This window comes from Empedobacter sp. UBA6745, from assembly GCF_002453775.1.
Lineage (GTDB): Bacteria > Bacteroidota > Bacteroidia > Flavobacteriales > Weeksellaceae > Empedobacter > Empedobacter falsenii_C.
Genome location: NZ_DKHL01000012.1, coordinates 1 through 57671 on the forward strand (window position 1 = coordinate 1; position 57671 = coordinate 57671).

54 protein-coding genes (1 of these 54 running past the window's edge) are annotated in these 57671 nt (G+C 30.5%); 34 read left to right on the top strand and 20 right to left on the bottom strand.

The features are described 5' to 3' along the window. The 8 genes from B4H69_RS04510 to B4H69_RS04545 form a co-directional block, all read left to right on the top strand. A partial coding sequence (locus B4H69_RS04510; protein WP_291092891.1) for a ChaN family lipoprotein occupies positions 1 to 642 on the top strand: 642 nt, incomplete at its 5' end. An 83-nt stretch (positions 643 to 725) separates the two neighbouring features. Continuing rightward, positions 726 to 2096 carry a Gfo/Idh/MocA family protein gene (locus tag B4H69_RS04515; RefSeq protein WP_180904605.1) on the top strand — a complete coding sequence of 457 codons (1371 nt, stop codon included), beginning with the start codon at positions 726 to 728 and terminating at the stop codon, positions 2094 to 2096. Further along, positions 2086 to 3006 (top strand): nucleotidyltransferase family protein, encoded by a 921-nt coding sequence (locus B4H69_RS04520; protein WP_180904604.1) that lies wholly within the window; start codon positions 2086 to 2088, stop codon positions 3004 to 3006. Before B4H69_RS04515 ends, B4H69_RS04520 begins: the two co-directional genes overlap by 11 nt. 6 nt (positions 3007 to 3012) lie before the next feature. Then, the gene (locus tag B4H69_RS04525; RefSeq protein ID WP_291092894.1) at positions 3013 to 4044 is read left to right on the top strand and encodes a phosphotransferase enzyme family protein; all 1032 of its coding nucleotides are present in this window, start codon (positions 3013 to 3015) and stop codon (positions 4042 to 4044) included. Continuing rightward, entirely contained in the window at positions 4016 to 4504 is a 489-nt protein-coding gene (locus B4H69_RS04530) for a GNAT family N-acetyltransferase (protein ID WP_180904602.1), read from the top strand. The genes B4H69_RS04525 and B4H69_RS04530 overlap by 29 nt, the downstream gene beginning before the upstream one ends. Next, positions 4501 to 5598, top strand: a complete 1098-nt coding sequence (locus tag B4H69_RS04535; protein ID WP_221627907.1) for a Nif3-like dinuclear metal center hexameric protein — start codon at positions 4501 to 4503, stop codon at positions 5596 to 5598. The genes B4H69_RS04530 and B4H69_RS04535 overlap by 4 nt, the downstream gene beginning before the upstream one ends. 2 nt (positions 5599 to 5600) lie before the next feature. Further along, the gene (locus B4H69_RS04540; RefSeq protein WP_291092898.1) at positions 5601 to 6386 is read left to right on the top strand and encodes a zinc ribbon domain-containing protein; all 786 of its coding nucleotides are present in this window, start codon (positions 5601 to 5603) and stop codon (positions 6384 to 6386) included. Between the two features lie 142 nt (positions 6387 to 6528). Then, positions 6529 to 7176 (top strand): hypothetical protein, encoded by a 648-nt coding sequence (locus B4H69_RS04545; protein ID WP_180904600.1) that lies wholly within the window; start codon positions 6529 to 6531, stop codon positions 7174 to 7176. A 71-nt stretch (positions 7177 to 7247) separates the two neighbouring features. Here the strand turns inward: B4H69_RS04545 and B4H69_RS04550 are convergent, their stop codons facing one another. Beyond that, the gene (locus tag B4H69_RS04550) at positions 7248 to 8582 is read right to left on the bottom strand and encodes an NAD(P)/FAD-dependent oxidoreductase (RefSeq protein WP_180904599.1); all 1335 of its coding nucleotides are present in this window, start codon (positions 8580 to 8582) and stop codon (positions 7248 to 7250) included. A 298-nt stretch (positions 8583 to 8880) separates the two neighbouring features. Here B4H69_RS04550 and B4H69_RS04555 point away from each other — a divergent pair, with 298 nt between their 5' ends. From B4H69_RS04555 to arfB, 8 genes are all read left to right on the top strand, one after another. After that, positions 8881 to 9960, top strand: coding sequence for an NADH:flavin oxidoreductase/NADH oxidase (locus B4H69_RS04555; protein WP_180904598.1), 1080 nt, complete (start codon positions 8881 to 8883; stop codon positions 9958 to 9960). A gap of 3 nt (positions 9961 to 9963) precedes the next feature. Further along, on the top strand, positions 9964 to 10353 hold the full coding sequence (locus B4H69_RS04560) for a VOC family protein (RefSeq protein WP_180904597.1): 390 nt from the start codon (positions 9964 to 9966) through the stop codon (positions 10351 to 10353). A gap of 8 nt (positions 10354 to 10361) precedes the next feature. Further along, entirely contained in the window at positions 10362 to 11516 is a 1155-nt protein-coding gene (locus tag B4H69_RS04565; protein WP_038331221.1) for an MFS transporter, read from the top strand. A 79-nt stretch (positions 11517 to 11595) separates the two neighbouring features. After that, positions 11596 to 12390, top strand: coding sequence for a LytR/AlgR family response regulator transcription factor (locus tag B4H69_RS04570; RefSeq protein ID WP_180904596.1), 795 nt, complete (start codon positions 11596 to 11598; stop codon positions 12388 to 12390). Further along, positions 12377 to 15409: a sensor histidine kinase gene (locus B4H69_RS04575; protein ID WP_180904595.1), complete on the top strand. Its 3033-nt coding sequence runs from the start codon at positions 12377 to 12379 to the stop codon at positions 15407 to 15409. Before B4H69_RS04570 ends, B4H69_RS04575 begins: the two co-directional genes overlap by 14 nt. A gap of 260 nt (positions 15410 to 15669) precedes the next feature. Beyond that, complete coding sequence (locus tag B4H69_RS04580) at positions 15670 to 16623, top strand: aldo/keto reductase (RefSeq protein WP_180904594.1); 954 nt, start codon at positions 15670 to 15672, stop codon at positions 16621 to 16623. Positions 16624 to 16639: 16 nt separating this feature from the next. Next, on the top strand, positions 16640 to 17806 hold the full coding sequence (locus tag B4H69_RS04585; RefSeq protein ID WP_291092906.1) for an MFS transporter: 1167 nt from the start codon (positions 16640 to 16642) through the stop codon (positions 17804 to 17806). Further along, positions 17806 to 18198, top strand: coding sequence for an alternative ribosome rescue aminoacyl-tRNA hydrolase ArfB (arfB, locus tag B4H69_RS04590; RefSeq protein ID WP_291092909.1), 393 nt, complete (start codon positions 17806 to 17808; stop codon positions 18196 to 18198). The genes B4H69_RS04585 and arfB overlap by 1 nt, the downstream gene beginning before the upstream one ends. Before the next feature lie 5 nt (positions 18199 to 18203). On the opposite strand, the gene B4H69_RS04595 is transcribed toward arfB, so the two are convergent. Next, positions 18204 to 18473 (bottom strand): DUF1294 domain-containing protein, encoded by a 270-nt coding sequence (locus tag B4H69_RS04595; RefSeq protein WP_115000878.1) that lies wholly within the window; start codon positions 18471 to 18473, stop codon positions 18204 to 18206. Between the two features lie 146 nt (positions 18474 to 18619). Between B4H69_RS04595 and B4H69_RS04600 the strand changes: the two genes are divergently transcribed. The 8 genes from B4H69_RS04600 to B4H69_RS04635 all read left to right on the top strand — a co-directional run bounded on the left by B4H69_RS04600 (position 18620) and on the right by B4H69_RS04635 (position 24786). Beyond that, positions 18620 to 19339 carry a 3-ketoacyl-ACP reductase gene (locus B4H69_RS04600; RefSeq protein ID WP_180904591.1) on the top strand — a complete coding sequence of 240 codons (720 nt, stop codon included), beginning with the start codon at positions 18620 to 18622 and terminating at the stop codon, positions 19337 to 19339. Positions 19340 to 19459: 120 nt separating this feature from the next. Further along, positions 19460 to 20092 carry a hypothetical protein gene (locus B4H69_RS04605; protein ID WP_291092912.1) on the top strand — a complete coding sequence of 211 codons (633 nt, stop codon included), beginning with the start codon at positions 19460 to 19462 and terminating at the stop codon, positions 20090 to 20092. Positions 20093 to 20101: 9 nt separating this feature from the next. Beyond that, positions 20102 to 20401: a winged helix-turn-helix domain-containing protein gene (locus B4H69_RS04610; RefSeq protein ID WP_180904589.1), complete on the top strand. Its 300-nt coding sequence runs from the start codon at positions 20102 to 20104 to the stop codon at positions 20399 to 20401. A 64-nt stretch (positions 20402 to 20465) separates the two neighbouring features. Continuing rightward, on the top strand, positions 20466 to 21869 hold the full coding sequence (gene creD, locus B4H69_RS04615) for a cell envelope integrity protein CreD (protein WP_180904588.1): 1404 nt from the start codon (positions 20466 to 20468) through the stop codon (positions 21867 to 21869). After that, positions 21851 to 22450, top strand: coding sequence for a hypothetical protein (locus B4H69_RS04620; RefSeq protein ID WP_180904587.1), 600 nt, complete (start codon positions 21851 to 21853; stop codon positions 22448 to 22450). The genes creD and B4H69_RS04620 overlap by 19 nt, the downstream gene beginning before the upstream one ends. 12 nt (positions 22451 to 22462) lie before the next feature. Next, entirely contained in the window at positions 22463 to 22663 is a 201-nt protein-coding gene (locus B4H69_RS04625) for a hypothetical protein (RefSeq protein ID WP_180904586.1), read from the top strand. Between the two features lie 221 nt (positions 22664 to 22884). After that, positions 22885 to 24174, top strand: a complete 1290-nt coding sequence (gene brnQ, locus B4H69_RS04630; protein WP_180904585.1) for a branched-chain amino acid transport system II carrier protein — start codon at positions 22885 to 22887, stop codon at positions 24172 to 24174. 273 nt (positions 24175 to 24447) lie between these two features. Then, complete coding sequence (locus tag B4H69_RS04635) at positions 24448 to 24786, top strand: cysteine-rich CWC family protein (protein WP_180904584.1); 339 nt, start codon at positions 24448 to 24450, stop codon at positions 24784 to 24786. A gap of 292 nt (positions 24787 to 25078) precedes the next feature. On the opposite strand, the gene B4H69_RS04640 is transcribed toward B4H69_RS04635, so the two are convergent. Next, positions 25079 to 25849 carry a hypothetical protein gene (locus B4H69_RS04640; RefSeq protein ID WP_180904583.1) on the bottom strand — a complete coding sequence of 257 codons (771 nt, stop codon included), beginning with the start codon at positions 25847 to 25849 and terminating at the stop codon, positions 25079 to 25081. Positions 25850 to 26032: 183 nt separating this feature from the next. On the opposite strand from B4H69_RS04640, the gene B4H69_RS04645 reads away from it, so the two are divergent. Continuing rightward, positions 26033 to 27154, top strand: coding sequence for a redoxin domain-containing protein (locus tag B4H69_RS04645; protein ID WP_280046227.1), 1122 nt, complete (start codon positions 26033 to 26035; stop codon positions 27152 to 27154). A 1-nt stretch (position 27155) separates the two neighbouring features. Here B4H69_RS04645 and ybaK read toward each other — a convergent pair whose 3' ends face one another. Then, the gene (gene ybaK / locus B4H69_RS04650; RefSeq protein ID WP_180904581.1) at positions 27156 to 27647 is read right to left on the bottom strand and encodes a Cys-tRNA(Pro) deacylase; all 492 of its coding nucleotides are present in this window, start codon (positions 27645 to 27647) and stop codon (positions 27156 to 27158) included. 301 nt (positions 27648 to 27948) lie between these two features. On the opposite strand from ybaK, the gene tyrS reads away from it, so the two are divergent. Next, on the top strand, positions 27949 to 29151 hold the full coding sequence (gene tyrS, locus B4H69_RS04655; protein WP_180904580.1) for a tyrosine--tRNA ligase: 1203 nt from the start codon (positions 27949 to 27951) through the stop codon (positions 29149 to 29151). A 42-nt stretch (positions 29152 to 29193) separates the two neighbouring features. Here the strand turns inward: tyrS and B4H69_RS04660 are convergent, their stop codons facing one another. Continuing rightward, positions 29194 to 30033, bottom strand: a complete 840-nt coding sequence (locus tag B4H69_RS04660) for a GNAT family N-acetyltransferase (protein ID WP_180904579.1) — start codon at positions 30031 to 30033, stop codon at positions 29194 to 29196. A 589-nt stretch (positions 30034 to 30622) separates the two neighbouring features. Between B4H69_RS04660 and B4H69_RS04665 the strand changes: the two genes are divergently transcribed. Then, a complete protein-coding gene (locus tag B4H69_RS04665; protein ID WP_280046228.1) occupies positions 30623 to 31948 on the top strand; it encodes a DcaP family trimeric outer membrane transporter in 1326 nt (441 codons plus the stop codon). A gap of 15 nt (positions 31949 to 31963) precedes the next feature. Next, positions 31964 to 33346: an MFS transporter gene (locus B4H69_RS04670; protein ID WP_180904577.1), complete on the top strand. Its 1383-nt coding sequence runs from the start codon at positions 31964 to 31966 to the stop codon at positions 33344 to 33346. Positions 33347 to 33473: 127 nt separating this feature from the next. On the opposite strand, the gene B4H69_RS04675 is transcribed toward B4H69_RS04670, so the two are convergent. The 8 genes from B4H69_RS04675 to B4H69_RS04710 all read right to left on the bottom strand — a co-directional run bounded on the left by B4H69_RS04675 (position 33474) and on the right by B4H69_RS04710 (position 41889). Beyond that, positions 33474 to 33761 carry an HU family DNA-binding protein gene (locus B4H69_RS04675; protein WP_019975917.1) on the bottom strand — a complete coding sequence of 96 codons (288 nt, stop codon included), beginning with the start codon at positions 33759 to 33761 and terminating at the stop codon, positions 33474 to 33476. Between the two features lie 132 nt (positions 33762 to 33893). Beyond that, positions 33894 to 34835: a methionyl-tRNA formyltransferase gene (fmt, locus tag B4H69_RS04680; protein ID WP_244957944.1), complete on the bottom strand. Its 942-nt coding sequence runs from the start codon at positions 34833 to 34835 to the stop codon at positions 33894 to 33896. Positions 34836 to 34837: 2 nt separating this feature from the next. Then, on the bottom strand, positions 34838 to 36700 hold the full coding sequence (locus B4H69_RS04685) for a RecQ family ATP-dependent DNA helicase (protein ID WP_180904576.1): 1863 nt from the start codon (positions 36698 to 36700) through the stop codon (positions 34838 to 34840). 166 nt (positions 36701 to 36866) lie between these two features. Beyond that, positions 36867 to 37148 (bottom strand): hypothetical protein, encoded by a 282-nt coding sequence (locus B4H69_RS04690; protein ID WP_135836558.1) that lies wholly within the window; start codon positions 37146 to 37148, stop codon positions 36867 to 36869. A gap of 71 nt (positions 37149 to 37219) precedes the next feature. Continuing rightward, complete coding sequence (locus B4H69_RS04695; protein WP_180904575.1) at positions 37220 to 38221, bottom strand: hypothetical protein; 1002 nt, start codon at positions 38219 to 38221, stop codon at positions 37220 to 37222. 61 nt (positions 38222 to 38282) lie between these two features. Then, positions 38283 to 40325 carry a S9 family peptidase gene (locus tag B4H69_RS04700; protein ID WP_180904574.1) on the bottom strand — a complete coding sequence of 681 codons (2043 nt, stop codon included), beginning with the start codon at positions 40323 to 40325 and terminating at the stop codon, positions 38283 to 38285. Between the two features lie 36 nt (positions 40326 to 40361). Continuing rightward, positions 40362 to 41123, bottom strand: a complete 762-nt coding sequence (locus tag B4H69_RS04705; RefSeq protein WP_180904573.1) for a hypothetical protein — start codon at positions 41121 to 41123, stop codon at positions 40362 to 40364. A 7-nt stretch (positions 41124 to 41130) separates the two neighbouring features. Further along, complete coding sequence (locus B4H69_RS04710) at positions 41131 to 41889, bottom strand: hypothetical protein (RefSeq protein WP_180904572.1); 759 nt, start codon at positions 41887 to 41889, stop codon at positions 41131 to 41133. 188 nt (positions 41890 to 42077) lie between these two features. Here B4H69_RS04710 and B4H69_RS04715 point away from each other — a divergent pair, with 188 nt between their 5' ends. Both B4H69_RS04715 and fsa read left to right on the top strand, forming a co-directional pair. Then, the gene (locus B4H69_RS04715; RefSeq protein ID WP_125349843.1) at positions 42078 to 42830 is read left to right on the top strand and encodes an SDR family NAD(P)-dependent oxidoreductase; all 753 of its coding nucleotides are present in this window, start codon (positions 42078 to 42080) and stop codon (positions 42828 to 42830) included. An 83-nt stretch (positions 42831 to 42913) separates the two neighbouring features. Further along, the gene (gene fsa, locus B4H69_RS04720) at positions 42914 to 43570 is read left to right on the top strand and encodes a fructose-6-phosphate aldolase (protein ID WP_125349844.1); all 657 of its coding nucleotides are present in this window, start codon (positions 42914 to 42916) and stop codon (positions 43568 to 43570) included. A gap of 387 nt (positions 43571 to 43957) precedes the next feature. Here fsa and B4H69_RS04725 read toward each other — a convergent pair whose 3' ends face one another. The 4 genes from B4H69_RS04725 to gldJ all read right to left on the bottom strand — a co-directional run bounded on the left by B4H69_RS04725 (position 43958) and on the right by gldJ (position 48849). Beyond that, complete coding sequence (locus B4H69_RS04725) at positions 43958 to 45061, bottom strand: endonuclease (RefSeq protein WP_180904571.1); 1104 nt, start codon at positions 45059 to 45061, stop codon at positions 43958 to 43960. Positions 45062 to 45328: 267 nt separating this feature from the next. Then, positions 45329 to 45763: a hypothetical protein gene (locus B4H69_RS04730; RefSeq protein WP_180904570.1), complete on the bottom strand. Its 435-nt coding sequence runs from the start codon at positions 45761 to 45763 to the stop codon at positions 45329 to 45331. 111 nt (positions 45764 to 45874) lie between these two features. Beyond that, the gene (locus tag B4H69_RS04735) at positions 45875 to 47155 is read right to left on the bottom strand and encodes a UDP-N-acetylmuramoyl-tripeptide--D-alanyl-D-alanine ligase (protein WP_180904569.1); all 1281 of its coding nucleotides are present in this window, start codon (positions 47153 to 47155) and stop codon (positions 45875 to 45877) included. 65 nt (positions 47156 to 47220) lie between these two features. Then, positions 47221 to 48849: a gliding motility lipoprotein GldJ gene (gldJ, locus tag B4H69_RS04740; RefSeq protein WP_180906837.1), complete on the bottom strand. Its 1629-nt coding sequence runs from the start codon at positions 48847 to 48849 to the stop codon at positions 47221 to 47223. Positions 48850 to 49013: 164 nt separating this feature from the next. On the opposite strand from gldJ, the gene porU reads away from it, so the two are divergent. From porU to B4H69_RS04760, 4 genes are all read left to right on the top strand, one after another. Continuing rightward, positions 49014 to 52898: a type IX secretion system sortase PorU gene (gene porU, locus B4H69_RS04745; protein WP_280046229.1), complete on the top strand. Its 3885-nt coding sequence runs from the start codon at positions 49014 to 49016 to the stop codon at positions 52896 to 52898. 37 nt (positions 52899 to 52935) lie between these two features. Next, the gene (gene porV, locus B4H69_RS04750; RefSeq protein WP_038331444.1) at positions 52936 to 54141 is read left to right on the top strand and encodes a type IX secretion system outer membrane channel protein PorV; all 1206 of its coding nucleotides are present in this window, start codon (positions 52936 to 52938) and stop codon (positions 54139 to 54141) included. 126 nt (positions 54142 to 54267) lie between these two features. Beyond that, positions 54268 to 55173: a pirin family protein gene (locus B4H69_RS04755; RefSeq protein ID WP_280046230.1), complete on the top strand. Its 906-nt coding sequence runs from the start codon at positions 54268 to 54270 to the stop codon at positions 55171 to 55173. Positions 55174 to 55180: 7 nt separating this feature from the next. Next, the gene (locus B4H69_RS04760; RefSeq protein WP_219034984.1) at positions 55181 to 55582 is read left to right on the top strand and encodes an OsmC family protein; all 402 of its coding nucleotides are present in this window, start codon (positions 55181 to 55183) and stop codon (positions 55580 to 55582) included. 50 nt (positions 55583 to 55632) lie between these two features. Here B4H69_RS04760 and B4H69_RS04765 read toward each other — a convergent pair whose 3' ends face one another. The 3 genes from B4H69_RS04765 to B4H69_RS04775 all read right to left on the bottom strand — a co-directional run. Beyond that, complete coding sequence (locus B4H69_RS04765; RefSeq protein ID WP_280046231.1) at positions 55633 to 56538, bottom strand: polysaccharide deacetylase family protein; 906 nt, start codon at positions 56536 to 56538, stop codon at positions 55633 to 55635. Positions 56539 to 56617: 79 nt separating this feature from the next. After that, positions 56618 to 57433: an HAD family hydrolase gene (locus B4H69_RS04770; protein WP_280046232.1), complete on the bottom strand. Its 816-nt coding sequence runs from the start codon at positions 57431 to 57433 to the stop codon at positions 56618 to 56620. Positions 57434 to 57484: 51 nt separating this feature from the next. Beyond that, positions 57485 to 57671 carry the end of a TerC family protein gene (locus tag B4H69_RS04775; protein ID WP_038331456.1) on the bottom strand. It continues 620 nt past the right edge of the window, so 187 of the gene's 807 nt are visible here — the last part of the coding sequence; the start codon falls outside the window, past its right edge — the gene reads right to left on this strand; the stop codon is at positions 57485 to 57487.

The following is a 57671-nucleotide window of genomic DNA, read 5'->3' on the forward strand; positions in this document are numbered from 1 at the left end:
GGAGCAGAAATGTTCGAGCGTCATCAACAAAATGATTTAACGAATTATTTGAAAGGTAAAACGACGGATGAAGAATTTCAAAAGAGTACAAAGCTTTGGAATAATTACAAAACAGATTATAAACCGCTTGTAGATTTTGCAAAAGAGAAGAATTTAGATTTTATAGCGACTAATGTAACGCGCAAATATGCTTCGTATGTTGCTAAGAATGGGCTTGAATCTTTGGATACTATTTCTAACAATGAGAAAGCTTATATTGCGAAACTTCCTATTACCATAGATTATGATGCGCCTGGTTATCCTGAAATGATAAGAATGATGGGAGATCACGCTGGAGTGAAGGCAAAACAGTTTGTTGCAGCACAAGCTACAAAGGATGCTACTATGTCAGAATCAATTTTGAATAATTTGAAGAAAAATAATCTATTTATTCATTACAATGGTGATTATCATTCTAAAAATTATGGCGGAATTTATTGGTATTTGAAATATTTTCGACCTGAGCTCAAAATCGCTGTAATTGAAATTCTAGAAAGTGAAGATTTAAATGAAAAATTATCTGCAATTAAATCAAAAAACGAAAATGTTACTACGACAGAATTTATTATAGTAATTCCTAAGGATTCGCCTAAAACCTACTAATTTTACTGATAAGCAGAAAGTTTTATTGATTTTTTTTCATATTTTGCATTTTTAAAAAATAAAGCAAACAATTAAATACAACTATGGACAGAAGAAATTTTATTAAATCGACTGCTGCAGCATCTACGGTAGCATTAGTATCACCAGATTCATTATTTGATTTTTCATCAAAAATTGATAAAGTGAGAGTAGGAATTGTTGGCTGTGGAATGAGAGGACAGGTACATTTAGATGAATTGTTAAAAAGAAATGATGTAGAAGTCGTTGGGATCGCTGAACCAGATCAACGAATGATTGATCGTTCGAACAAAATTTTTGCGAAATACAAGAAAAAACCTGTAGAGTATTTTAAAGGTTTAGATGGATATAAAAAATTATATAAGAATAAGAAAATTCATGCTGTAATTATAGCTACGCCATGGGAGTTTCATGCTGAGCAAACAATTGCAGCAATGAATGCTGGTAAAATTGTTGGTTTAGAAGTGTGTGGAGCAATGAATTTGCAAGAATGTTGGGATTACGTAGATACCTATGAAAAAACCAAAGTTCCTGTATTTATGATGGAGAATGTTTGTTACCGTCGCGATGTGATGGCTATAATGAATATGGTTCGTAAAGGAATGTTTGGTCAAATTGTTCATGGACAAGGTGGTTACCAACACGATTTAAGAAATGTATTATTCAATGATGGTAAACAACCTTATGGTGGTGGAGTTGAATTTGGAGACAAAGGTTTCTCTGAAGCTGCTTGGCGTACAAATCATTATGTAAAACGTAATGCAGAATTATATCCAACGCATGGTTTAGGACCAATTGGTACAATGATGGATGTTAACCGTGGAAATAGAATTACACACTTAACTTCTATGGCTTCTCAACAAGCAGGTTTAACTGATTATATCGTGAAGAATGGAGGTGCAGATCATCCAAATGCAAAGGTTAAATTTAAACAAGGAGATATTGTTCAAACAATGTTAAAATGTGAGAACGGAGAAACAATCCTATTAACACATGATACATCTTTACAGCGTCCATATAACTTAGGTTTCCGTATTCAAGGAACTGATGGTATTTGGCAAGATATCGGTTCTGGAGGATTTAGTCAAGGTTTCATTTATTTCGAAGATGAAATGAAACATTCTCACAAATGGGCGAGTTCAGAAGATCATTTAAAAACTTACGATCACCCATATTGGAAAAAATACGAAACTCAAGCAGAAGGAGCAGGACACGGAGGAATGGATTTCTTCTTAATGAATGATTTTATCGAGTGTATTAAAGCAAACAAAGAATTCCCATTCGATGTATACGATTTAGCAACTTGGTATGCAGTAACACCATTAAGTGAAAAATCTATCGAAGGAAATGGTGCTTCTCAAGAAATGCCAGATTTTACAAGAGGAAAATATAAAACAAGAAAACCAGTTTTTGGTACAGAAGATTATGGAATCTAAAACCTTATCATTAGTCATTTTAGCAGGTGGAATGGGAAGCCGCTACAAAGGACAAAAACAAATTGATCCAATTGGACCAAGTAAAGAAACGTTGATGGAATATTCAATTTTCGATGCTTTTTCTTGCGGAATAAAACATTTTGTATTCATTATTAATGATCAACTTGATGTTGAAACCAAAAAATATTTTCAAAATTTAATTGAAAAAAATGGAGGTTCAGCTGAGTTTGTTCTCCAAACAACGTATACTTCTGTTCCGAGAGGAATTTACGATACAATAGAAAAAAGAGAAAAACCTTGGGGAACGGGACATGCTTTAATGATTACAAAAAATCATTTAAATAATCCATTTATTGTGATTAATGCAGACGATTTTTATGGTCGTAAAGCATTTGAGAAAGCAAATGAATTGGTTCAAAACGAAAAAATTACAGCAAATACTTATGGTATGGTTGCGTACAAATTGGCCAATACGATTAGCGAAAATGGTTCTGTTTCTCGCGGAGTTTGTACAGTAACTAACGGTCATTTGGAGAATGTAGTAGAGCGTACAAATATCTATTCTAACGAGAATGGAGAAATTGTTTTCGAAGAAGATAATAACGTTTTACCATTAGATGGAGATACGACTGTATCGATGAATTTCTTCGTTTTACATCCTTCTATTTTTAGAAAATTAGAAGATAAATTTGAGGAATTTCTTCACGAAAATGCTTCTCAATTGAAAGCAGAATTTTTCTTGCCGAAAGTTGTAAATGATATGATCAAAGAAGATCAATTGGAAGTGATTGTAGAAAAATCGGATGACAATTGGTTCGGAATGACTTATCCAGAAGACAGAGAAGTTGTAGTAAATTCTATTCACAATTTAATCAATGATCAAAAATATCCAAATTCACTTTGGACATAAATTATAATGGAGAAAATATTAAAACATTATTTCGAAAATATAGATCAAGTTAGTATTAATCCAATCAGTTCTGGTTGGATTAATTCTACTTATGAAGTTGGGTATGAGGGAAAAAAATATATTTTACAAAAAATAAACACGCACGTTTTTCCTCAACCAGAAGTAATTTCGAACAATATTGACATCATTTCTCGTCATCTAAAAGCAAAGAATTATCAAAATTCGGTAATCGAAATTGTAAAAGATTTGCAAGGAAATTTATTAGCAAAAGAAGATGGAGAAATTTGGAGAATGACTTCTTTTATTCCAAATTCTATTTGTTTTGAGAAAGTGGAATCTGCGGAACAAGCATACGAAGCGGCGAAAACAATTAGCGAATTTCATTCGTATTTGTTAGATTTTAATGTTGATGAAATTCATCCTTCGATTGTCGGGTTTTTAGATTATCATAAACGTGTAAATGATTTCAAAAATGCATTGAAAAATGCTTCAACAGAGCGTTTAGAAGAAACGAAAGAAGAAGTTGCTTATATTTTGGATAATCTGTATCAAGTTGAAAAGTATTTAGAAATAGATTTCCCAAAGCGTGTCGTTCATGCTGATGCGAAAATCAGTAATTTCTTATTTAATAATGATAATCATTCGCAAGCAATCGCTGTGATAGACTGGGATACAATAATGCCAGGGAATATTTTGTGCTATTTTGGAGATATGATTCGTACATACGCAAACCTGAAAGCTGAAGACGATCCAAATGGAGAAAATGGTTTTTCGGCAGATTATTATTTGGCTGTTAAAAAAGGTTTTCAAGAACACCTGAAAAATGTGTTGACGCCTGTCGAGCTTGATAATATGGATTTTGTTGCGTATATTGTGATTTATATTCAAGCGGTTAGATTTTTGGCAGATTATTTAGAAAACGATATTTATTATTCGATTTCTTATCCAAAACAAAATCTAAATCGTACGATTAATCAAATCAATTTATTAAAAGCATTAACAAAATTTCATGAAGAAAATTCGGTTCGAAAAATATAAACCTACAGATTTTAATAACTTTTTTAAACTTGTTCAGGACGACGAAGTGATGAAATACATTTCTGGCAAAGGTTTGAATGAAGAGCAAGCAAATCATAAATTCACTTCAATTTTAGAAAAAGGAGAAGTTGATGAAAATTTAGGTTTTTTCAAAGTTTATGATGAAAATGATAATCTTTTAGGTGATTGTAAATTGGTTTACAACAAACACATCGAAAATTCACTTGAAATAGGTTATTTATTGAAAAAAGAATTTTGGAGAAAAGGTTTTGGATCAATGATTTGTGAACATTTATTAGCAGAATCAAAAGAAAAATTTCCAGATTTGCAAGTAATGGCTGTTATCGATCCTGATAATGTTGCTTCGAGAAAGTTGTTAGAAAAGTTTAATTTTGAATCGTATTGGAAAGGCATCGAAAATGATTTGCCTACAGAAAAATTGCTTTTAAAAGAGAAATGATACGAGTAAAAGATGTCGCTTTGGCGATGGAAGAAATAGCGCCTTTGGCGTATGCAGAAGATTTTGACAATGTTGGATTGCTAGTTGGTGATTACAATGATGAGGTAACAGGAATCTTGGTAACGTTGGACACAACCCCAGAAGTTGTGGAAGAAGCGATTGAGAAAAATTGTAATTTGATTGTGAGTTTTCATCCAATTATTTTTTCTGGTTTAAAGAAATTTAACGGAAAAAATTATGTTGAAAAAGCAGTGATGACAGCAATCAAAAATGGAATTAATATTTATGCAACGCATACGGCTTTAGATAATTCGAAAGTTGGTGTTAATTTCAAAATTTCTGAACAATTAGCTTTATTGAATACTAAAATTCTTATTCCGAAATCGCAAACCATCAAACAATTGATTACTTATGTTCCAACAGAACATGCTGAGCAATTGAAATCTGCGTTGTATGAAGTTGGTGCAGGGAAAATTGGGAATTATGATTCGTGCGGTTTTGCGATAGAAGGTAAAGGAAATTTTCGACCAATTGTTGGTGCGAATCCTTTTATTGGTGAGATTGGGAAATTGGAAACAGTAAACGAAACGCGAATAGAAGTTGTAGTTCCAGAACATTTGGAAGGTGAAGTGATGAATGCTTTGTTCAAAAATCATCCGTACGAAGAGGTTGCGTATTCTGTTATTTCGTTGAATAATCAAAACAATTATATTGGAATTGGAATGATTGGAGAGTTGGAAAATGAAATGGAGGAACTCGATTTTTTCAATTATCTGAAAACTCAAATGAATACACCCGTTATTCGTCATTCCAAATTATTAAACAAAAAAATAAAGAAGGTTGCTGTACTTGGAGGTTCTGGCGCATTTGGAATAAAAAATGCAATTTCGGCTGGAGCGGACGTTTATATCACGGCTGATTTGAAATATCACGATTTTTTTACAGCTGAAAATAAGCTTGTTTTGGCAGATATTGGACATTTTGAATCGGAACAGTTTACAAAAAACTTAATAACTTCGTATCTTAAAGAAAAATTTACTAATTTTGTGGTCTTTAATTCTGGAATTAATACCAATCCTGTTAATTATTGTTAACTATGTCTGAAACAAAAAATATCAAAGAACTAAGCGTAGAAGAAAAACTTCGCGCATTATACGACTTGCAATTAATTGATTCACGTTTAGATGAAATCAGAAACACAAGAGGTGAATTACCTTTAGAAGTTGACGATTTGAGCGACGATGTTGCACAATTAGAAACGAGAATCCAAAAAATAGTTGACGAAACTAAAGGTTTGGATGAAGAAATTAAATTGAAGAAAGAAGCAATCAAAAATGCTGAAGCTTTAATTAAAAAATACACGAAACAACAAGATAACGTACGTAACAATAGAGAATTTGATGCTTTAGCGAAAGAAGTTGAGTATCAAGGTTTGGAAATTGAGTTATCTGAAAAACGTATTCGTGAGTTTACAGTTAAAATTTCTCAAAAAAATGCACAAGTTGAAGAATTTAATACAAAATTAGATTCAATGAAAGAGCATTTATCTCACAAACAAGCTGAGTTGGATACAATTGTAAAAGATACAGAAAAAGAAGAAAGTAATTTATTAAAATTATCTTCTGAATATTCTGCTAAAATCGAACAAAGATTGTTAGACGCTTACAGCCGTATCAGAAATTCTGTGAAAAATGGTTTAGCTGTTGTTCCTGTACAACGTGGAGCTTCTGCGGGATCTTTCTTTACAATTCCACCACAAAGACAAATGGATATCGCTCAACGTAAAAAAATTATCGCTGACGAACATTCAGGACGTATCTTAGTTGATTTGGAATTGGCTTTAGAAGAGCAAGAAAAAATGGAAATCGTTATCAAAGGGTAATTTCTGTTAAAAAATATTTTATTTAATATCAAAGTGTTACACGATTGTGTAACACTTTTTTTATGCTAAAACTAGTTATTGTTATTTTTTAGCACGCTATTTGTATTACCGCAATTATAATTAGTTTGAAAATTTAGAAATTATGAAAAAAATTATATTTTTAGCAATGTTAGCTGTCTCATCTATCTCTTTAACATCTTGTGTAAATAATGATGATGGCTATTATGAACCTGAGATTGTAAATGTTGGACAAATCAATTATGATGGTGTATCATTTCCGCTTCGAAATGCAGTTGTTGCAGATATCAAAAAGGCTGATGGCGGATTTTATTATAGTGTAGAATTATCTACAAATCCAGTTCCTAAAAATGGTAAATTAAATGGAGCTTATTTGTATTTAGAAATTTTCCAAAGAGGTGATTTAAATTTTAATGGAACTTACGTAACAGAAAATAATGATAGAGGATTGGATTATATAGAATATTACGAAGATCCTATTATGCAAAATTATGTGCCAGTTCTTAATTCAGGGACGTTTGCTTTGTTAGACACAGATTTTTCTTCTGGTTCAATTAACTTAAAAAATTATTTTGACCCTTATAACAGAAGTTTATTGTCTACAAACTTTGCGTTAAGAGTTTCGAATGGTAAAACATTAACTGGTGATTTTGATGGATTATTTGATTTTATCCAATTATACAGCAAATCTGCAAAAGATGCTGTAAGTGCAAAATCTGCATCAACAGAAAGAGTAAAAACAGGAGTGAGAACACCTTCTGCAAGAAAATAAAATTTCAATTTATAAATACAAAAAACTCCGCTAAATTTTTAGCGGAGTTTTTTATTGATATACTTTTTTGATTAAGCTTCTATTTCTTTATCACGATTTTTTGGAAAACGGCGATAACCTTTCAAATTAAATCTAAAATCTTTTTTCGTTGGACGAACAATAATACGTAATGATGAATCATTTGTAAAATAATTTTGAGCCCAATTGAAGAAAATTGCCAGTTTGTTGCGAACGGTCAAGATTAACATTAAGTGTAAGAACATCCATGTAAACCATGCTAAACGCCCAGAGAAAGAGAATTTAGGTAAGTCAACAACAGCTTTATGTTTTCCTATTGTAGCCATAGAGCCTGGATCTTGATATTCAAATAAAGCTAATTTATCTTCCGATAAACCTTGTCCAATTTTATTGAAATTTTTGGCTAAATTCATAGCTTGATCCCCAGCAACGCGTGCTAATTGAGGATGTCCATGAGGGTATTTAGGTGTTTCCATACAAGAAATATCACCAATAGCATATATGTTATCAGTTCCAATAATTTTACTTGTACGATCTACCTTAAAACGGTTACCTCTTTGTAACTCTTCCTGAGAAACAGCTCCTTCAGGAATGTTTCCTGTAACACCAGCAGACCAAATTAAATTTTTTGTTTTGATTGTGCGTCCGTCAGCTAAGGAAATAGTTTTTCCATCATAATCTGTAACTCGTCCTTCTGTCCAAATATGCACTCCCATATTTGTCAAATATTCGTGAGACTTTTTATGAGCTAAATCAGACATAGGTCCTAATAAATTAGGACTTCCTTCAATCAAATAAATATTCAATTTAGAGAAATCTAAATCTGGATAATCTTTTGGTAGAATGTGTTTTTTCATGTGTGCAATTGCACCAGAAAGTTCTACTCCAGTTGGTCCTCCACCAACAACAACAATGTTTAAAATTTCTTCTAATTCTTCTTCTGACTCAGCAGAATAAGCACTTTCAAAATTTGTTAACAATCTGTTTTTTAGCGTTAAAGCTTCGTTTGTGGATTTCATTGGGAATGATAATTCCTCAATTTGTTTATTACCAAAGAAATTTGTGGTACATCCCATGGCAATAACCAAATAATCGTAAGAAAAATCTCCGATTGTGGTTTCAACAATATTAGCTTCTTTTTTTATTGCTGTTACTTCAGCTAATCGTACGCTGACATTTTTACTTCCTTGAAATACTTTTCGTATTGGAAATGAAATATCACTAGCGTTAATTCCTGCTGTAGCAACCTGATAAAAAAGAGGTTGAAATTGATGATAGTTATAACGGTCAATAAGTGTAACAGAAAAGTGTGGGTTATTATTTAATTTACGGGCTAATTTAAGTCCGGCAAATCCAGCACCTAAAATGACAATCTTTTTCTTTTCCAAAATTCACTTTTTTGTAAAATTACGAACAAACTAAGAAACAATGAAAGATTTATTAAAAATTATTCTGAACCTTAGATATTTACTATGATATCGGATTGATTATTAGATTTTTTTAAATTCATGTTTTTTGTCAGTTTTAAATAAATTGTTAAAATTATTTGTGATTTTACGTGTTTTCAAGCTTTTTTAATTTTTATGAAAGATTAAAATTTAAACAATTTTTAAGCTGAATCATTTTAAGAAATCAATCAAATTCACGAATTTTATTCCAAATTAATCAAGTCAAAAAAAACAAGTAATGAGCAAATTATTTGAATCAATCAATATAAATGAATCTATTTCATTAAAAAATAGAATTATTATGTCGCCAATGTGCCAATATTCTTCGGAAGATGGTTTTCCAAATGATTGGCATTTTCAGCATTATGTTTCGCGTGCTGTGGGCAATGTTTCGGCAATTATACAAGAAGCAACAGCAGTTGTTGCAGAAGGTCGAATTTCGTATGGTGATTTAGGAATTTGGAAAGATGAACATATCGAAGCGTATCAAAAATTAACTTCCGAAATCAAAAAATACAATTGCGTTCCTGGGATTCAGTTAGCGCATGCAGGAAGAAAAGCAAGTACAGAAAAACCTTGGTTGGGACACAATCAAATAAAATCTGACGAAAAAAATGGCTGGAAAACAGTTTCGAGTTCTAATTTACCTTTTAATGAATCGGATGAAATTCCACATCAATTAACAATTTCTGAAATTAAAGATGTTGTAAAAGAATGGGGAAAAGCAACGGATCGTGCTATAAAAGCTGGTTTTGAAATTTTAGAAATTCATGGTGCGCATGGTTATTTGGTTCATCAATTTCTTTCGCCTTTAATCAATAATAGAACAGATGAATATGGTGGAAGTTTCGAGAATAGAATTCGTTTTGTGTTGGAAATTGTTGAAGAAATGCAAAAATATATTACAACTCAATCACTTTGGATTCGTTTGTCAGCTTCGGATTGGGCAGAAAATGGTTGGAATTTAGATGAAACAATTGAATTGTGTAAAATATTAAAACAAAATGGAGTAGAAGTGATTGATGTTTCGTCTGGAGGTGGAGTGAGTCATCAAAAAATTGATGTCAAAAAAAATTATCAAGTCCCATTCGCAAATGAAATTAAAAATCAAGTTGAAATAATTACTGGAGCTGTTGGATTAATTTTTGAACCAAAACAAGCCGAAGAAATTCTTCAAAATAATGAAGCTGATTTAATATTTTTAGGAAGAGAATTATTACGTGATCCATATTTTGCATTGTGTGCTGCAAAAGAGTTAGAAGAAGATATTAAGTGGTTGCCACAATATGAAAGAGCAAAAAATAATCATTACGCATAAACCATGTTAGCATTAAAAAAAATCCATCATATTGCAATTATTTGTTCAGATTATCAAAAATCAAAACATTTTTACACAGAAATTTTAGGTTTCGAAATTGTGCAAGAAGTTTATAGAAAAGAACGTGATTCTTATAAATTAGATTTAGCTTTGCAAAATTATTACTGCATCGAATTATTTTCTTTTCCTAATCCCCCAAAACGTGTTTCTCGACCAGAAGCTTCTGGATTGAGACATATTGCTTTTGCTGTGGGAAATATAGAAAATGAAGTAGAAAAACTAACGCAGTTGAATGTAACGGTAGAGCCAATTCGTGTGGATGAATACACGCAAAAGAAGTTCACTTTTTTTGAAGATCCCGATGGTTTGCCGATAGAATTATACGAAGAATAGAAGAATAAATGGTAAAAAAGAGTTTACTTGCCTTAGCAATGGGAGGTTTAGCCATCGGAATGACGGAATTTTCGATGATGGGAGTTTTAGAAGATTTTGCAAAAGATTTGAATATTTCAATTCCAACAGCAGGGAATTTTATATCAATGTACGCAATGGGCGTAATGGTTGGAGCTCCAACATTGATTATGGCTACAAGTAAATATTCGCCAAAAAAAGTATTGATCTTTTTTATGTTATTGTTTACTATTTTTAACTCACTTTTTGTTATTGCACCAAGTTACAATACCTTATTAATTGCTCGTTTTATGTCTGGTTTGCCTCACGGAGCGTTTTTTGGAGTAGGATCTGTTGTGGCAGCACAATTAGCAACAAAAGGAAAAGAAGCGCAAGCTATTTCGATTATGTTTGCAGGATTAACGTTTGCGAATTTGGTCGGTGTTCCATTAGGAACAAAATTAGGACAAGTTTTTTCGTGGCGATTAACATTTGGGATTATTGCAAGTTTAGGATTAATCACGATGTTAGCGATTTCTCTTTGGGTTCCGAATCTTAAAAATACAAACAAAGGAAGTTTAGTAGAACAATTAAGTTTTTTCAAAAAATGGGAAGCTTGGGTATTAATTGTGATGATTTCTATTGGAACTTCAGGATTATTTGCGTGGATAAGTTACATTTCTCCATTAATGACAAATGTGGCAGATTTACCTAAAACAAAAGTTCCAATAATTATGACTTTGATTGGTTTAGGAATGTTTGTCGGTAATTTTATAGGTGGAAAATTGGCAGATACCATGTCACCAAATAAAGCTGCAATCATCTCTTTTGCGTCGATGGCGGTTTGTTTAGTGATTGTTTATTTCACTTCTCATATACAAATAATGGCTTATATCATGTCGTTTATTACAGGATTAATTGCGTTTACAATTGGTTCCCCAATTCAAATGATGTTGATTAATAATGGAAAAGGATCTGAAACTTTAGCCGCAGCGGCTGGTCAAGCAAGTTTTAATATCGGAAATGCTTTAGGTGCATTTTTAGGAGGAATTCCGATTGCAATGGGATTAGGATTTAATTCACAATTGTGGGTTGGCTTTATTATGGCTTCGGTCGGATCAATAATTGCAGCAATCTTTTTACAATTAAAATCGAAAAGAGTTTAAAAATATTACTTCAATCATAATCAAAGGATGTTCTACGGAGCATCCTTTTTTAGTTTATATTTGTACAAATTAAACTCAAATGAATCATTACAAAGCTCTTATTATAGACGATGAACACTTTGCTCAACAAGGGTTAAAGAAAATTATTCAACATGCTTTGCCAGATTTTTTTGTTTCCATTGATACTGCGAATTCTGTAAAAGAAGGTGTTGAAAAAATTAAGGAAAATCAACCAGATATAGTTTTTTTGGATATTCAGATGCCAGAGGAATTTGGGTTTAAATTATTTGATTATTTTGATGATATTACGTTTGATGTCATTTTTACAACAGCTCATTCAGACTATATTTTAGAAGCCGTAAATCAATGGGGATGTTTGGGATATTTGATGAAACCTATTTCAATTTCTGACCTTAAAGTATTATTGAATCGTTTTGTAGAACGTCAAAATCAAACAAAAACCTCGAAAGAGATTATCAATATTGCAGATGATTTTGAAGATGAGGTAGAAACTGATAATCTGAAAGATGTTTTCAAAAATGAACATGGAATTATTTTTATTCCATCTATAACAGAGGTTTTGGTACTGAAAATTGAAGATATTATTTACTGCAAAGCGGATGATAGTTATTGTACAATTTTTACCGAAAAAGAGGCGTACATGGTAACTAAAACGCTGAAAGAGGTAGAAAACTTGATTGATCAAACCAATTTTTTTCGTGTTAATAGATCATATTTAGTCAATATTAATTTTGCTAAAAAATTTGATAAACGAAACAATTTATTGATTCTTAATTGTCATCCAAAAGACGGCGAATCAAATCTGCCTGTGACTTCTTTGGGGTATAAAATTTTATCGAATGTGGTTGCGTAACTTCATTTTTTTACTTCTTTTATTTCTTTGCTCTCATCAACTTTCTGCGCAATATGTTTTGACAAAACAATACACGTACGAAAATGGTTTGCCTGCCAATGAGATTTTGAGTGTCTACAAAGATTCTCGAAAAATTTTATGGGTTGGAACTCGTTTTGGCGTGTTTGTGAAAGACATGGATAATTTCAAAATGATGAAACGCTTCGAGAAAGTACAATACAATAATGTTTGGACAATAATAGAAGATAGACAGCATAATGTTTGGTTTGGAAGTTATGGACAAGGAATATTGAAATTTACAGGTCAACGTTTTGAACAAATTAATACAGCGAAAGGGTTGGTTTCGGATCGCGTTCGAAATTTATTTTATTTAGATGATTTAATATATGTTGCTGCGCAAGGAGGCGTTTCGATTATTGATACAAAATCAAAGAAAATTTACAATCCTTCTTTCGAAAAAAATAACAATATTGTGTTCGAAGCGGTGTCTTTTTTCGAATATCAAAATAAAGTTTATGTTGCAACAATCGATCATGGTGTTTATGAAGTTCATCGTGATAAGTTGAAGTTGGTCAATCCTTTCAATCGAATTAATTATAGTTTTTTGTATAATAATGATTTGTATTTGTCATCGTCTAAAGGTCTTAATGTTATTCCGATAAACGATTTCTTGAATAAAAAATTGAATTTTAAAACGTATGATTTTCCAGTTTTTAGAAATCACAACATTTCAGATAAACGTCATTCTCTTTTATTAGCTGGTTACGAAACGGGTGCGGGAAATGGTATGGTTGCGGAGTTAAAGAATAATAAAATAACAGATCAAACAGAAAATTTTAAAATCACTTCGGATTATCCATATCGAGTTTTTAGTAGTAAAACGGATGATTTAATTTATGTAGGAAGTGCTGATAAAGGACTTTTTGAAGTTCATTTTAATCATTTTTTAGATTTTTCTACGATTGATAATAAAAAAGTCATTGAAATTCTAAAAGTTGAAAATACACAATATTTTTTAACGCCAGAAGGTCTTTATTTTCAGGAGAACAATGTATTTAATAAGCAGATAAAGAGAGATGCTTTTTATCAATATATGCTTCGAAATAAGTCAAAATTCAAAGATTTTTTAAGTCAATCGAATAAAGATTTTTATGAAATAGATTTTGATTTGAAAGAAAAAAACCTTCGTTTTTATAAAATGATTATCCGTCACAATTCATTCATTATAGCAACTAATTTAGGACTTTTCGAGTTAGATTTTAATGGAGAATTCAAAGATTATTTACCTAATCGAACAAGTCAATTTACGTATTTTAATAATCAATTTATTCAGACAAATCCTTTTGGTGGAATTTTAGTTTTTGATGATTTGAATAACCTAAAATATCACTCATATTCTGCTGCACAAGCCAATGTACCGAAAGATGTTGTTTCGATTTGTCAAAATAAAAAAGCTGTATTTTTTGGATCTTCTTTAGATGGATTATTCAAGTATGAAAATGAAAATTTTATTTCGTATTTGCAAAATAATCAGTTTAAAGAATCTAAAATTAAAATGATAAAATGCGTTGGAGATAATCAGTTGTTGGTTGCAACAGAATTTGCGAAAGTTTATATTTTAGAGATAAAAGGAGATGAATTAATCACAAAAAAAGTAATTAATATTCGTGAAATTGGTGGAGAAAATATTAGTTCAATTGACATTTTTGGGAACTCAATTTTAATCGGAACCAATCGTAATTTACTCGTTTTCAATAATGGTAAAACATATATGATTGGCAATGAACAAGGTTTTGTGAATAAGGATATACATTCTTCTATTTTTGACGGAAAAACGGCTACAATTGGTGTTGAAAATGGATATTATAAGTTAAATCTTGAGAATTTATTAAAGCAAAAAAATCAGTCGAAAGAGATTATTATTACAAGTTTTAAAATTAATGATGAATCTTTTGGGATAGATAAATTTATGTGGTTTGATTTGATTGATAAAGATTTGAATTTAAAAAATAATGAGAACAATATTACACTAAATTTTGCTGTGGTTGATGCAAATTTCGCTCAAAGTTATAAGTACAGATATCGTGTAAATCCTGATGAAAAGTGGAACGAGTATTTTTATAACCCATCTATTTATTTGCGGAATATACCATATGGTAAATATCGTATTCAATTAGAAATAACAGATACAAGCAACGGACAAAAACAAATTATTGATTTGGTTTCGTTGAATGTTGACGAACCTTTTTACTTGAACATTTATTTTATTTTGTTGTCAGTCTTAACTTTAGGATTAATTATTTATCGTTATAATACAAATAAAATCAAGACGTTAAATAAATTTAATCAATTAAAAATTAGTCAATTAAATGAGAAAAATACACAAGAAAATCAACGTTTGCAATTAGAGCGACAATTAACCGAAACGAAGTTAACAGCCTTACAATCGCAAATGAATCCGCATTTTATTTTCAATGTGTTGAATTCTATTCAGTTTTATATTTTGGATAATGATATTGATAATGCGTTAAATTCGTTGGGACGTTTTTCTCACTTGATTCGTCAGATGTTAAATCTTTCAACAAAAGATGAAATTAGTTTGAAAGACGAAATTGATTTCTTGAAATTATATGTTGAAGTTGAGAATTTTAGATGGAAAAATAAAATAGAATTTGATGTTCAAATTGATAGCCAATTGGATATTTATCGTATCAAAATTCCGCCAATGTTGATTCAGCCAATTATCGAAAATTCTTTTGTTCACGCATTTGATCAAAATCATTTACAACCGATTATCAAATTGATTATTAGATTAAAAAGTGATTATTTAGAAATAATTATTGAAGATAATGGAAAGGGAAATACAACACAAATTACGCAAAATAAAACTCACGATTCGAAAGCACTTAAAATAATTAATGAGCGTTTACGATTGCTTAATCATAATATTGAAGAAAATATTTTTATAGATTTTCATGAAAAAGGAACAAAAGTTCGAATGATTTTGAAAGTTGATTAAAATTTCACCTGAATAAATTTACAATTCACCTTGCTGAAACGTGAATTAACGAAATCTAAACTCTATTTTAATGATAGATATTATTCAGTATATATATTTGCAGTATCGATTTCAAACTAAGTATTAAACTTTGATGCTTTGTTTTCTAAACCTATGAAGACACCATAAAGTATCTTAAAAGTTACATTTTTCGACGTGTGAGTCAAAAAATTTTACAACAAGAAGCTACTGCAAAGTAGCTTTTTTTTATCTTTATACCCATGAAAAATGTACAATTAGGAAATACAGATTTAGAGATAAAACCAATTTTTTTCGGAGGAAATGTTTTTGGTTGGACATTGAATGAAGAAGAATCTTTTCGAATTTTAGATGGATTTTTGGATAGAGGATTTAATGCGATAGACACTGCAAATAACTATTCGTATTGGATTGAAGGCAATGTCGGAACAGAATCTGAGAGAATTATTGGAAATTGGTTAAAATCGAGAGGAGTGAGAGATCAAATCGTTTTGGCAACGAAAGTTGGTGGACGAAATATGATTCAAGATAAGCCAAATACTACAAAAGCTCATATCTTAAAAGAAGTAGAAGAATCACTTATCCGTTTACAAACAGATTATATCGACTTGTATCAAACACATTATGATGATATAAATACACCTGTTGAAGAAACTTTATCGGCTTATAATCAATTGATAAAAGAAGGGAAAGTGAGATATATTGGTGCGTCTAATTTTTCTTCAGAACGATTGATTGAATCGTTGGATAAATCAGAACTTTACAATTTACCGCAATACAAAACTTTACAACCTGAATATAATTTGTATGATCGTCAGCATTTTGAAGAATTTTTGCAGCCTGTTGCAGAGAAATATAATTTAGCTGTTATTCCTTATTACAGTTTAGCGAGTGGTTTTTTATCAGGTAAATATAAAACTGAAGAAGATTTACAACAAAGTTTGCGCGGGCAAGGAATCAAAAAATATTTGAACGAAAGAGGATTTAAAATTTTGGACGCTTTACAAACTATTTCTACACGATATAATATTTCTTATTCGGCAGTTGCTTTGGCTTGGTTAATGGATCAGAAAACAGTTGTAGCTCCTATTGCGAGTGCAACTAAGGAACAACATCTTGATGCTTTTGTAGAAGCAGTAAATGTACAATTATCTCATGATGATGTGAAACTTTTGACCGAAGCAAGCGAATATTAGAATGGAAAATTTACAAATGAAACCCAGATTAACTCCAATCATTTTATGGATAATGATTATTGGAAGTGGTTTGGTTGTGGCGAATAATTATTACAATCAGCCCTTATTGTCATTAATTGCAAAAGACTTTAATGTTTCCGAAAGTAAAGTATCTAATATTGCAATGCTAACACAAATAGGTTATGCGTGTGGATTGTTATTTATTATTCCTTTAGGAGATTTATTGAAACGAAAACGAATGATTTTAATCGATTTTGTTTTTATAATTGCAGCTCTTTTGGGAATGTATTTCGCACCATCCGTAAGTTGGCTTTTTTCATTAAGTTTTCTAATCGGTTTCACCTCAGTTATTCCGCAAGTTTTTGTGCCAATGGCATCTGAATTAGCAGAACCTCAAAAAAAAGCACAAGCTGTCGGAATGGTTATGAGTGGTTTGCTTGTTGGTATTCTACTTTCTCGCGTTTTTAGTGGCTTTATTGGCGAATATTTAGGATGGAGAGAAGTTTATTTGATAGGTGCAATTTTAATGTTTGTACTATGGATATTCATCTATATATTTTTACCAGAAATACAGCCAAATTTCAAAGGAACTTATGGTAATTTGATGAAATCGATTGTAGATTTAGTAAAGACTCAACCACAATTAAGATTAGCTTCTTTTCGCGGAGCTACAGGTTTTGCAGCATTTAGTGCATTTTGGACAACATTGGTTTTTCACTTAGAAGAAGCACCTTTTTTTGTTGGAAGCGATGTCGCTGGAGCATTTGGATTAATTGGTGCAGTAGGAGCATTGGCAGCAGCGTTAGTTGGTAGAGTTTCAAAAGTTTTGTCGACCTCAAAAATTATCCTTTACTCCATCATCATTATGTTAATTTCTTGGGGATTTTTCTATGAATTTGGTTATACATATTGGGGATTAATTGTAGGCGTAATTTTAATCGATTTAGGTTTGCAAGCGATGCACGTTTCCAATCAAACCATTATTTTTGGATTAGATGCTAAAGCAGGAAATCGAGTGAATACGGTTTATATGACGAGCTATTTTATTGGTGGATCTTTAGGAACATTTATTGCTGCAAATGCATGGGATAAATTTCAGTGGAATGGAGTGGTTGCTGTTGGCGTATTTTTTACTTTAATTTGTTTGATTTCTCATATTTTATTCAATAAAAATAATAAGTGATGAAAGACTTTTCTTCTGAAATAACATATAAAACAGCACGAAGTAGTGGAGCTGGAGGACAAAATGTAAACAAAGTTGAAACAATGGTTTTAGCAAAATGGAATATTGAATCTTCTCTGTTTTTTTCGGAGGAAGAAAAAGCATTAATTACAGAAAAGCTAAAAAATAAGATTAATTCAGAAGGATTTCTACAAATCAATTCACAAGAATCTCGTTCTCAATTGGACAATAGAGAATCTGCAACAAAGAAAATGTTAGAATTGGTCGAAAAAGCATTGATTATTCCAAAGTTTAGAAAAAAGACTAAACCTACGAAAGCTTCTCAACAAAAAAGATTGAATCAAAAGAAACAACAAGCTGAGAAAAAAGATGCTCGTAGGTTTAAATTTTAGAACAATTAAATTCGATCAACTAAAAAAATTAATATACTACATTGTATTGCTATAATCATTACTATTTTAAAAATAAAAGACTTTTTTCTTGTTTTATGACGATAAATCTGCATTGACATAAGAGAACCTATTGTCCCGCCAATCAAAGTCACAAAACAAAGTGCTAACTCGGAAATACGCCTTTTACCAATAATTGAATTTTTTTTATCTATTTTGAATAAAAAAAAAGAGAGGACGTTGATAAGGAGTAGAGTAAAAAATAAATATTTATCCATTCAGTGTGTAATTAAGGAATAAAAATACTTATAATTAAGTAGATAAAAAATATTTTCACTAGAAATCTATGTTGTTTATCTTTGTACTTCAAAATTATAAAAAATCTTCAAAAAATAAATTGTAAAATTCTAATTATAAAATAATTATGCAAGATTTAAAAGGAAAAAATGCATTAGTCACAGGAGGTAGTAGAGGTTTAGGAAAAGCTGTTGCTTTGGCATTGGCTAAAGAAGGTGTTAATGTAGCTGTGACAGGACGAAATACAAAAACATTAGAAGAAACTGTAGAAGAGATTAAAAGTTTTGGTGTAAAAGCGGATTATTCCATTTTTAATGTAGCCGAAAAAGTTGAAGTGAAAATGCAACTTGAGCGTTTAATTGAGAGTTTTGGAGCGTTTGATATTTTGATTAATAATGCTGGTATAGCGGCTTTCGGAAGTTTTTTGGAAATGCCAGAAAATGATTGGGAAGAGATTGTAAGAACAAATTTATTCGGACCATATTATGTTTCTAAAGCTGTAATTCCTTCGATGGTAGAATTAGGAAGCGGTGATATTATTAATGTTTCGTCTACGGCTGGATTAAAAGGAAACGCAGTTACTTCTGCTTATTCAGCATCAAAAGCGGGATTGATAGGTTTATCAGAATCGTTGATGTTCGAATTAAGAAAGAAAAACATTCGAGTTACGACCTTAACTCCAAGTACAATTGCATCTGAAATGTCAAAAGATGTATTGAAAATCACAGACGGAGATCCAGAAAAAGTGTTACAACCAGAGGATTTTGCTCAATTAATTGTCGATTTATTAAAACTAGATAAACGTGCAATGTTGGCATCAGCATCTTTGTGGTCTACAAATCCTTAAGAATAATTTGATTCATTATATTTTAAAATCCAATTTCATTTAGAAATTGGATTTTTTTTTGAAAAAATATTTTGTAGAATCATTTTTTATATTAACTTTGAATTACAAAGTACTTTTGATATGAGCACAAATAATCCTGTAGAAAGTTTAAACGAAATCAAATCGATGATGCAACGCACCTCAAAATTCACAAGCATTAGTGGATGGAGCGGTGTTTGGGTTGGAGTAGTGGGAATGATTTCTGCTTTTATCGCTTATGTTTTGATTTTACAAGATGCGCTTCAAGTAAATTACAGAGGAACATTGACGCCTATTTTATTGAAAAATTTAGAGATTAAATTATTCATTTTAGGAATTGTAACTTTAATAATTGCTTGTATTGGAGGTTTCTTTTTTATGACTAAAAAATCGGCAAAAGACGGCGTTAAATTTATAAATCCAGTTACAAAACGAATATTGCGTAAATTTCTTTTTGTTTTAATCGTTGGAGGATTAGTAAGTTTAATCTTTATCAATAATTTTAGTTTTGCTTATGTAGCTCCAGCAACGCTTTTATTTTACGGTTTGGCGCTTTATACGGTGGAACGTGATACGATTGTTGAGATAAAATATTTGGCAATGTGTGAAATATTTTTAGGATTATTGGCTTTCTATTTTATTTTCAATGGTTTATTATTTTGGTTTATCGGTTTCGGTCTTTTGCATTTGATTTTTGGAGTTTGGATGGTGCGAAAATATGATTACAAAGCTTAAATTTGCAACATGGATTTTAATCTTAATAAATTAAACAAAGTCTTTGATAATCGTATTCGTGTAGGAATTATGAGTGCTTTGATCATGAATGAAGAAATTTCTTTTAAGGATTTGAAAGACTTTTTGGATTTGACTGATGGTAACTTGGCTTCACACTTAAAAAACCTAGAAGAAAACGATTATATTACTGTGCACAAAGGATTTATAGGTCGTAAAACGAATACAACTTATTCGATAACAGCACTTGGAAAACAAGCTTTTCAGGAGCATTTGAACTATCTTGAAAAATTAATAAAGAATATAAAATAATTTTTTTTGCATTTAAACTTTGAAAAACAAAGTACTTTTTAAAATAAAATTAAAATTCAAACTTATGGAACACAATGATTTAGAAAATGAATATCAAACTGAAAATCAATCAGTTTATTCACAAAACAAAACAATGATAAAAGGATTTTTGGTATGCCTTTTAGTTTTAGGACTTTTAATTCCGATTCCGTTCATATTAAATTTAATAGAAGAACGTCAAGGAAACAAGGACAAGGTAATTACCGAAATTTCTGATAAGTGGAGTGGAAAACAGACAATTTATGGTCCTTTTATCGAGGTTATTTACATGGAAAATGTAAATGACGGGCAAGGAAAAGTTGTGAAACAACAAGTGAAAAAGTATATTTCTGCAAATGATTTGAATATCGATGGAACGATAGATACGCAGTTAAAAAGTCGTAGTATTTATGAAGCTGTTGTTTACAATTCTAAGCTAAATATCAATTCGAAATTTAAGAATTATAGCGATATGCTTGCAGAAATGGAGGTAAGTGCAGAAAATATAGTTTCGACTAAAATTGTTTTCGGAATCTCTGATTCTAAAGGATATGAGAACAAAGTGATTGTACAATCTAACGGCAAAAATTTTCCGTTGAATATGGATAATTCGACTTCTACAATTGATATTCAACCAGAAGTTAGAGCAGAAAATGGAGAATATTCGGAACAAGCGAGTGCCATTAAAAAGGTGATGCCTGTGCAAATGATGTCTCAAAAAATTGATCCTTCTACATTCGATTTTAATCAAGTTTCGATTAACTTGGTAATGAAAGGTTCGCAAATGTTAAATATCATTCCATCGGCGATTAATACAAAAGTTGATTTGACTACAAATTGGAAAGATTTGAAATATGATGGAAATTTTTTACCTAATTCTGATCCCGAAACAAAGAATGGAAAAACCAATGTAAAATGGTCTATTTATCAACAAAATCCTTTGCAAGGACAGATTTGGCAGGACGCTTCTAACTTTTCTGATTATAGTTTTGGCGTTAATTTTTTACAAATGAATGATCATTATGACAAAACATATCGTTCGACAAAATATGCAATTTTGTTCATTGGATTAACGTTTGTAGCGTTTTTCTTTATAGAAAGTCGAAATAATTTTAATATTCATTTGGTACAATATGCCTTAGTTGGATTTGCAATCTGTGTCAATTTTGTATTATTGTTATCGTTGTCAGAATATTTAGGATTTGATATTGCTTACTTTATTTCATCTGGTGCAACCATTTTATTGATAACATTTTTCGTTAATTCTCTCCTAAAATCATTTGGTTTAGCATTCAAAATTACATTAATGTTAATCTTATTATACACATTTATTTACAGTGTTTTACAACTCAAAGAACACGCGTTATTAGTAGGAAGTATAGGGTTGTTTATCATTGTTGCAATCTTAATGTACTATTCAAAAAACATCGAATGGAACAAAACAAAATAACATTTGCACACTTATTTTTAGGGATTTTTGTCATCGGTCTTGTACTGATGGCAATTTCCTTTACGGATATTGTGGTTAAAAATAATGATACAATTTTCAGCTTTTCTATTTTTATTTTAGAGCTTGTGATTTGCTTATTTGCAATGTCATTTTATTTGAAAATTGATAAGATTTCGGAGTTGTTTTTAGGAAAAATTTTCTCCAATTCTGGACAAATATTTGCTTGGACTAACATTACATGGCTTTGTATTTCAGCGGCTTTTGTTTTGGATGAAACAATTATTCGTGGATTTCATGATTTAAGTTTTTATTTGCCGTTTTTAGGTTATTTATTGTTTCTTTTAGTTATAGTCAATTTTTTTGCTGCAATATTCTACACTAATTTTGATGATGAAGAAACGATAGGTTTTAGTTATCTAAATTATTTTTCGATTTTTTTAGCGGTTGTTTTAATGCTATTTTTTAGTTTGATTATAATACTTTTCGCCGTTTTCGGATATCCTTCAATATCAATCTGTTTTATGATGTTTAATATTTATCTCATAAATATTATCGCAAAAATTTTAAAATTAAAAGCTTAATAATTTTCTATTATGAATGTTTACTTCGGAATTATCATCTTATTTATTTTAGTAACGAACATTGTATTTTTGATTATTATAGGTTACATTATTTATGGTGTTGTAAAAAAATATTTTAATAAGAAAACAGCTAATTATTCTATTATTTTTTATGTTTTAGCGATTGTTTATATTTCAATCAATCTATTTTACAAAGACGAATTGCCTCTTTAGATAAAATTTCAAATGAGTTGAGATTTGATGATATCGATGATTAAAACATTCATAATTTATGAAGTTTAAATTTTAATAAATATAAAAATTATTATTCAAAACTGTCAAATTTGTAAATAAGCAGTGTGTTTATCGAATAATTCTACTAAGTTTAGGGCTTCAAAATGCAATTGTAGTAATTTGCAAACCATTTTTTTAGAACAGTTAGAATTATTAAATATATGAAAAGTAAAAAGTTATCCAATATTTTAACGCTTGGATTTGCGTTGTTTGCAATGTTTTTTGGAGCAGGAAATCTTCTATTACCTCCATTAATTGGATTGGAAGTAGGCTCTCATTATTTTGTAGCAATGATTGCATTTGGATTAACTGGAATTTTATTGCCATTTACTGGAATTTTATCTGTTGTTTTTTCGGGTGATAATTTTAATGATTTAGGGCATCGTGTAAACAAACATTTGGCGGCTATTTTAGGTACAATTATTATGATTTGTATTGGACCGTTAATTGCGATTCCACGTACTGCGGCAACAACATTCGAAGTGGGATTAAAGCCATTTTTTCCAACATTAGATCCAATATGGGGATCATTAATTTTTTTCGTTATAACATTAGGTTTAGCGATTCGTCCATCAAAGGTTGTAGATGTTATCGGGAATTATTTAACTCCAGTTTTGTTGATTTTATTGGCATTGTTAATTATAATCGGAATTATACATCCAACTGCTGACTTTTTGCCTTCAGATTTAACGATGATGCAATCTTTTTCGAAAGGTTTTATAGAAGGTTATCAAACATTAGATGTTTTAGCTTCTGTTATATTTGCAGGAATTATTATTTCAGCTGCACGAGATAAAGGATATACAGATACCAAAAGTAAATCTCAAATTGTAATCATATCAGGATTATTGTCTACGACTTGTTTGTTATTTGTTTATGGTGGATTGATTTATTTGGGAGCTACTTCTGGAATCACAAATCCAGAAATTTCTCGTGCCGAATTATTAATAGAAATTTCTCGAAATACATTAGGGCAATATGGTTTAATTGCAATTGCTCTATGTATGGCGTTTGCTTGTCTTACCACTTCAATCGCATTAACATCAGCGGTAGGTACATTTTTCGGACGTTTAACAAACGGGAAAGTAAGCTACACTGTTTTAGTGGTTTTATGTACAATAATTTCGTTTGGTTTATCGATAAAAGGTGTAGACGAAATTATTAATTTTGCATATCCACCTTTGGCTTTCGTATATCCAATTACAATCACGTTAGTTATTTATATAGTGTTGTTTGGAAAAACAATTAAAAGTAAAACACCTTATATTTTTGCATTAATTGCGTCTACAATCATTGCAATTTTAGGATTATTAAAATTATTAGGAAAGTTAGATGAATCGACAATAGAAAATCTGAACAAAATTCCATTTTTCGAATACGATTTAGGTTGGATTGCTCCATCGATTATCGGTTTTGTGATTGGTTTACTGATTGATAGATTAAAAAAATAAAAATCCTCGGAAAATTATTCCGAGGATTTTAACCAATCAAAACTACTATAAAAACACTAATTGAATAATGATAATGTCTATCTTTTATTCTTTTACAAATTTCTTAAAGTTTTGACTTTAAATCAATTATTCTTAAATGATTTCTTTTATGTCTAGATAGAATTAATTTATAACTATTTATTTATGATGGTTATAGAGAATTTCAATGAGATGATTTAAGATAAGTTTATGAATTTTTCGTATTTTCAAAAATCAAATAAATAATCCGAAAAAATGATCGAAAATTGTTCGCGTTGTAACGAAACAATGGAGTGTAAGGTAGATGACATTGCGAATTGTGCTTGTACTACAATTGTTATAAAAGACGAAATAAAAGAGTTTTTAAAGAAGACGAATTACAAATGTTTGTGCAATTCTTGTATAGAAAAACTGAATTATTTTGTAGAACTAGATCAACAATATCCACATCCAACAATGCCTTCGGAATTTGTTCCTCATATACATTATTATATCGAAAACGGGTATTGGGTTTTTACAGAATTTTTCCATTATCAGAAAGGAAAATGTTGCAAAAATGGTTGCAGACATTGCGCTTATGGTTATAAGAAATAAAAAATGGTTCAACTTGCATTGAACCACTAACCAACCTAAAAATACTATAAAAAAAACTCTATTTGATTAAGGATATTCTTCTTCAGAAAATCAACTTCATTATCCTTAACAACTATGAATAAATTATTTATAGTACAAAGGTAGGTGAATTTCTTAATTTGATAAATAAATTAATATTTATTTTTTTATACTCAGATAGATAGGATTTATATTAATGTTAATAAAATATTAAATCTACCTATTTATGAGTATTCTATAAAAAATCAATACTATATTTTCGAATGTTGTAATTCTAAGAAAAATATTGCATTATTTTTTTTGAAATTGTTTCAGCAGTTTTTTTATCGTCAGTTTCTTCCAAAGTTGTGACATAATCCTCCAAGAAACTTTTGATTTCTTGTTGATTAGAACCTTCAAAATTAGCTAAATAATCTTCAAATTCGATATTACCTAAAACACGATCAAAATAAACTTTGGCTTCATCATATTTTTTCATGCTCACCAACAAAGGCGCAATGCTATGACTGATATAAAACTCGTTTACAGCAGCTTGTTCAGCATTTTCTTCTTTTTTGAAATGTGCAGAATTTAAGTAATTATTATAAGCTTCCACAGCTTTTTCATTTTCTCCTAAAACCTCGTAACAACGTGCTTTGAAGAATTTAATTTCGTAAAATTCGTCTTCATTCAGTTTATTGAAAAACGTAATACTTTCTTTCGGATTTGAATAAAATTTTCGGTATCCAATAATAAAATCCTCTACAAATTCTGTATCCGTCTGTTCGATCGCGAAATTCAATAAGTTTTGAGATTGCTCTTCTGTTAATTGTCCAATAAAAGCTTCCCAATAATTCACCAAAGTATTGAAATCATACGCCAAATCTTCCACAAAAATTTGTGCAGCAATTCGTAGAAATTTATCTCCCAATTGATTGATTATTTCATGGTCTTCATCAGAAAAATCAGTCGAATTATACAATAAGTTTTCGATAATTTCTGACGCTTTATCTTCTGAATAATTATTATTTAATTGTTTCAAAGCATTGCTAACATTGAATTCCATTTGTGTAATTTTTAAATTAAAATCAACGCAAAGATAACTGATTTACTGCGAAAAAGACTCGATAATTTCAAAAGTTAATCGTCAATTCTAATGAGAATTTAATGAATAGTTTTTTTGAGAAAGTAGAATTTTAGTTATCTTGTGGTAGTTTTTATATATTAGTTTATTTAAAATAAACATTTTATGTTACGAATCTATTCGATAGTGTTAATTATATGCGGTTTTTGTTTTACAAAAGCTCAAAATTTGAATGTTGGTGCTCAGTTTCCGATTAATAAAATTGAAAGTATCAATCAATCTTCAAACTTGAAAATTATTGTATTTACGCCAAGTTTATACAAAACGAATCCGTATGCGAGCATGATGACAACTTCGCTGAATTATTATTTTGTAAAGAATTTGGCATTTTCGTCTCAAAATTCTCCAAAAATTGATGTGATTTATATTGTAAATGAAGATGATAAATGGAGTAAAGAACCGCAACAAACGTTTGCTTTTAATGAAACGACCAACCAAAATAAGTTGGATGGAACGAAGGTGATTTATGATGAAACTGGAAAAGTTTACAATAAAATTGGTTTGAAACCTTTCAAGCAAAATTCAATATCGAGTATAATTCCTACGTCAAATTCTAACAATGTTTTAGTAGAAAGTTCGATTCTTTTTCTAGTGGATCAAAACAATAAAATTTTGATGCGAGATAATGATTATCGTGCGCAAGGCGAACATCTAAAACCTTTGGAAAGATTGATTAAAAGAACGTCTAAAATAGATAACATAGAAGTAAATATCACAGATAATAACACCTTAAAAGTAGGCGATAAAGCACCAGATTTTATGTTGAATGGCCCAAATTATAAGACTAATTCAACAGAGAAATTTTTGGATGATAAATCGACTTTTAAAGTTTTAACGTTTTATCCTGCGGCGTTTAGTGGACAAATTTTGCCTGATTTTACTTCGATTGATACAAAAGCTGCAATGACTTGTGCTGCTCAAATTCAATTAATCGATCATAATCCATTGTTGCAGAATGTAAAAAGTTACGCAGTTTCTAGTTCTACAAATCCGTTGTTAGAATTATGGAAATCAGCTTTGCGAACAAATAATATTACGTATTTGAATGATGAGAATTATGCAATTTCGTTGCTGTATAATTCTTATAATCGTTTAGGTTACAATAATAGAGCGACTTATGTGATTGATAAAAATGGAATTATTGTGTATGCGAATCCAGATTTGACGTTTGAAGATGAAGCAAAATTTCCAACTATTTTAGAAAAAATTATTCTGAATAATAAATAAATTATGAATCAAATTGTGTAATATCTTCAAATTTAGCCTCAATTAAATTTTTTAAATCTTCGGGATTTAGAATAATTTGTAAACCTCTTTTTCCTGCACTAATACAAATCTGATCTTGCAAAATTGCCAGTTCTTCTATATAAGTAGGAAATTGCTTTTTCATTCCGATAGGTGAGCAACCGCCACGAATATAACCTGTAACATTGAGTAAATCTTTCAACGGAAGCATTTCGCAGTTTTTATTTCCAGAAACTTTAGCAAATTTTTTCATATCAAGATGCGTGTTCGCAGGAATTACGGCAACTAAAAATGGTTCTACATTTCCTTTCAAAACCAAAGTTTTATAAATTCCTTCTGGATTTACGCTCAATGAATTTGCAACATGCAAAGCATCAATATGTTCTTCATCAACTTCATATTCGCGTAATTCGTATGAAATATTGTTTGTGTCTAAAATTCGGACTGCATTTGTTTTAGCAGTTTTATTGCTCATTCTATAATAATTTACACAAAGTTATTACGAAAAACTTTTATAAAGGATTTTTCTATAGAATTATTGATTAAGATAATTTTTTGAACGAAAATTTCTATTCTCAAAACTATTCTTACCTTTGCATTACAAATGAAGTTTTTGCAACACATATTACGTTTACCATTTTTTAGCACTTATTATCGTACAATATTTGCTCGGGTAGACTATGTGTATACTTCGTATTAATTTTGTACGTCAAAAATTTAATCATAATCTACAAGCCCGAGCAGTTTTGCTCGGGCTTTTTTTATTTAAAAAAATCATGGAAAATCTAAAAAGTTTAAAAGAAAATGTAGCTATTTTTTTACCAGAAAATGGATTGGAAGAAAAATTAAAATTAGCTGAAAAAGAAAACCGATCATTGCGAATCAAATTAGGTTTTGATCCTACCGCACCCGATTTGCATCTTGGTCATGCCGTTGTATTGAAGAAATTGAAAGAATTCCAAGATTTAGGACATCAAATTGTCATTTTGGTTGGTAGTTTTACAGCTCAAATTGGTGATCCGACAGGAAAAAACAAAAGTCGTCAACCGCTGAATGTAGATCAAGTACAGAAAAATGCAGAAACTTATATCAATCAATTGTCAAAAATTATTGATGTGAATAAAGCTGAAATTGTATTTAATTCGGATTGGTTAGATCATTTGCCTTTTTCAGATGTTATTCAGTTGTTGTCAAAAGTTACTGTTGCACAATTAATGCATCGAAATGATTTTAATAAACGTTTCACAGAAAATACGCCGATTGCAATGCACGAATTGGTTTATCCAATTTTACAAGCTTATGATTCTGTTCAAATAAATGCAGATATTGAAATGGGAGGAACTGATCAATTATTTAATTGTACAATGGGACGCCAATTGCAAGAAACGAATGGAGAAGCTGCTCAGATTGTGATGTGTATGCCACTTTTGAGAGGAACAGATGGAAAAGAAAAGATGAGTAAATCACTGAATAATATTATTGGTTTGACGGATGAGCCTAATGAAATGTTTGGGAAAACGATGTCTATTCCAGATGATTTATTAGAAGAATACATTGCGTTAGCAACTGATTTTTCTATTGAAGAAAAAACAAATCTGAATGAACGATTAAAAACAGATAATCCAATGTTAATTAAGAAATTAGTTGCAAAAAATATTATTACTCAATATCACTCTGATAAAGAAGCTGAGAAATCAGAGGAATTTTTTAATAATCAATTTCAGAAAAGAAATGATGAAAATAGAGTTTTTGAATCAATTAAAATTAGTTCTTTAAACTTTGAAAATGATAAAATTACATTGTTAGATGTTTGTCATCAATTAAAGAAAGATTTGTCGAGAAATGCGATTAGACGTTTGATAGAAAGCGGCGCTGTACAAATTAATGGAGAAAAAAAAATGGATGCTTTTGATGATTTTGAATTAAAAACAGAAACTAAAATTAAAATAGGAAAACGAGATTTCTTCGAGTTGAAGTAAATAATAAAATGAAAAAAAGCCTCTAAAACAGAGGCTTTTGATTTATAATTCTTTTTTCATTTCGTATTGTTTGTCGTACAATTCTAATCCCATCGATTGAATAAAATCATTTGTAGAGATTTCTCTTTCGTCAACATTAATCATTTTAATTTCTTTGTTCTTCAAATCGCTGAAAAGAATTGAAGCTAAATAACGATTTCTATAATCGTGATGAACACCAAATTGATAAATACGTGTATTATTTTTGTTGATAATTTTGTAAGCAACTAAAATTCCATCTTCATAAATTCCATTTATTTGACAATCTTCGAGGATATTTTTTACACTTTGAATATCATTTTTCCAAGTAGGTTTTATGTCCCAAAAGTTTTCACTTGTAATCAAATCTAAATCACTAAATTCTACAATTTCATGTAATGGATTTACGACCAAAATAGGAATTCCTTTGTAACTATTTAAAGTTCTTGTTTTTTCAAAACCACAAGCTTCGTAAGCGTTAATTGCAAAATCATTTTTAGTATTTACCTCTAAAAATATGTTTTTCACTTGTTGTTCTTTCAATTTGGGAAAACTAAAATCTAACATTTGTTGTGTTATTTTTTTTCCGCGATGTTCAGGACAAACGCCTGTGCCACCAATATAAGCTGTTTTTACATCATTATAATTTCTAATTCCATAAAGTAAAAAGCCAACTAATTTTCCATCAATACTAGCACCTACAGAATAATCAAGATTGATATCTTCCATTTTTAATTTTCCCTGAAATTGTTCAGTCGAAAGGTTGATAGAAACGTAATAATTTTGATAAGAAAGATTATATAAGGCTGATAATTCTTCCAAATCAACATGAGTTAATGAGTGTATTTCAATGTTTGTTTGCATAGCTGTAATTTGCAAAGCAAAAATAGCCCCAACATTTAAGTTTTTTCTAAAAAAAATCTTAAAAAATTAGTAAAGATTGAATTTTATTTGAAGTATGTAATCCGAATTTGATAAAAATATAATTTATTTAATAATATTGACTGAATAATTATACATAAATTTTAAAAATAGTGTAGAGGATGGTAAATAGAATTAAGAAAACTTCTTTTTTTTATGATTTAACATAAGCTTATTATTGATTATGCTGAAGAAAATTCTGTAATCGATAAATTTGCATACATTTTTAAAACTAAAACTACGAGAGAAGTCTAACTTTCTCCTCATTTGTTGAAACAATTATTCTTCTCTCGATTTTTTTTGAAAAATACTCCTCGAAGAATTCAAGTTAAGTGTATTTCGTACACTAATTAAAATGTCAAATTCTCAAAATTTCTTTCCAAAACTTATTTCAAAATATCTATTTCTCAAAAATTATTTAAAATTTTGATGAATTTAATAAAGCTTTAAAAATTTATTAAAAAATGATTAACGAACATTTGTTAGTTTTTTTCTTTTGATTATTTTAGTCGTTCAAATTATCACAAAAAAAATGAGTAAAAATTTAACAAAATTGGCTTGTCTAGCTATATTTTGCAGCTATAGCTATGTCTCTGCTCAACAGAAAACGACAGATAGTGTGGTTGTAGAAAAAGTAGAATTAATACAACCAAAAGAAAACAAAGACAAAGTTGATGTGCAGTTTTATGGATTTATCAGGAATGATATTTTTATGGATACTCGTCAAATGATTGGAGCAGGAGAGGCTTTAGTGCCGCTTTATCCAAAAGATCGTTTATCGGATGTAAACGGTGCTGATATCAATGCAGCTTCTAAATTTCACATGTTGTCAATTGTTTCGAGAGCTGGCGTTAATTTGAAAGGTCCAGAATTACTTGGGGCTAAAACTTCTGGTATTTTAGAGGGAGAATTTTTTGGAGCAACAGAAGGAGGAATCAACGAGTTTCGTTTGCGTCACGCATATGTGATGTTGGATTGGGAGAAAACGCAATTAGGGATTGGACAATATTGGCATCCTTTCGTTGTGTTAGAAGCTTTACCAAATGTTGCAAATTATGGAACTGGTGCGCCTGTTTATGCTTTAAATCGTAATCCTCAAGTTCGTTTAACGCATAAATTTACTGACAAATTTAAAGTTATTGCTGCTTTACATTCTCAAAGAGATTTTACTCCAAATACAGAGCCTTTCCGAAATAGTGGAATGCCAGCGGCTCATCTTCAATTTCAATATAAATCACAAGTTTTTACTGCCGGAATTGGTGCACAATATGAAAACTTGAAACCAAAATTATCTTCAGGAAATCCTCCTGTTAAGTCTAATGAACGAGTTGAAAATGTTTCATTTATGGCTTATTCAAAGTTAAATACAAAACCTTTACAAGTTACTGTTGCTGGATATTTGATGCAAGATGCGTCATCTTTTGTACAACTAGGTGGAATTGTAGGCTATCAAACAAGTCCGACAGCTGTTGAAACATACAAACCGATGAATACACATAGTATGTGGATTGATTTGCAACAAAACTCAACAGGAAAATTTTCGTTCGGATTGTTTGCAGGTTATGTTAGAAATAATGGTGTGAAAAATCCAGTAGAAGGAGCAATTGCATCAACATCTTATGGTGTAACGACAAATTGGGGCGCAATTTCGGCAACTCCAGGTACACGTACTGTAAATTATTTGTACAAAGTAGTTCCTCGTTTAGATCTTACCTTAAGCAAAGCCTTAAAATTTAGATTCGAATATGATCGTAGTACAGCACAATGGGCAGATGCGACGATAAAAGGTACGGGAACCGAAAACAAATATTTAGCAAATAACAATAGATTTCAACTTACAACATTATTTAACTTCTAATATCACACAAAAAACATGAGTACAAATACTTTAGATACTTCGCAAACAGTAGCGAAGAAGGATAATATATTCCAAATTATTTTAGCATCATCTGTCGGAACCTTAATCGAATGGTACGATATGTTCTTGGCAATCATCTTAGCTAGTGTATTATCAACACAATTATTTCCTAACGATGGTTCGTCACATTTCTTAGAAACACTTGCCGTAGTGGTTTCATCATTTATGTTCCGTCCGATTGGATCATTAATTTTTGGAAGTATTGGGGATCGTATTGGTAGAAAATATTCATTCTTAGTTTCTTTAATTATGATGGGAGCAGCAACATTCTTGATTGGTTGTATTCCAACTTTTGATAGTGTAGGTTGGTTTGCTCCTGTTTTATTATTGTTTTGCCGCATTATGCAAGGACTTGCAATTAGTGGAGAATATGCAGGTGCGGTAATTTATGTAGCAGAACATGCGCCAGCAGAAAAGCGAGGATTTTATACAGGATTTATTCAAGCAACTGTTCCAATTGGATTATTATTATGTTTAACAGTTGTTTTCTTAACACAATCATTCTTATCAGAAGAAGCTTTTGCAAGTTTCGGATGGAGAATTCCATTTTTATTTAGTGGAATATTAGTGATTTTGAGTTACTTTATTCGTCAACGTTTACATGAAAGTCCAATTTTCGAACAATTAAAAAAAGAAGGAAAAACATCTAAAACACCAATTAAAGATGCTTTTACAACGCCAGGAAATGTAAAATTGATGTTGAAAGCAATTTTTGGAGGAAATGCTGCTCAAAGTACAATTATGCAAACAACATTATTCGTAACTCTTTTCTTCTTGCAAAGAGCGGTTAATTTACCTTACGAAACAGTTTTAATTGTTGTTTTATGTTCTACATTATTTAGTTCATTTTTCTATCAATGGTTTGGAGCATTAAGTGATAAAATCGGGCGTAAACCAGTTATGTTAGGAGGAATGATTTGTAGTTTTATCTTAATTCCATTATCATTTTTCTTGTACATGAAATTAGGAAATCCAGAAGGATTGAAAGAAGTTCATGATATTTCGAATTTAGCAGTTTTCGGAATTGTCATTGTAAGTTTAATTACTTCAATTGCAGGAGCAGCAACTTACGGACCACTTGGTGCATTTATGTTAGAAATTTTCCCAACTAAAATTCGTTACACAAGTATGGGATTTGCGCAAAATATGGGGAATGGATTTATTGGTGGAGCAACGACTTTTGTCACAGAATTAATCAAAAGTACGATTATCGTTTCGGCAGCTATGTCGCCTTATATTGGATTAGCTTATCCATTGATATTAATCTTTATTGCGATTTTAGTGAATTACTTTACAATTCCAGAAACGTACAAAACAGATTTAACAGAAGATAATTAAATCAATATTAGATAAAATGTAAAAATCCTTCAAGTATTCTTGAAGGATTTTTTTTGAGGAATTAATTAAATTTCAAGGCATAAAAAAATCCACTCAAACGAGTGGATTTTTTATTGTATCAGAAATATTATTTTTTCTTTTTTGTATCAACTGCTCCTGATAATTCAGATCCAGCTTTAAATTTAGCTACTGTTTTAGCAGCAATTTTAATTTCTTTTTTAGTTTGTGGGTTGATACCTGTTCTTGCAGCTCTCTCAGAAGTTGAGAAAGTACCGAATCCTACTAAAGCAACTTTGTCTCCTTTTGCTAAAGCTTTAGTTACATTTTCTGTAAATGAGTTTAAGGCTTTTTTAGCAGCTTCTTTAGAAATTCCAGCGTCAGCTGCAATTGCATCGATAAGTTCTGATTTGTTCATAGTTGTAACTTTTTAAATTAATTTATACACAAATATACTCTTTCCCTTTATTTGTGCAAGTTTCAACGCAATAAATTTCAAGAAAAATGCAAAATTTTATGAAATTTGTGTCAAAAATCAGTAAATAAGTACTTATTTTACGAATAAGGTATCCTCGTTTTGATGTCCATTGATAAAATCTTTGGCTGTCATACGGCGCTTTCCTTCGGGTTGAAGTTCTAAAATTTCGTAAACTCCTTGAGGTAGATTGATATAAAGGTTATTTTTTTGTAAAATTAATTGATAATCTTCTCCATCAACAACAATATCCGTTTTTAGACCAGCATATATTTTTAACGATTTAAAATTTTCGCCATTTCCAAAAGTTGTCCACGCACAAGGGTAAGGAGAAAGTCCTCTAATTTTGTTGTGAATAGCATTGATAGAATCGTTCCAATCTATTTTACAATCTTCTTTAAAGATTTTTGGAGCATGTTTCAATTCTGTTGTTTCGTCTTGTGGATGCGGTTTTAATGAATCATTTTCTAAACCATCCAACGTTTTCACAACTAATTTTGCACCGATATGCATCAATTCATCATGAATTTTTCCTACATTATCATTTTCTCCAATTTCTACTTTATCAGAAATTAAGATATTTCCAGTATCAATTTTTTCATCAATTAAAAAAGTCGTTACTCCAGTCTCCTGATCGCCATTCATCACAGCCCAATTGATAGGCGCTGCACCACGATATTGCGGAAGAAGTGAACCATGTAAATTAAAAGTTCCTTTCGACGGAATGGACCAAACAACTTGTGGCAACATACGAAAAGCTACAACTACAAAAACATCAGCATTCCAGCTTTTTAATGTTTCGATAAAAGCTTCGTCGCGTAATTTTTCTGGTTGAGCCAAAGGCAAATTATGTTCAACTGCATATTTTTTGACATCAGAAATATTCATTTTTTGCCCTCTACCAGACGGTTTATCTGGGACAGTAACAACTCCAACTATTTCGTGATGACTATTTGTATTGATTTCATTCAAAGATGTCGCCGCAAATTCGGGCGTACCCATAAAGACTACTCGCATTTTTATTCTATTAGTTTATAAGAATCGAATCCAATTGGTTGAACTCGCATTTCGTCTATCAAATATTGCAATTCTTCGACGATTTTATCTTTTGGCGAATTTATGAATTTTGAAAGGATTTCGGCTTGCGTTTTTGTACCTTCTTTCAAATATTCAATCAAATCAGATGAATTAAAGCTTTCGTTTTGTTTTTTGGATTGACAAACATCGCATTTACCACAATTTTGATCAGATTTTTGATTAAAATAGCCAAATAACAAACGTTCTCTACAAATAGTATTTTGTTCGGTATAATAAGCCATTGCTTGCAAACGTTTCCAATTATTCACTTGAATTGATTCGAAATCTTTCCACAATTTATTTTTAAACGCATTCGAATCGCGCGGAACAAGAAATCTAAATCGCGCTAAAAATCGATCCGAATAATCAATAGAACCATTTTTTGCATATTCGTGCAAACTATTTCTAATGTCGCCAATACTCATGTGCAATTCGAACGCCATTTTACTTTCCGAAATTTCTCTATTATAAGTATAAATTCCAGGATAATGACGTTGTAAATAATCAAAAATTCGGTTTTCATTCAAATTAATCGAATGTGGTGACGCTAAAATTTGAATGCTACTATTTTGTGAATAATTTTTTTGCTGAATGATTTCTTTCGTATTGAGAAATTCTAAAAATTGAAGAACCATTTTAAGATTTAAACCAAATTTTTCGGCAAATTTTGGAATATCCAACTGATAATTCATTTCCGTTAATTCGCCTTCAGCCAATTGTAATTGACTAAACAAACAATTCCCAATTTTGATAAAATCTTGTTGCGAAGGTAAATTCGCTTTGAAAATATTTTCTGCCTGAATTCGATCATCAGGATTGTACAAATAAATTCCATGTGATTCCTGTTCATCACGTCCAGCGCGACCAACTTCTTGGTAATATGCTTCAATTCCTTGCGGTAAATCGATATGAAAAACGGTACGAACGTTTGGCTTGTCGATTCCCATTCCAAACGCATTTGTCGAAACCATAATTCTCGAATTACTCAACATCCAATTTTTCTGCTTTTGTTCTTTTTCGTCTTTGGTTAATTTGGCGTGAAAAAAATCGGCAGCAAAACCATTTTGATTTAAAAAACTAGCAATTTCATAGGTTAATTTTCGATTTCGAACAAAAATAATACTCGAACCAGGATATTTTTTTAAATAATAAATCAAATCATTTTTCTTATCAGCAGAAAGAAAAACATTGTACGAAAGATTTTCTCTTTTTAAAGAAGATTTAAAAACCTTGGGATTATCTAACTCTAATTTTTCTACAATCTCTTGCTGAATTTTTTCTGTTGCCGTTGCTGTCAATGCTAGGATTGGAACTTTAGGAAGAATAGTTTTTAACCTCGAAATTCGATGATATGCAGGGCGAAAATCGTGTCCCCATTCAGAAACACAATGTGCTTCGTCAACTGCAAGCAAACTAATATTGATTTGTTTCAATCGTTCAACAAAAATTCTACTTTGCAAACGCTCTGGTGAAACATATAGTAATTTGATTTTGTTGTTTTGACAATCGTCCAAAATTTTCCCAATCGTATTTTGATCAATTTCATTGGTGATATATGCCGTCGAAATTCCTTTGGATTGTAAATTTTGAACTTGATCTTTCATCAACGCAATAAGCGGCGAAATGACCAATGTTAAACCATCAAAAATAATCGCTGGAACTTGATAACAGATAGATTTTCCGCCACCAGTAGGCAAAATTGCCAACGTATCTTTCCCTTCCAAAACACTTGAGATGATTTCCTCTTGCGGCGTTTTGAAAGAAGGATAATTCCAATACTTAAAAAGAATTTCTTTTGGTGTCAAATTATAAAGCTTTGTTGTAAATTTAGATAAAATCTGTGATTTTATGTTTAAACTTAAAACTTCATAAGTTAATTATTTTTTAATTGTAAATAATTTTATGTTTTTATAGCAAAGAAATTGAGTAATTTTTGGTTTTTATATTTAATGAGTTTATATCTTTTTTATATTATCCGATAGATATCCCATTATAATAAACATAAATAATTGAAATCAATAAGACTATAGATTCAATGATCCAAATAAATTTTATCGGAATTTTTATACTTATTATAATAAGTTGTTCAATTAATAAAATAAAAAAGAAAATAATTAATCCAAAAAAAGCAATTGTTCCACCCAAGGCATTTCCACCATTATTATCAATAAAAAGATAGTTTATAGACATAAATAAAAGGAAGAGTTCTAAAATACTCAACACAATTAATATTGGTGTAAGTTTAAATTTCATTTTAAAATAGTTTCCAGAAAGTACAAAGCTTTGTTGTAAATTTAGATAAAATCTGTGATTTATTAGAAGAATTAATCGATTATACCCTTTTTGTATTTTACAAAAAGTGAAATTTCATTCACTAATAAAACAATATTAAATCCTAAAAATAAAAGAATTTCCGAACTCATATTGAAGTAAGCCAATTGATCTTGCAAAATCATAAAAGGAACTGCAATTGCGGCTGATAAAAAAATACTGAAAAAAGCAGATTGAATTAGTGTTGCAATGCGAATCATATTTAGTTTTGCAACTTGTGATGGATTAATTATCAGGATAATGGAATTGAAAAAGATAAATGCAATAATTCCTGTATTTATCGATAGAAATGATGATGAATCAAATGATTGAAAGATAGATTTCAAGCTGAAATAAATTCCTTTATCGTAACAAAATTTACAGAAAATAATGAATGATATTAGCGTAACGCTTATGGTAATTACTTTATTAATTCTGCTTTCTTTTGGTGTTGCAACTAATCTTTTTCCGTTGAAAATGGAAGGAATATAGTTTTTGTACTCATCTAAATAATTGTATAACAAAATAATAATGGAAAATCCAGTAAATATGAAAAGTGATAATAGTTGTAAAGCTAAATCTTGCTCAATCAATTTATAATTTAAATCAGATTCATAAACTTCATTTGGAACAAAAATATAAATTCCAATCATCGCAACGACATAGAGTTGATAAGCAATTCCCCAAGCAGGATTTAGGTAAAAAGGCTGATTATAATCTTGGACAATTTCACTGTAACTTTTTTTGTGTTTGAAACTGTTTGATTCTTCATCAAAATTGGTAGAATTTTGAAAAATTATACCAGTAACTGCAATAAAGAATATTGAAGCTATTGCTCCAAAAAATACAAAAGCTGTGAGTTGATCGTCGCAAAAATAATCTGTAATACTTATTAATAGAGGAGTTATAAGGAATAAAATCCATTTTGGACGAAGGTTTACTTGCCAAATTTCTTTGAGAATAATTGTTTGAAATCCCGCAATTGCTAATCCAAAGATTAAGAAAATAAAGGTCATAGAGTAGGTTTGGTTAAAAATACAAAAAGCCAACAAATTTGTTGACTTTTTGGTTTGAAATTTATTCTGTAATCCCTTCTAACATAAATAAGAAAGCATCTTCTTTCGCATCTTCTTTCAACGATTCGAATCGACCAGAAGCACCACCGTGACCTGTGTCCATATTTGTATCTAAAAGTAGAATATTATTATCTGTTTTTAAATCTCTTAATTTCGCCACCCATTTTGCAGGTTCCCAATATTGTACTTGAGAATCGTGCAAACCTGTCGAAACATAAAGGTTTGGATAAGCTTTTGCTTCCACATTATCGTAAGGCGAATACGATTTCATGTAATCGTAATATTCTTTTTCGTTCGGATTTCCCCATTCATCATATTCCCCTGTTGTTAGTGGAATAGAATCGTCTAACATTGTTGTGACAACGTCCACAAAAGGAACTTGCGCAATTACTCCATTGAATAATGTTGGCTCGTAATTAATAACAGCCCCCATCAACAATCCGCCAGCAGAACCACCCATTGCATATAGATGTTTTGATGAAGTGTAATTCTGTTGAATCAAATATTTTGCTGCATCAATATAATCGAAAAATGTATTTTTCTTTTCTAACATTTTTCCATCTTCGTACCATTCGCGACCAAGATATTGACCACCACGAATATGTGCGATTGCATAAATAAAACCTCTGTCCAAAAGACTTAATCGAACCGAACTAAAATAAGGCTCTATCGTGTAACCATACGAACCATAAGCGTAAAGTAGGAGAGGAGTTTCGGCAGAAAGAGGTGTATCTTTTCGACGAACCAATGAGATTGGAACCATTTCTCCGTCTCGTGCTTCAGCCCAAATTCGTTCAGAAATATAATTTTCTTTGTCAAAATCACCTATAACAACTTGTTCTTTTTTGATTTCGAATGTTTTATCATTCATGTTAAAATCAATCACAGAAGAAGGAGTTGTCAATGATGTATATCCGTAACGTAAAATGTCAGTATCAAAATCTGGATTTGTGCCAACATTTGCTGTATAGGTTTCTTCGTTAAATGGCAAATAATAATCAGTTGAATTATTCCATGCTTTGATATTCATCTGCAATAAACCATTTGTGCGCTCTTCGATAACCAAATAATTTTTGAAAATCTCAAAACCTTCAATCAATGTTTCTTCACGATGAGGAATCACATCAATCCAATTTTCTTGTTCTGTTTTTTCGACAGAAGTTTTCATTAATTTGAAGTTAAACGCATCATCTTTATTGGTTTGAATATAAAATGAATCACCAAAATGTTCGATTGAATATTCTAAATCACGTTCTCTTTCTTGAAAGATTTTAAACGCTGCATCTGGTTGATTAGAAGGAATATATCTAAACTCATCTGAAACAGTACTTGAAGATCCAATAATAATGTAATCTCTTGATTTTGATTTGTAAACAAACGCATTGAACGTATCATCGGCCTCTTCAAAAACCAAGACATCATCTTCTTGTTTTGTCCCTAATTTGTGTTTCCAAATTTGATAAGCGCGTAATGTTTCATCTTTTCTTGTATAAAATAAGGTCTGATTATCAGCGGCCCAAACAGAACCTCCAGTTGTGTTTTCTATTTTATCAGAAAGAATTTCTCCAGTTGTTAAATCTTTGATTTGAATCGTATAAATTCTTCGCGAAACATTGTCAACTCCAAAGGAAACCAATTGATTATTTGGCGCCATCGAAATTCCGCCCAATTGATAATACGAATGACCTTCTGCCATCGTGTTGACATCAAAAAGAATTTCATCTGGATTCTCTAAACTATCTTTACGACGTTTGTGAATCGGATATTCCTTCCCTTTTTGATATTCTGTCAAATACCAATAACCATTCAATTTGTACGGAACAGACGAATCATCTTCTTTGATTCGCGCTTTCATTTCCTCAAAAAGCTTGGTTTGTATAGCTTCCGTTGGTTGTAGAATAGCTTTTGTGTATTCGTTTTCTTGGTTCAAATAATCGATAACTTCAGAGTTTTCACGATCATTCAACCAATAATAATTATCGATGCGGATATCTCCGTGTTTTTCTAATTTTTGTTCTATTTTTTTCGCAATAGGTGCTTGCATTTTCTAAAATTTAAGGTGCAAATGTACTATAAAAACTTACTTTGAATAAGTTGTAGTTGACCAAGATTTATCACCTGTTTTATATTCGATGATGATATTATTTTCGTTCAAATAACCAATTGTTTGGTAATTTCCGTTTTGAGAAATCACTGTCACATGAAAAACATTTTGTTGGGCAGCTGGATAAAATTGTGCAATAACTTTTGAATTTTCTTGATCTATTAACACAAATTCGTAGTTATTTGTACTTGCTGTCGTGTAATTTTTTCCGTTCGATTTGTAAACGTTTTTGTATTCTACAGTTTTACTTGATTCTTGCGTAACGACTTTATTCGTTGTTTCTTTAACGGTTGGAATTGTTGTATTTTCTGTTTTAGTTACAGGTAAATCTTTCGCATTTTGTTTTCCAACCTGATTCATAGCAAATGTTAATGCTTCTTGATAACCTTTTGTGAAATCTTTTTCTTTTGACGAACCTTCATAAGAGCTAACAACAGCATTATTGCAATCAGTAAAAGTCACTTTTAATTTATTTCTAAACATCACTTTTACTTCTTCAATGTTAGCTTTTGTTGCTAAACAAGGATTAATTTGTACCTCTAACGGGATAGAATTTTCATTGACTACTTCATAATCTTTTTTTCTCAAAGCGGTTTTCAATCCAATATTTAATTGAAAATCATCTTTAGCAAAATCTTTAAAGAGTTGAGGAACGATAACATATTTGTAATCTGTTACGTTTTGTGCCTGAAGTGATGATAATGCAATTAAAAATAAACCTGATAATATAGTTTTCATTATAAGATTATTTAGCCGATAATTTAACTTCTTTCCAAGTATTATTTTCAGAAACCTCGTACGAAATTGTATTTCCACTAATGTAACCTACCGAAAAATAATTTGAATTTCCTTTGGTAACAATTACTCTATAAATTCCATTTTTTAGAGTTGGTTCAAATTTCGCAACAACCTGATTTCCGTTTTCGGACATCAACATAAAACCACCATTTTGCAGTTCAATTTTTTGATACGTAATTGTTCCATCTGTCAACAAATTAGTAGCTGTTACCTTAGTTCCTTTTGGCTCTGGTATATATGCAGTTGTTGTTTCTGTTTGGGCTTTTTCTAATTTTACCATCGGAACAGAAGCTTTCGCATTTTGAGATTTTAAAGGATTTAAAGCTAGTTTTATAGCTTCTTGGTAACCTTTGTCATATTCTTTAATCTTAGAAGTTCCTTCAAATTTTTGAATACTTTTATTAGAACAATCTGTAAAACTTACCTCTAATTTATTATTCAGAAAACTTTTAACTTTTAAAATATCAGCATTCAATGCTAAACAAGGGTTTTGCACAACTTCTAGCGGCCAAGAAGATTTATCAGAAGGTAAAACTTCATATTTTTTCTGCGTTAATATATATCTTAATCGATTATTTAATTGATATTCATCTTTATCAAAACTAGAAAATTTTTCAGGAATATTGATGTACTTATAATCACTTGTTTCTTGTGCATTTATAGTAGAAAAACTACATAAAAGTATAGCAGCTATTAAATTTTTCATTTAAAAAGTTATTTGTATCAAATATAAAAAAATAGAATTGTTTTATCCTAAATATATTTGTTATGCTGAATTTTTCATTTCAAAATAGTTAATAAAATTGAATCATTTCAAATAATATTATTTGAAAGAAATGATTTATAGATCTGATTATAAATGATTAACTTTATTTAAATTAAAATCATAAAATTATGTCAAGTTTAAAAGATAAAGTTGCGATTGTAACTGGAGCTAGCTCTGGAATTGGGAAAGCTGTTGCTGAATTATATGCCAAAGAGGGTGCGAAAGTTGTGGTTTCAGATATTAATGAAGAAGGTGGAAATGAAGTAGTAGAAATTATCAAAAAAAATGGAGGAGAAGCGATATTTTTCAAAGCTGATACTTCTTCGCCAGAAGATAATGAAGCATTAGTAAATAAAACGCTTGAAGTTTATGGAAAACTTGATATAGCTTGTAACAATGCTGGAATTGGAGGTCCTGCTGAGCTGACTGAAAATTATCCACTAGATGGTTGGAAAAAAGTAATAGATATCAATTTTAATGGTGTTTTTTACGGATGTAAATATCAATTACAAGCAATGGAAAAGAATGGAGGAGGTTCTATTGTTAATATGGCTTCTATTCATGGTACTGTCGCTGCGCCAATGAGTTCGGCTTATACTTCTGCAAAGCATGGAGTTGTAGGTTTGACGAAAAACATTGGAGCGGAATACGGACCAAAAAATATTCGTTGTAATGCAGTTGGACCAGGTTATATTATGACGCCTTTGTTGTCGAATAATTTGAGTGCAGATCATTTAGAATTGCTTGTTACAAAACATCCAATGGGTCGTTTGGGACAGCCAGAAGAAGTTGCGGAGTTGGTTTTATTCTTAAGTTCGGACAAAGCATCCTTTATGACAGGCGGTTATTACCTTGTTGATGGAGGATATACAGCGGTTTAAAATATTTTTGATCGAATCTTTAAGATTAAATGGTTTTCTATAATTTAATCCTTAATTTTGCCTGAACGAAATACAAACAAACAATGAAATTTTTTATCGATACAGCTAACTTAGCTGACATTAAAGAAGCCCAAGATTTAGGAGTTTTAGATGGTGTAACAACAAATCCATCTTTAATGGCAAAAGAAGGAATTACAGGTCAAGAAAATATTTTGAATCACTACAAAGCAATTTGCGAATTAGTTGACGGAGATGTTTCTGCTGAGGTAATTTCTACTGATTTCGAAGGAATGGTAAAAGAAGGTGAAGCTTTAGCAGCTTTAAATCCTCAAATCGTAGTTAAAATTCCTATGACGAAAGATGGTGTAAAAGCGTGTAAATACTTTTCTACAAAAGGAATCAGAACTAATGTTACTTTAGTTTTCTCTGTAGGACAAGCATTATTAGCTGCAAAAGCTGGTGCAACTTACGTTTCTCCATTCATCGGACGTTTAGACGATATTTCGACAGATGGTTTAAACTTAATCGAAGAAATTCGTTTGGTTTATGATAACTATTTGTACGAAACTCAAATTTTAGCTGCTTCAGTTCGTAATACAATGCATATTGTAAATTGTGCAAAAATTGGTGCTGATGTTATGACAGGACCTTTATCATCAATCTTAGGATTGTTAAAACACCCTTTAACAGATTCTGGATTAGCACAATTCTTAGCTGATTACGCAAAGGGAAACCAATAAATTGAAATAGAATTTTCTATATATGAGTCGCTTAATTTTAAGCGACTTTTTTTATGAATTTATATTAATGAAAAGCTTTTAATTATCAAGTTGATAAAAATAGTGTTAATAAATAAAAAAAGATGTTTTGTTATGAATAATATAAAATTATTAATCGTAAATTGATAAAAGTATTAGAAACTAAAATATTTCTTATTAGTATGTTAAAAACATTTATTTTATTATCAGTCACGCTTGGTATCCCTTTTTTATTAATCATGTTTCTATATGGAAGCACATTTTTTAAGAAAAATATCAATAATGACTAATAATTTTTTCCATTTACTAAAATAAAAAATCCTTCACTTGTATGAGCGAAGGATTTTTTTATGATGGATTGATAAATGATTATTTTATTACAACTCTTTTGTTGATTTCCATTTGTTTTCCAACAACTTTGATGATATAAACACCTGGAGTTTTGAAATTAACTTCAACTTCTTTTTGATTAGATGAATTTGAAACTTCATTAACTAATTGTCCATTGAAATTAAAAACAGAAACTTTCTGAATTGATTTCGAATTATTTTCAAGTTTAACTTTAATCGAACGATTTGTTGCATTGTAAACTGAAACATCATCACGTTTTTGATATTCGAAATCTCCAGTTCCTAAATCCGAACCCCAAATTTTTTCTGCATATTCTGGATGATCGATAAATGGATTTCTATTTCCTTGGTATCTGTATACTAAATTATTAATGTCTTTTTCTCGATCAGAAACAGGATCATTTAAATGCCAAGTCATTAATATTTTCAAGAAAGTATCTGTAAAAACTTTATCTTTTGTTTTATTAAACATAGCATAGGTCCAACTTTGAATACCATTTTCTTGATAGCGTGTAGCAAAATAAAAATAAGCACGAGCGATATCACCTTTAAATTCATCAATAGGTTCGAATACAATCCCAGAATAGCCGGCAGAATAACCAGAATTTAAATTACTTCCTAATTTAGACCCATTTAGTGATGTGTATGTTGCATTCCCAACAACACCATGAGGATAGTTACTTCTCATGCCGTTTACTTTACCATCTGTTGGCCATATATGCAAAGGGTCTGAAACCATAGGCGAACTTTCACTAAAAACACTTTGAGGGATTAAGTGTTCTCTATTGTAACAATCTCCTTCATTCTTGTAATTTCCACATTCTTTTTGACCAGGAGTAAAATTATATGGATCTTTAGCAGTAGCAATTTCAGAATAGATGTCTAAAATGGTATTATCTTTTTCATAATATTTATCTTGAAATCCATTATCAGAATCCGTTTGTCTGTATAACCCTTTTAAAGCATCATAACTTTTTGTTGTATGACCTTTTATTATATTATAGAGTTGAGTTTTTAATACAAATCCACTACCGGTTGCATTGTTGTAATAATTAGCAGGCGCTTGAGCAAAAAGGTTAGAACCTACTAAAAAAATACTAAGATGTAAAATTATTTTTTTCATACAGTATGAATTTAAAAAGAGAATTAAGATACGAAAAATATCTTAATTCTCTCATTTATTATTTAATAATTATTTTTTAAATATATAAACGTTTTTCAAAATTTTTAAATTGAAATTATTTAAATTTAGTTGCTCAACAAGTGGAAGCCTTGTATTATATAACAAAATTGTGGAAATCTGTTTCATATATTTTATCTTGAAAAGGTTACAAATGTATATATAAAAAAGACATCTAAAATTAATAAATAGTTAAGTTTAGAGCCTCTTTTACTTATTGTAATTTTGATAAATCACCAATGAATCTTGAATTTGTTTATTTAATAATTTATATAAATCAGGTTGATTTAAAGAGACTCCAGCTATCGATTTCAATTTTTTCTGAAAATTCTTAGAACCTGACAAAAATTTTGCTCGATAAGAATCTTTTTCCATGACTTTTTTGGCTTGTAAATCTTTAAAATCTTTTCTAATTTTTCGTGCATATAATTCAGACAAGTCAAATTGCAACTGCATTTCTTTTAAAATTTCTGCATGTTGCATAGATAGCCACGAATTACTTTCATCAAATTTATTGGTAACCCAAAGTTCAGGAAGTTCTCCAGTAGATTCTGCAATTTTCCAACCTAATTTTGAATCTAAAAATCCTTGAGGAACCTTTGTTTGAATAGGTTTCTTTTTAAAGTTTTCGTAATTAAGTTTCATATCTTTTTTCCATTCAATTACAGATTGAGCCTGAAGAGAATGAGAAGTGAAAAGAGTAATTATAATAAAAAAAAATATTGATTTATTCATCAGATAATCAAGGTATTGATTTTAAATATTTTCTAACAAATCAAGCCTCATGCCATGAGAACCTTTTATCAAAATATTTTGAGTTTTGATTGGATTTTCTTTTAAACATTCTTCAAATGCAACGCGATTTTCAAATTTTTGTACTTTCGGATTATTCGTAATTGTTTCACCAAAATTATGTCCTAAAATAAAAATTTGATCAAAATCTAAACTTTCAGCTAAATCTAAAATACGTTGATGCTCAGCTTTTGATTCTTCTCCAAGCTCAAACATGTCACCAATAATAATTGTTTTAGAACCTTCAAATTTTGCAAAATTATTTAACGAAGCTTCCATACTACTTGGGTTTGCGTTGTAGGCATCCATCACAATTTTGTAATTTTCTTTATTGATAATTTGTGAACGATTATTTGATGGAAAATAATTTTCGATTCCGTTTTGAATAGATTTTGCGTCAATCCCGAAATGTTCTCCAATTGCTATTGCACACGAAATATTGCTAAAATTATAGTTTCCTGTTAAATGTGATTGAATTTTTAAATCTTGGTATTTAACCGCCAAATATTCAGTTTCATTTTCTATCAATTCGATTTGAACATTAGCATTATGTTGATCAGAAAATGTAATTCGGTTAATATCTTCAGTTTTTTCAACTTGAATAGGATCATTAAAATTGACAAAAGCAGTTCTGTTATTTGCTCTCAAAAAATCATATAACTCAGATTTTCCTTTAATCACACCTTCAATTCCTCCGAAACCTTCTAAATGAGCTTTACCAAAATTGGTGATATACCCATAATCTGGTTGAGAAATAGAAGCTAATAACTCGATTTCTTTTTGATGATTCGCACCCATTTCGATCACAGCCATTTCTGTATCTTCTGAAATAGAAAGTATAGTTAAAGGAACTCCGATGTGATTATTCAGATTTCCGAATGTATAATGCGTTTTGAATTTCTCTTTTAAAACAGCTGAAATCAATTCTTTTGTCGTTGTTTTACCATTAGAACCAGTCAATCCAATAAATGGTATTTTAAGGTAATTACGATAAGTTCTCGCTAAATCTTGTAGAGTTTCTAAAGCATCATTAACCAAAAAAATATTTTGAGATGTATTTTCAAATTCTTTTTCGTCAACAATTGCCATTGCAGCTCCTTGATTGATCGCTTCTTGAGCGAAAGTATTTCCATTAAAATTAGCTCCTTTTAAAGCAAAAAAGATACAATTTTGTGAGATGTTGCGTGTATCAGTCGTAACGATTTTCGATTTAAGAAATTGATCGAATATTTCTGCTGTTTTCATAATGTAAAAATAAAAAATCTCGATGAAATTAATCACCGAGATTTAAAATATTTTGAAAAGGATTATTATCCTCTACGTTTACGTTTTGATTCGAAACTACCAGAGTATTCTTGTGCTACACGGAAACCAATCCAGTTTGTTGCACTTGCTTGGTGTAAGTAACGTCTTTGACCAGCATCAATCCAATATATAGGATCTTTCCAAGAACCACCTTTTACTACACGTGTTTCATCAGAGATGTCAGAAGTACGATTTGTAGTGTCTTTCTCTAAGATTACACGACCTTTTTCATCCACTCTAAATTTACGTTGAGGAGCGTTGTACATATCTTCTGTCGCTTGATCAGCAGATTTACCTTCCTCAGTACGTGGTGATAAAGAAGAATTAGGGTCACCATCACGATAATTTGTTAAATCGTATTCTGTTTGTTTTTTGTAAGCACCTGGTAATCCTCTATAAACTAAACGTCCGTTGTCTAATGTATCATATTCAACATTTGTTTCGTCATATTTTTCAAAACCACCTGCTCCGTTGTCAATTTTTGTTTTTAAAATATTTCCACGGTAGTAGTTGAAATCGTTTGCCTCTTCATCAATAATAGGACGATAAACATCAGAAACCCATTCAGCAACGTTTCCTAACATTCCGTAAAGACCAAAATCATTTGATGGATATTTACGAACATCACTTGTAATTGCAGAACCATCGTTACCAAATCCACCAATTCCAGAGTAATCTCCACGTCCTTGTTTGAAGTTATCTAAATATTGACCTCTTTGAGCACCTTTCGTTACTCTCAAGTTATTTTGAGCAACATCTTTTCCTTTGTATTCGTTGTATTCACGATTTCCAGGTAAAGCCAATGCTGCATATTCCCACTCAGCTTCTGTAGGTAAACGGAATGGTTGTACTTCATCTGAACCAGTTGCACGATTTGCTTTTAAGATACGTGTATTTTGCGTTTTGATTTGATTCGCTCTCATAATTTTAGTCGAATCAATCGCTTCGTTTACATTTGTATCGCCTAACTTATATTGTTCAGCACTAAATGTTTTATTTCCGTAATTATATTCCTCGTTATTATAATAATCTTTTGATAAGATTCCTTTGTTCATTAAAGATTTTTCAACAGCACGGTCTGTTAACCAATCACAATAGTTAACGGCTTGTAACCAAGAAATACCAACTACTGGATAATAGCTGAATTCTGGCGAAAATAAATAATTTTCTGTAGAGAAATCATCACGAGATAATTGATTGTTAAAAACCGTTTCATCTGGTAATGCTCCATTATAAATATCCTTGTATTGCGTGTCTTCTGGAGGGAAAACAACTTTCAACCAAGTTAAGTATTCTTTGTATTCGTAGTTTGTAACCTCAGTTTCACCAATGAAGAAAGATTTTACTTGCATACGAACAGGAGAATTATTCCAATCGTGTAACACGTCATCTTTCGTAATTCCCATCGTAAAAGATCCACCTTCGATGAAAACCATTCCAGGCCATGCTTTGATGTTTTCTTTCTTTTTACCTGAAAAAAACCAACCTTTACTATCGTTTGGTTTCCATCCTGTACGACTTGTGAAATTTTTTGTTCCACCTCCTTTTTTCTTTCCTGAACTGCTTGCACAACCCATGAATACACTCATAGTAACAGCTGCAAGGGCAAGAGAAAAAATACGTCCTTTATTCATTTTCATAGAATATTTCTGGTTTTCGAAAATTAAATTTAATGCAAATAAAAGCATTTGACATTAATCTTACAACGAAAAAATGCTTTATTTCTTGTATCAAACGTAAGAATTATTTTTTTATTTTACGATTGAAAATATATTTGTCAAAATAGCGTTATTCAGACATGAAGAAATATTTTATTTTAGTTGCAACTTTGCTTCAATTTCCTCAATTATTTAGTCAAAATTACAAAATAAATTGGGAGAATAATCAAACAATTTCTTTAACGAATGGAAATACGGTAAACGTGCCGTTTTTTTCGAATAAAGATAATTATTTTGTTGGAGGATATTTTCTTCCGGAATTTGTTGTTGAGTTAAATTTTACAAATCAAGAAGTTGAATTGTCAAATGTACAATTTAGAGAAGTACAGAATGAATTGGCTGATTTGAATACGTCTTCGATTACAGATAAAATTAATTTTTCTTCATATAATATTATTGATAAAAATGGTCAGCAAAAACTAATTGTTAAAGTTGTACCATTTGTCAAACAAAATGATAAGATTTTAAAAATAGAATCTTTCTCAATCGTTCCAAAAACAACTCAATCTAGACGAAATCTTAATCAACGATTAGTTGATAATTCAACTACAAGTGTCCTAAAATCGGGTGATTGGTACAAAATAAAAGTTTCTAAAGATGGAGTTTTCAAATTAGATAAAAGTTTCTTTACTAAAAACGGAATTCCGACCAATTTTAATCCAAAATCGCTAAAAATCTATGGAAATGGAGAAGGGCGTTTGATGGAGAATTTAACGGAAGATAGAATTGGTGCTCTTAATGAAATTCCAATAAAATTTGTTGGAGGTGAAGACAATTCCTTTGATAATTCGGATTACGTTTTGTTTTATGCAAAAGGTCCGCATCAGTGGTATAGAAATAATACGACAACGTTGAAAGATGCAAAAGTTCGCTATAATTTATATGATGATTTTGCTTACTATTTTATCAGTTTTAATGGTGAAGATGGTAAAAGAGTAGGAGAACAAGCGATTACGACTAGTCCTGTAAAAACTTTTTCTACTTTTGATAATTTACAATTTCATGAAAAAGATTCGATTAACTTAAATGGTCTTGGACAAATTTGGGTTGGAGAAAATATTGGCTTGAAAGATGGTTTTAAGAAAACATTCAAAGCGAATGCTGTAAATGGTGGAGAAGCCTATTTGCGTTATGCGGTGGTTGGAAAAAATGCAAATACTATATCTTATAGTCTTAATGTAAATGGACAAACTTTTACTTATCCTTTAGGAGACTCATTATTTGATAGAAGTGTTCAAGATGAAACAATTTCATTAAGTTCTAATACAATTGATATTGCGGTTTCTTCTAACGGAACCAATCCTTCTGGATTAGTATATTTAGATTATTTACAATTGCGTTTCAAAGATGGTTTAACCTATAACAATGAGCAATTTACTTTTCAGTTTTTAGAAGATATTAATGATGGAAGTGTGAATGCTTTTTCATTGAATAATGCTGCAAATGTTTCTGTTTGGAATGTTTCTGATATTCATTCAATTTCTTCAATTGTTCCGCAAAGTAATTTGTATAAATTTAGTACAAATCATCAGAATCAGTTTGTCGCTTTTAAGGATGAAAATGCTTTTACAGATGCAAAATATGTAGGGAAAGTTACAAATCAAGATATTCGTAGTTTAACTGATATAAATTATATAATTGTCACGCATCCAAAATATTTAGCAGATGCTCAACGATTAGCAGATTTCAGAAAAAATCATGATAAGATAAATGTTGCAGTTGTTACAACGGAACAAGTTTACAACGATTTTTCTTCTGGAAGTCAAGATCCTATTGCGATTCGTGATTTTTTTAAATTCTTAAAAGATGGATCAAGTCCAAATTTAGAATATGGCGTTTTGTTTGGAGCAACAACCTATGATCCGAAAAATAGAGTAAAAGATTTTACAAATTATCTTCCAACTTTTACTGACGAACCTTCTCTTAATATTGATGGTGCGATTGCAACGGATGATTATTTTGCAATGTTAAATGATAATGTGAAAATGTTGAACAATAATGTAGATAATTCAAATAATCAGGATAAGACTTATTTATATGATGCACGTTGGTTAGAAATAGCTGTAGGACGAATTTCTGCTTCTAATTCAACAGAAGCAAAGGTTTTAGTGGACAAAATAATTTCGTATTATGATAAAATTCAAGGAAAAGGGACTTCATATGGAGATTGGCGAACAAAAGTGGCATTTGTGAGTGGTACAGATATTCCCAATAATACTGTAGATAATCCTTTTTTAGATAAAATAGTCGATAAAAAATTTGAAAGTACAGAAAATCAAAATTATATTGTCAATAAAATTTATACTTCAGCACATCAATCCGAAAGTACATCCGCAGGATTACGTTATCCAAGTGTTAATCAAGCTATTATCAATGCGATTGAATTAGGGTCAAATTTTGTTATGTATTACGGTCATGGTGGGCCACGTAGTTGGTCGCAAGAACGTATCATTACAGCGGAAGAATTAACTAACTTATCCAATTTTAATGCAGCCTATTCCCGTTTACCTATCGTTACAACCGTTACATGTGATTTTACAATATGGGATTTACCACAATATAATTCTGCCGGTGAAGCTATGTTAAAAAACCCAAATGGTGGAGCATTAGCAATGATTACAACCAATCGACCAATTAATTCAGGATATGGAAAATATATGAATGATTATATACTTGATGAATTTTTCAAGAAAAAAGATTTAAAAAATCAATCCATCGGTTATGCACTAAATGAATCAAAAAAGAATTATTCACCAAAAGATATTAATAATAAAAGAGTGAGTATCATGGGTGACCCTATGATCTCAATACATTATCCTCAACAACCTATTAGCATTTCAAGTATCAAAAATAAGAAAGATGTTGATATACTAAATGGAGGAACTATGCAATCCTTAGATTTTATTACAATAGTAGGTCAAATTAATGAATCTAATTCTTCAACCATAAAAGACAAAAGTTTTAATGGTAAAATTTCGGTTAGTTTATTCGAGAAAAAGCAAACTAATAAATATTTAGTAGGATGGTCAGATACTTTTGAGACCGAAAATAAAACAATTTATAAAGGGACAGGAAAAGTAGAAAATGGTGAATTTACGATTCAATTTTATGTCCCGAAAGATATCAATTATGAATTAGGTAATCGTAAAATAAAATTTTATGCGTGGGATGAAAAAGATGGTAAAGATGCTTCTGGGGTAGAGTCAGTTAAATTAGAAGGAATTAATGAAGAAGGATTAAATGATGATGAGCGTCCGCAAGGAAAATTATATATGAATAATCTTCATTTTGCGAATGGAGGAATTACAGATCGTTCGCCTTATTTGGTTGGTTGTTTAACAGATAATTCAGGTATTAATGCAACAGGATCAAGTATTGGGCACGATATTGTGGCAACGCTTGATGGAAAAGTACAAGATGCTTATGTGTTGAATGAATATTATGATGGAGGTGATGCAAATCCTTGTGTCAATAAGAATTTCGAAGATTACCAGAAAGGACAAGTAATGTATCAATTAAAAAATCTTGAACTTGGTCAACATACTGTGAATTTAAAATTTTGGGATATCAACAATAATTCGAATACTGCAACGTTAGACTTTGTAGTAATGGAAAATGGGACAGGACAATTGCATATTGATAAATTGCTAAATTGGCCAAATCCATTTACTAAGAATACATTTTTCCATTTTGAGCATAATTGTGATTCTGAGTTAGATGTAATGGTTCAGATATTTACAATTTCAGGAAAATTAGTCAAAACAATCCGAAAAACTGTTTCGGCAGAACCTTTTAGAGAAGGATATCGAACAGGTAAATATGCGATAGAATGGGATGGTTTGGACGATTTTGGCGATAAAATAGGAAAAGGTGTTTATATTTACAAGGTCAATGTGAAAGGTGTTGATGATACGGTTTGTAAAGGATCAGCCGCAGCAGTTGAAAAACTTGTCATATTAAAATAATAAACAAAAAGAAAAAATATAATCAATAATATAACGAATGAAAAAAATTACAGCAAGTTTATTGATTTTAGCATCAGGATTTACTTTTGCTCAAGATACAGGAGGAAATGATACTGGGAACGATTATACAAAATCTAATCCAATTTTAACTGGAGCTCCATTTTTAAGAATTTCTCCAGATGCACGTGCAGGTGGTTTAGGAGATCAAGGTGTGGCAACATCGACAGATAATTATTCACAATACTGGAATGCTGCAAAATATGCCTTTGCACCAGATTATTCAGGAGTAGCATTTACTTATACGCCATATATGGGATCTTTGGTGAATGATGTTTTCTTATTAAATGCAACTTATTATACTTTCTTAGGACAAGATGAGCGTAGTACATTAGGAGCAAGTATCTATTATTTCAATATGGGAGAAATAGAACTTAATCAATTGCAAGGAACTGATATTGTTTCGATGGGAAAAGCAAAGCCAAATGAATTCTCAATCGATTTATCATATGGTTTACGTTTAACAGATAATTACTCGATGGCGGTAACTGGTCGTTTCATTCGTTCCGATTTATTCAATGGAGTAAGCGATGGTACAGTTCAGCCAGCAAATACATTTGCAGTTGATTTAGCAGGTTATTATCAATCAGAAACAATGGATACCAACAATTTTGAAGGAAAATTACGTGGAGGTTTCCAAATCTCTAATATTGGTCCAAAATTAGATTATTCAAACTCAGAAGATAATGCATCTTATTTACCTACAACATTACGTTTAGGTGTTGGATATGATTTCAAATTTGATGATTACAATAAAGTAGGAATTACAACAGAATTTTCTAAATTATTAGTTCCAACTCCAACATATGAGAAAGATGAAAATGGAAATCCAATTCCTGGTACAGGATATATTCCTAATAAAGGAGTAATGTCTGGAATTTTTAGTTCATTTGGAGATGCTCCTGGAGGAGGAAAAGAGGAGTTAAAAGAAATTATGTATTCTGTAGGTGCAGAGTATTCTTATAATGATGCTTTGTTTATTCGTGCTGGTTATTTCCACGAAAGCCCAATGAAAGGAGATCGTCAACATTTGACATTAGGTTTAGGACTAAAATACAATGCGTTTGCATTTAATGCATCTTACTTAATTCCAATGTCTGATACAAACAATGCTTTAGAAAACACATTACGTTTCGGTATTGCTTGGAATTTTGGTGGAGAAACACAAAATAATTACGATTACTAGAAATCGTTAAGATTAAGTTATAATTGGCTAACCTTTTGGTTAGCCTTTTTTTATTTATTAACTTAAATCAAGTTTTAAATTAATAGTTAAAACTAATTTTACATCAATTAAAAAACTAAACTAATTATGTCTAACGTTGGATTAATTTTAGAAGAAAAAGCTGCTGATATAGGAAATTTTTTGGTAGGTAGATTGTTACCATTTCGTCAAAAAAGACATGTCGGACCATTTGTATTTATCGATCATATGGGACCAACAAAAATGAAAGATTATCAAAATCTTGATGTTGGACCGCACCCACATATTGGTTTATCAACTTTGACTTATTTATTTGAAGGTGCGATTATGCATCGCGATAGTTTGGGAACTGAATTAGAAATTCAGCCAGGAGCTGTGAATTGGATGACTGCAGGTAGGGGTGTTGTGCATTCTGAGCGAACTCCCGAATATTTACGTACAACTGAAAAAACATTACATGGTTTACAAATTTGGGTGGCTTTGCCAAAAGAATTAGAAAATATGGAGCCAAGTTTTGTTCACGTTGAAGCAGATAAATTACCAAATTGGTCAGACGAAAATGCAGATTATAAATTGATTGCTGGTAAGTTTGGTGAACATACTTCTGGCGTACCTGTTTATTCTCCTTTATATTTTATTGAGATTAAAGCTAAAAATGATTTCAAAGTTTCATTAGGAAAAGATTTGTATGGAGAATCTGCTTTGTATGTATTAGAAGGTTCTATCAAAGATGGAGGAGAGACTTACGGCACAAAACAATTATTAGTAGCGAAAGAAGCTACGTTATGTGAATTCGAAATTGCGGCTGGTTCTACCGTTTATATTTTTGGAGGTGAAGAATTACCAGAAGAACATTTTATCTTTTGGAATTTTGTAAGTTCTTCAAGAGAAACGATTGAAACGGCGAAGGAAAATTGGATTAATCATCGTTTTCCTAAAGTTCCTGGTGATGACGATTATGTTCCAATTCCGCTAGCGCAACAAAAATCTAAAGTAAAAGAAAACGAAAAATAAATTGATAATGAGTGATATTAATGTAACGTCAACTTCGACGGATAAAAACTATATTTCGAATATTAAAACAGGAAAACATGAGTTTAATGTAGATGAACCTTTAGATAAAGGAGGTTTAGATACAGCTCCAAAACCAAGCGAATTATTGGGAGCTGCGTTAGCTTCTTGTACTTCGATTACTTTGCAAATGTATATGAATCACAAAGAATTTACTTACAAAAAAGTTGAGGTCGATATCAATTTTGATATGATTACAACTGAGCCAATTACTTTTCAACGTCATGTTATCATAGAAGGCGATTTCGATGAAAAGCAACGAACAAGATTATTGAAAGTTGCAAATTCTTGTCCTGTACACAAAGTGCTAGAAAAAGGTCACGAGATAGAAACAACGATAGAGTTTATTTAATAAAAAAATCCACTTCATTTGAAGTGGATTTTTTTATCTTAATATTTTATCTAGCTAATCCTGGTTGGATATCCCGAAATTCCTTCGATTACAATTTTCGGATTACGTTTCAATAAAACAATTAATTGTCTTAATTTTTCTGCATTATAATCTTCATTAAACATATCATCGTGCATTAAAATTACCAAATGGTTTTTTTCGAATGTTTTATTTTGATCCAAACGATGTACAATTCCTTCGTAAATTTTTTCAGGCGAAGAAAGTTGATGATTTGCAGATTTTTTTCCACTTCTTTCCCATTCATAATCCCAACCGTAAATATAATATTGATTTTTAGCCAATAAGTCAGCTGCAGGAATTGCATTTTTTACTGGATCGTCTTTTTTACGTTTGTTCAAACGCCATGTGTTACGCGCAGGCAAACGCACCCAACGAGAATGTATATCTAATACCACCTCATTTTTGCGAATATCTTCGTAAACATTTTCTGGAACACTGTAAAAAGCTTTGTATTTGTTGCGAGCATGCGAAAAAGTATGGTTAGCAATTTCTACATTTGGATTAGCTTTATAATCTTCTACATGTTGTTTCAAATCTTTTGTAAAAGCATTAAAACCAACTAAGAAAACCGTTCCTTTTACATTTTCTTCGGTTAATATTTTATTGATATTTTTGCTTCCTTTATAAGGACCATCATCAAAAGTTAGGTAAACATATTGTTTTGTCGAATCAATAGGATTTTGCTTTTCTTCTTTTGCAATAGTATCTAATTGCAAAGCTGATGAGTCAATTTTTACTGTATAAATAGAATCAACATCATTCTGCAAAATTTCTTTTGGCTCAGAAGAAGTTGTTGTTTGATTTTGAACTGGATTATTTTCGTTTTTACAAGAAAAAACAAAAAGTAAAGTTCCAATTGCTAGAAAGCTTTTTAGATGTTTGTTGATAGTGAACATTGATTGTTTAGGTTTTGTGCGAAATTAATAATTTAATCTGATTTGAAATGTTAAATGATTGATGTTATTTATCAGATTATTAAGTATTTACGGTTTTTAATTGTTGTAAATATTGCTTAATAACTTGAATTACACCATCTTCATCGTTAGAAGGTGCTTTAAAATTTGCAACTTCTTTTACATTTGGATGAGCATTTTCCATTGCAAAACTATATTTAGCCAAATTTAGCATCTCTAAATCATTCATAAAATCCCCAAAAACAATGATTTCTTCAGAAGAAATATCCAATTTATTCATCAAAGCTTGTAATGCAACTCCTTTGTTCGATTTTTTGTTCATTACATCTAACCAAACTTCGCCAGAAACTACAACTTTTAATCCATATTTTTCAAAATCAACTAATTTTGGAAATACATTAAATTCTGTTCCATCAGCATGATTTACTGCAATTTTAATGAATTGTTCGTTTTTGATTTTAGTTAAATCATCAACCCAAATATTTTTGTCGTAATAATTCTTAAAATATTCTAAAAAAGTCTCATCTTTCGATTCTACATAAGCGGCATTTTTACCAGCCAAAACAATATTTGCACCTTCTATTTTACGTACTTCTTCTACGATTTCTTTTACAACAGACCAATCCAATTCGTCAACAAAAATTTCTTCACCTTTATAGGTCACATAGGTTCCGTTTTCAGCAATAATTGCCAATTCATCTTTTATATTTTCAAAATAAGAAATGATACTATAATATTGACGACCACTTGCAGGCACAAATGTGATGTTGTTTTCTTTTAATTCTTCGTAAATTTTATTGAATTCTGGACTTAATGAATGATCAGAACGCAACAAAGTTCCGTCCATATCTGTCACGATTAATTTTATATTTTGCATTGATTTTTTCTTAAATAAAAAAAGGCCTCATAATTGAGACCTTAAAGTTAGTTATAAATTTTTGTTTTGTTCTTCTGCGTCGCCAACCATATTTCGGACAATTCCTGGATTCGAATGCTTTTTCTTCATTTTCAAATTCAAGAATTCGACTAAAACAGAGAATCCCATTGCAAAATAAATGTATCCTTTCGAAATGTGTTGATCAAATCCTTCTGCTAACAACGAAACACCGATTAAT

Coding starts and splice junctions, on each gene's coding strand:
- B4H69_RS04690 (WP_135836558.1), bottom strand. CDS start 37,148: ATGAAATTTAAACTTACACCAATATTAATTGTGTTGAGTATTTTAGAA.
- B4H69_RS04665 (WP_280046228.1), top strand. CDS start 30,623: ATGAGTAAAAATTTAACAAAATTGGCTTGTCTAGCTATATTTTGCAGC.
- fmt (WP_244957944.1), bottom strand. CDS start 34,835: ATGCGAGTAGTCTTTATGGGTACGCCCGAATTTGCGGCGACATCTTTG.
- B4H69_RS04600 (WP_180904591.1), top strand. CDS start 18,620: ATGCAAGATTTAAAAGGAAAAAATGCATTAGTCACAGGAGGTAGTAGA.
- fsa (WP_125349844.1), top strand. CDS start 42,914: ATGAAATTTTTTATCGATACAGCTAACTTAGCTGACATTAAAGAAGCC.
- B4H69_RS04640 (WP_180904583.1), bottom strand. CDS start 25,849: ATGGAATTCAATGTTAGCAATGCTTTGAAACAATTAAATAATAATTAT.
- B4H69_RS04770 (WP_280046232.1), bottom strand. CDS start 57,433: ATGCAAAATATAAAATTAATCGTGACAGATATGGACGGAACTTTGTTG.
- B4H69_RS04645 (WP_280046227.1), top strand. CDS start 26,033: ATGTTACGAATCTATTCGATAGTGTTAATTATATGCGGTTTTTGTTTT.
- B4H69_RS04730 (WP_180904570.1), bottom strand. CDS start 45,763: ATGAAACTTAATTACGAAAACTTTAAAAAGAAACCTATTCAAACAAAG.
- B4H69_RS04735 (WP_180904569.1), bottom strand. CDS start 47,155: ATGAAAACAGCAGAAATATTCGATCAATTTCTTAAATCGAAAATCGTT.
- B4H69_RS04570 (WP_180904596.1), top strand. CDS start 11,596: ATGAATCATTACAAAGCTCTTATTATAGACGATGAACACTTTGCTCAA.
- gldJ (WP_180906837.1), bottom strand. CDS start 48,849: ATGAATAAAGGACGTATTTTTTCTCTTGCCCTTGCAGCTGTTACTATG.
- B4H69_RS04660 (WP_180904579.1), bottom strand. CDS start 30,033: ATGCAAACAAACATTGAAATACACTCATTAACTCATGTTGATTTGGAA.
- B4H69_RS04670 (WP_180904577.1), top strand. CDS start 31,964: ATGAGTACAAATACTTTAGATACTTCGCAAACAGTAGCGAAGAAGGAT.
- B4H69_RS04675 (WP_019975917.1), bottom strand. CDS start 33,761: ATGAACAAATCAGAACTTATCGATGCAATTGCAGCTGACGCTGGAATT.
- B4H69_RS04530 (WP_180904602.1), top strand. CDS start 4,016: ATGAAGAAAATTCGGTTCGAAAAATATAAACCTACAGATTTTAATAAC.
- brnQ (WP_180904585.1), top strand. CDS start 22,885: ATGAAAAGTAAAAAGTTATCCAATATTTTAACGCTTGGATTTGCGTTG.
- B4H69_RS04625 (WP_180904586.1), top strand. CDS start 22,463: ATGAATGTTTACTTCGGAATTATCATCTTATTTATTTTAGTAACGAAC.
- B4H69_RS04575 (WP_180904595.1), top strand. CDS start 12,377: ATGTGGTTGCGTAACTTCATTTTTTTACTTCTTTTATTTCTTTGCTCT.
- B4H69_RS04560 (WP_180904597.1), top strand. CDS start 9,964: ATGTTAGCATTAAAAAAAATCCATCATATTGCAATTATTTGTTCAGAT.
- B4H69_RS04555 (WP_180904598.1), top strand. CDS start 8,881: ATGAGCAAATTATTTGAATCAATCAATATAAATGAATCTATTTCATTA.
- B4H69_RS04535 (WP_221627907.1), top strand. CDS start 4,501: ATGATACGAGTAAAAGATGTCGCTTTGGCGATGGAAGAAATAGCGCCT.
- B4H69_RS04585 (WP_291092906.1), top strand. CDS start 16,640: ATGAAACCCAGATTAACTCCAATCATTTTATGGATAATGATTATTGGA.
- porV (WP_038331444.1), top strand. CDS start 52,936: ATGAAAAAAATTACAGCAAGTTTATTGATTTTAGCATCAGGATTTACT.
- B4H69_RS04710 (WP_180904572.1), bottom strand. CDS start 41,889: ATGAAAAATTTAATAGCTGCTATACTTTTATGTAGTTTTTCTACTATA.
- B4H69_RS04620 (WP_180904587.1), top strand. CDS start 21,851: ATGGAACAAAACAAAATAACATTTGCACACTTATTTTTAGGGATTTTT.
- B4H69_RS04725 (WP_180904571.1), bottom strand. CDS start 45,061: ATGAAAAAAATAATTTTACATCTTAGTATTTTTTTAGTAGGTTCTAAC.
- B4H69_RS04595 (WP_115000878.1), bottom strand. CDS start 18,473: ATGGATAAATATTTATTTTTTACTCTACTCCTTATCAACGTCCTCTCT.
- B4H69_RS04580 (WP_180904594.1), top strand. CDS start 15,670: ATGAAAAATGTACAATTAGGAAATACAGATTTAGAGATAAAACCAATT.
- porU (WP_280046229.1), top strand. CDS start 49,014: ATGAAGAAATATTTTATTTTAGTTGCAACTTTGCTTCAATTTCCTCAA.
- B4H69_RS04715 (WP_125349843.1), top strand. CDS start 42,078: ATGTCAAGTTTAAAAGATAAAGTTGCGATTGTAACTGGAGCTAGCTCT.
- B4H69_RS04705 (WP_180904573.1), bottom strand. CDS start 41,123: ATGAAAACTATATTATCAGGTTTATTTTTAATTGCATTATCATCACTT.
- B4H69_RS04635 (WP_180904584.1), top strand. CDS start 24,448: ATGATCGAAAATTGTTCGCGTTGTAACGAAACAATGGAGTGTAAGGTA.
- B4H69_RS04545 (WP_180904600.1), top strand. CDS start 6,529: ATGAAAAAAATTATATTTTTAGCAATGTTAGCTGTCTCATCTATCTCT.
- B4H69_RS04755 (WP_280046230.1), top strand. CDS start 54,268: ATGTCTAACGTTGGATTAATTTTAGAAGAAAAAGCTGCTGATATAGGA.
- B4H69_RS04565 (WP_038331221.1), top strand. CDS start 10,362: ATGGTAAAAAAGAGTTTACTTGCCTTAGCAATGGGAGGTTTAGCCATC.
- B4H69_RS04760 (WP_219034984.1), top strand. CDS start 55,181: ATGAGTGATATTAATGTAACGTCAACTTCGACGGATAAAAACTATATT.
- B4H69_RS04515 (WP_180904605.1), top strand. CDS start 726: ATGGACAGAAGAAATTTTATTAAATCGACTGCTGCAGCATCTACGGTA.
- B4H69_RS04525 (WP_291092894.1), top strand. CDS start 3,013: ATGGAGAAAATATTAAAACATTATTTCGAAAATATAGATCAAGTTAGT.
- tyrS (WP_180904580.1), top strand. CDS start 27,949: ATGGAAAATCTAAAAAGTTTAAAAGAAAATGTAGCTATTTTTTTACCA.
- B4H69_RS04765 (WP_280046231.1), bottom strand. CDS start 56,538: ATGTTCACTATCAACAAACATCTAAAAAGCTTTCTAGCAATTGGAACT.
- B4H69_RS04610 (WP_180904589.1), top strand. CDS start 20,102: ATGGATTTTAATCTTAATAAATTAAACAAAGTCTTTGATAATCGTATT.
- arfB (WP_291092909.1), top strand. CDS start 17,806: ATGAAAGACTTTTCTTCTGAAATAACATATAAAACAGCACGAAGTAGT.
- creD (WP_180904588.1), top strand. CDS start 20,466: ATGGAACACAATGATTTAGAAAATGAATATCAAACTGAAAATCAATCA.
- B4H69_RS04700 (WP_180904574.1), bottom strand. CDS start 40,325: ATGCAAGCACCTATTGCGAAAAAAATAGAACAAAAATTAGAAAAACAC.
- B4H69_RS04520 (WP_180904604.1), top strand. CDS start 2,086: ATGGAATCTAAAACCTTATCATTAGTCATTTTAGCAGGTGGAATGGGA.
- B4H69_RS04695 (WP_180904575.1), bottom strand. CDS start 38,221: ATGACCTTTATTTTCTTAATCTTTGGATTAGCAATTGCGGGATTTCAA.
- B4H69_RS04605 (WP_291092912.1), top strand. CDS start 19,460: ATGAGCACAAATAATCCTGTAGAAAGTTTAAACGAAATCAAATCGATG.
- ybaK (WP_180904581.1), bottom strand. CDS start 27,647: ATGAGCAATAAAACTGCTAAAACAAATGCAGTCCGAATTTTAGACACA.
- B4H69_RS04540 (WP_291092898.1), top strand. CDS start 5,601: ATGTCTGAAACAAAAAATATCAAAGAACTAAGCGTAGAAGAAAAACTT.